Annotated in this window: 58 protein-coding genes and 1 tRNA gene (1 of these 59 running past the window's edge); 24 read left to right on the top strand and 35 right to left on the bottom strand. The window is 33.5% G+C overall.

Going from position 1 to position 57,671, the window contains the following annotated elements; translation table 11 throughout:
* Positions 1-475, top strand: partial view of a radical SAM family heme chaperone HemW gene (gene hemW / locus BT156_RS16605; protein WP_072411739.1) — the 3' portion only. Its footprint begins 650 nt before the window's first position; the window shows 475 of its 1,125 coding nt (coding positions 651-1,125); its start codon lies off the left edge, out of view; its stop codon occupies positions 473-475.
* A gap of 186 nt (positions 476-661) precedes the next feature.
* The gene (gene murI, locus BT156_RS16600) at positions 662-1,492 is read left to right on the top strand and encodes a glutamate racemase (RefSeq protein ID WP_066752264.1); all 831 of its coding nucleotides are present in this window, start codon (positions 662-664) and stop codon (positions 1,490-1,492) included.
* A 41-nt stretch (positions 1,493-1,533) separates the two neighbouring features.
* On the opposite strand, the gene BT156_RS16595 is transcribed toward murI, so the two are convergent.
* Positions 1,534-2,133: a nitroreductase family protein gene (locus BT156_RS16595; protein ID WP_072411737.1), complete on the bottom strand. Its 600-nt coding sequence runs from the start codon at positions 2,131-2,133 to the stop codon at positions 1,534-1,536.
* Between the two features lie 82 nt (positions 2,134-2,215).
* Between BT156_RS16595 and BT156_RS16590 the strand changes: the two genes are divergently transcribed.
* Complete coding sequence (locus BT156_RS16590; RefSeq protein WP_072411735.1) at positions 2,216-2,563, top strand: winged helix-turn-helix transcriptional regulator; 348 nt, start codon at positions 2,216-2,218, stop codon at positions 2,561-2,563.
* On the opposite strand, the gene BT156_RS16585 is transcribed toward BT156_RS16590, so the two are convergent.
* From BT156_RS16585 to BT156_RS16565, 5 genes are all read right to left on the bottom strand, one after another.
* The gene (locus tag BT156_RS16585; RefSeq protein WP_072411733.1) at positions 2,560-3,138 is read right to left on the bottom strand and encodes an RsmD family RNA methyltransferase; all 579 of its coding nucleotides are present in this window, start codon (positions 3,136-3,138) and stop codon (positions 2,560-2,562) included. The genes BT156_RS16590 and BT156_RS16585 overlap by 4 nt on opposite strands.
* An 81-nt stretch (positions 3,139-3,219) precedes the next feature.
* Complete coding sequence (locus BT156_RS16580; RefSeq protein ID WP_072411732.1) at positions 3,220-3,936, bottom strand: DUF3822 family protein; 717 nt, start codon at positions 3,934-3,936, stop codon at positions 3,220-3,222.
* A gap of 18 nt (positions 3,937-3,954) precedes the next feature.
* Entirely contained in the window at positions 3,955-4,449 is a 495-nt protein-coding gene (locus BT156_RS16575; protein WP_072411730.1) for a Smr/MutS family protein, read from the bottom strand.
* Between the two features lie 7 nt (positions 4,450-4,456).
* On the bottom strand, positions 4,457-4,951 hold the full coding sequence (locus tag BT156_RS16570; RefSeq protein ID WP_072411728.1) for a metallophosphoesterase family protein: 495 nt from the start codon (positions 4,949-4,951) through the stop codon (positions 4,457-4,459).
* Entirely contained in the window at positions 4,952-5,401 is a 450-nt protein-coding gene (locus BT156_RS16565) for a hypothetical protein (RefSeq protein WP_072411726.1), read from the bottom strand. It lies immediately after the preceding gene.
* A gap of 76 nt (positions 5,402-5,477) precedes the next feature.
* Between BT156_RS16565 and BT156_RS16560 the strand changes: the two genes are divergently transcribed.
* A complete protein-coding gene (locus BT156_RS16560; protein WP_072411724.1) occupies positions 5,478-7,022 on the top strand; it encodes a serine hydrolase in 1,545 nt (514 codons plus the stop codon).
* Between the two features lie 63 nt (positions 7,023-7,085).
* Here BT156_RS16560 and BT156_RS16555 read toward each other — a convergent pair whose 3' ends face one another.
* The gene (locus BT156_RS16555; RefSeq protein ID WP_072411722.1) at positions 7,086-7,562 is read right to left on the bottom strand and encodes a SixA phosphatase family protein; all 477 of its coding nucleotides are present in this window, start codon (positions 7,560-7,562) and stop codon (positions 7,086-7,088) included.
* A gap of 113 nt (positions 7,563-7,675) precedes the next feature.
* Here BT156_RS16555 and ruvX point away from each other — a divergent pair, with 113 nt between their 5' ends.
* The 5 genes from ruvX (at position 7,676) to BT156_RS16530 (ending at position 11,309) form a co-directional block, all read left to right on the top strand.
* Positions 7,676-8,092 (top strand): Holliday junction resolvase RuvX, encoded by a 417-nt coding sequence (gene ruvX / locus BT156_RS16550; protein WP_072411721.1) that lies wholly within the window; start codon positions 7,676-7,678, stop codon positions 8,090-8,092.
* Positions 8,089-8,661: a peptide deformylase gene (gene def, locus BT156_RS16545; RefSeq protein WP_072411720.1), complete on the top strand. Its 573-nt coding sequence runs from the start codon at positions 8,089-8,091 to the stop codon at positions 8,659-8,661. The genes ruvX and def overlap by 4 nt, the downstream gene beginning before the upstream one ends.
* Before the next feature lie 102 nt (positions 8,662-8,763).
* Entirely contained in the window at positions 8,764-9,324 is a 561-nt protein-coding gene (locus BT156_RS16540; protein WP_072411719.1) for a DUF5606 family protein, read from the top strand.
* A gap of 333 nt (positions 9,325-9,657) precedes the next feature.
* Positions 9,658-10,431 carry a nucleoside triphosphate pyrophosphohydrolase gene (gene mazG, locus BT156_RS16535; protein ID WP_072411718.1) on the top strand — a complete coding sequence of 258 codons (774 nt, stop codon included), beginning with the start codon at positions 9,658-9,660 and terminating at the stop codon, positions 10,429-10,431.
* On the top strand, positions 10,431-11,309 hold the full coding sequence (locus tag BT156_RS16530; RefSeq protein WP_072411717.1) for a hypothetical protein: 879 nt from the start codon (positions 10,431-10,433) through the stop codon (positions 11,307-11,309). The genes mazG and BT156_RS16530 overlap by 1 nt, the downstream gene beginning before the upstream one ends.
* A gap of 68 nt (positions 11,310-11,377) precedes the next feature.
* Here BT156_RS16530 and BT156_RS16525 read toward each other — a convergent pair whose 3' ends face one another.
* A complete protein-coding gene (locus BT156_RS16525; protein WP_228430170.1) occupies positions 11,378-15,079 on the bottom strand; it encodes a metallophosphoesterase in 3,702 nt (1,233 codons plus the stop codon).
* A gap of 38 nt (positions 15,080-15,117) precedes the next feature.
* On the opposite strand from BT156_RS16525, the gene BT156_RS16520 reads away from it, so the two are divergent.
* Positions 15,118-16,287, top strand: a complete 1,170-nt coding sequence (locus tag BT156_RS16520; RefSeq protein WP_072411715.1) for a Pycsar system effector family protein — start codon at positions 15,118-15,120, stop codon at positions 16,285-16,287.
* 73 nt (positions 16,288-16,360) lie between these two features.
* On the opposite strand, the gene BT156_RS16515 is transcribed toward BT156_RS16520, so the two are convergent.
* From BT156_RS16515 to BT156_RS16425, 20 genes are all read right to left on the bottom strand, one after another.
* Entirely contained in the window at positions 16,361-18,667 is a 2,307-nt protein-coding gene (locus BT156_RS16515) for a GAF domain-containing protein (protein ID WP_072411714.1), read from the bottom strand.
* A 75-nt stretch (positions 18,668-18,742) separates the two neighbouring features.
* Positions 18,743-20,122 carry an NADH-quinone oxidoreductase subunit N gene (locus BT156_RS16510; RefSeq protein ID WP_072411713.1) on the bottom strand — a complete coding sequence of 460 codons (1,380 nt, stop codon included), beginning with the start codon at positions 20,120-20,122 and terminating at the stop codon, positions 18,743-18,745.
* Between the two features lie 106 nt (positions 20,123-20,228).
* Positions 20,229-21,722 (bottom strand): complex I subunit 4 family protein, encoded by a 1,494-nt coding sequence (locus BT156_RS16505; RefSeq protein ID WP_072411712.1) that lies wholly within the window; start codon positions 21,720-21,722, stop codon positions 20,229-20,231.
* Positions 21,722-23,635, bottom strand: coding sequence for an NADH-quinone oxidoreductase subunit L (gene nuoL / locus BT156_RS16500; protein WP_072411711.1), 1,914 nt, complete (start codon positions 23,633-23,635; stop codon positions 21,722-21,724). Before nuoL ends, BT156_RS16505 begins: the two co-directional genes overlap by 1 nt.
* A gap of 2 nt (positions 23,636-23,637) precedes the next feature.
* Positions 23,638-23,967: an NADH-quinone oxidoreductase subunit NuoK gene (nuoK, locus tag BT156_RS16495; RefSeq protein ID WP_072411708.1), complete on the bottom strand. Its 330-nt coding sequence runs from the start codon at positions 23,965-23,967 to the stop codon at positions 23,638-23,640.
* 3 nt (positions 23,968-23,970) lie between these two features.
* Positions 23,971-24,468, bottom strand: coding sequence for an NADH-quinone oxidoreductase subunit J family protein (locus tag BT156_RS16490; RefSeq protein WP_072411707.1), 498 nt, complete (start codon positions 24,466-24,468; stop codon positions 23,971-23,973).
* Positions 24,468-25,025, bottom strand: a complete 558-nt coding sequence (locus BT156_RS16485; protein ID WP_054512963.1) for a NuoI/complex I 23 kDa subunit family protein — start codon at positions 25,023-25,025, stop codon at positions 24,468-24,470. The genes BT156_RS16490 and BT156_RS16485 overlap by 1 nt, the downstream gene beginning before the upstream one ends.
* A gap of 62 nt (positions 25,026-25,087) precedes the next feature.
* Positions 25,088-26,152, bottom strand: coding sequence for an NADH-quinone oxidoreductase subunit NuoH (gene nuoH, locus BT156_RS16480; protein WP_054512962.1), 1,065 nt, complete (start codon positions 26,150-26,152; stop codon positions 25,088-25,090).
* A gap of 79 nt (positions 26,153-26,231) precedes the next feature.
* Positions 26,232-27,230 (bottom strand): NADH-quinone oxidoreductase subunit G, encoded by a 999-nt coding sequence (locus BT156_RS16475; protein WP_072411705.1) that lies wholly within the window; start codon positions 27,228-27,230, stop codon positions 26,232-26,234.
* A gap of 25 nt (positions 27,231-27,255) precedes the next feature.
* Positions 27,256-27,798, bottom strand: coding sequence for a hypothetical protein (locus BT156_RS16470; protein ID WP_072411703.1), 543 nt, complete (start codon positions 27,796-27,798; stop codon positions 27,256-27,258).
* Between the two features lie 2 nt (positions 27,799-27,800).
* Entirely contained in the window at positions 27,801-28,814 is a 1,014-nt protein-coding gene (locus BT156_RS16465) for an ATP-dependent nuclease (RefSeq protein WP_072411701.1), read from the bottom strand.
* A gap of 3 nt (positions 28,815-28,817) precedes the next feature.
* Positions 28,818-29,702: a hypothetical protein gene (locus tag BT156_RS16460; protein WP_139255505.1), complete on the bottom strand. Its 885-nt coding sequence runs from the start codon at positions 29,700-29,702 to the stop codon at positions 28,818-28,820.
* A gap of 5 nt (positions 29,703-29,707) precedes the next feature.
* A complete protein-coding gene (nuoF, locus tag BT156_RS16455) occupies positions 29,708-31,066 on the bottom strand; it encodes an NADH-quinone oxidoreductase subunit NuoF (protein WP_072411699.1) in 1,359 nt (452 codons plus the stop codon).
* An 87-nt stretch (positions 31,067-31,153) separates the two neighbouring features.
* Positions 31,154-31,663 (bottom strand): NADH-quinone oxidoreductase subunit NuoE family protein, encoded by a 510-nt coding sequence (locus BT156_RS16450; protein ID WP_072411697.1) that lies wholly within the window; start codon positions 31,661-31,663, stop codon positions 31,154-31,156.
* Positions 31,664-31,790: 127 nt separating this feature from the next.
* Positions 31,791-33,014 (bottom strand): NADH dehydrogenase (quinone) subunit D, encoded by a 1,224-nt coding sequence (gene nuoD, locus BT156_RS16445; RefSeq protein ID WP_072411695.1) that lies wholly within the window; start codon positions 33,012-33,014, stop codon positions 31,791-31,793.
* Positions 33,015-33,085: 71 nt separating this feature from the next.
* Positions 33,086-33,580, bottom strand: coding sequence for an NADH-quinone oxidoreductase subunit C (locus BT156_RS16440; protein ID WP_072411693.1), 495 nt, complete (start codon positions 33,578-33,580; stop codon positions 33,086-33,088).
* A 5-nt stretch (positions 33,581-33,585) separates the two neighbouring features.
* Positions 33,586-34,146 (bottom strand): NADH-quinone oxidoreductase subunit B, encoded by a 561-nt coding sequence (locus tag BT156_RS16435; RefSeq protein ID WP_047397471.1) that lies wholly within the window; start codon positions 34,144-34,146, stop codon positions 33,586-33,588.
* Between the two features lie 102 nt (positions 34,147-34,248).
* The gene (locus BT156_RS16430; RefSeq protein WP_054512955.1) at positions 34,249-34,620 is read right to left on the bottom strand and encodes an NADH-quinone oxidoreductase subunit A; all 372 of its coding nucleotides are present in this window, start codon (positions 34,618-34,620) and stop codon (positions 34,249-34,251) included.
* Positions 34,621-34,741: 121 nt separating this feature from the next.
* Positions 34,742-34,918, bottom strand: coding sequence for a hypothetical protein (locus BT156_RS22200; RefSeq protein ID WP_170857334.1), 177 nt, complete (start codon positions 34,916-34,918; stop codon positions 34,742-34,744).
* An 89-nt stretch (positions 34,919-35,007) separates the two neighbouring features.
* The gene (locus BT156_RS16425; RefSeq protein ID WP_072411691.1) at positions 35,008-36,141 is read right to left on the bottom strand and encodes a GTP cyclohydrolase; all 1,134 of its coding nucleotides are present in this window, start codon (positions 36,139-36,141) and stop codon (positions 35,008-35,010) included.
* A 106-nt stretch (positions 36,142-36,247) separates the two neighbouring features.
* Between BT156_RS16425 and BT156_RS16420 the strand changes: the two genes are divergently transcribed.
* Complete coding sequence (locus tag BT156_RS16420; RefSeq protein WP_170857333.1) at positions 36,248-36,958, top strand: zinc metallopeptidase; 711 nt, start codon at positions 36,248-36,250, stop codon at positions 36,956-36,958.
* On the opposite strand, the gene BT156_RS16415 is transcribed toward BT156_RS16420, so the two are convergent.
* The 7 genes from BT156_RS16415 to rbfA all read right to left on the bottom strand — a co-directional run bounded on the left by BT156_RS16415 (position 36,955) and on the right by rbfA (position 44,748).
* Positions 36,955-37,560, bottom strand: coding sequence for an IMPACT family protein (locus BT156_RS16415; RefSeq protein ID WP_072411689.1), 606 nt, complete (start codon positions 37,558-37,560; stop codon positions 36,955-36,957). The two genes, BT156_RS16420 and BT156_RS16415, sit on opposite strands and share 4 nt — an antisense overlap.
* A 5-nt stretch (positions 37,561-37,565) precedes the next feature.
* On the bottom strand, positions 37,566-38,585 hold the full coding sequence (gene ribD, locus BT156_RS16410) for a bifunctional diaminohydroxyphosphoribosylaminopyrimidine deaminase/5-amino-6-(5-phosphoribosylamino)uracil reductase RibD (RefSeq protein ID WP_072411687.1): 1,020 nt from the start codon (positions 38,583-38,585) through the stop codon (positions 37,566-37,568).
* A 60-nt stretch (positions 38,586-38,645) separates the two neighbouring features.
* Entirely contained in the window at positions 38,646-40,451 is a 1,806-nt protein-coding gene (locus tag BT156_RS16405) for a DUF349 domain-containing protein (protein WP_072411685.1), read from the bottom strand.
* A 76-nt stretch (positions 40,452-40,527) separates the two neighbouring features.
* Entirely contained in the window at positions 40,528-41,265 is a 738-nt protein-coding gene (locus BT156_RS16400) for a shikimate dehydrogenase family protein (RefSeq protein WP_066752164.1), read from the bottom strand.
* 60 nt (positions 41,266-41,325) lie between these two features.
* Complete coding sequence (locus tag BT156_RS16395; RefSeq protein WP_072411683.1) at positions 41,326-43,131, bottom strand: endonuclease; 1,806 nt, start codon at positions 43,129-43,131, stop codon at positions 41,326-41,328.
* Positions 43,132-43,179: 48 nt separating this feature from the next.
* Positions 43,180-44,385 (bottom strand): ABC transporter permease, encoded by a 1,206-nt coding sequence (locus BT156_RS16390; RefSeq protein WP_072411681.1) that lies wholly within the window; start codon positions 44,383-44,385, stop codon positions 43,180-43,182.
* 3 nt (positions 44,386-44,388) lie between these two features.
* The gene (gene rbfA / locus BT156_RS16385; RefSeq protein ID WP_072411679.1) at positions 44,389-44,748 is read right to left on the bottom strand and encodes a 30S ribosome-binding factor RbfA; all 360 of its coding nucleotides are present in this window, start codon (positions 44,746-44,748) and stop codon (positions 44,389-44,391) included.
* Between the two features lie 92 nt (positions 44,749-44,840).
* On the opposite strand from rbfA, the gene mce reads away from it, so the two are divergent.
* The 13 genes from mce to BT156_RS16320 form a co-directional block, all read left to right on the top strand.
* A complete protein-coding gene (gene mce / locus BT156_RS16380; RefSeq protein WP_072411677.1) occupies positions 44,841-45,239 on the top strand; it encodes a methylmalonyl-CoA epimerase in 399 nt (132 codons plus the stop codon).
* A 62-nt stretch (positions 45,240-45,301) separates the two neighbouring features.
* Positions 45,302-45,375 (top strand) — tRNA-Ile (locus BT156_RS16375).
* A 304-nt stretch (positions 45,376-45,679) separates the two neighbouring features.
* Positions 45,680-46,735: a fibroblast growth factor gene (locus tag BT156_RS16370; protein ID WP_072411675.1), complete on the top strand. Its 1,056-nt coding sequence runs from the start codon at positions 45,680-45,682 to the stop codon at positions 46,733-46,735.
* Positions 46,736-46,844: 109 nt separating this feature from the next.
* On the top strand, positions 46,845-47,144 hold the full coding sequence (locus tag BT156_RS16365) for a helix-turn-helix transcriptional regulator (protein ID WP_072411673.1): 300 nt from the start codon (positions 46,845-46,847) through the stop codon (positions 47,142-47,144).
* Positions 47,145-47,357: 213 nt separating this feature from the next.
* Positions 47,358-48,908, top strand: coding sequence for a primase-helicase family protein (locus tag BT156_RS16360; protein WP_139255504.1), 1,551 nt, complete (start codon positions 47,358-47,360; stop codon positions 48,906-48,908).
* Positions 48,905-49,405 carry a ribonuclease H-like domain-containing protein gene (locus tag BT156_RS16355; RefSeq protein WP_072411669.1) on the top strand — a complete coding sequence of 167 codons (501 nt, stop codon included), beginning with the start codon at positions 48,905-48,907 and terminating at the stop codon, positions 49,403-49,405. The genes BT156_RS16360 and BT156_RS16355 overlap by 4 nt, the downstream gene beginning before the upstream one ends.
* A gap of 1 nt (position 49,406) precedes the next feature.
* Positions 49,407-50,684, top strand: a complete 1,278-nt coding sequence (locus tag BT156_RS16350) for a DNA polymerase (protein ID WP_072411667.1) — start codon at positions 49,407-49,409, stop codon at positions 50,682-50,684.
* 42 nt (positions 50,685-50,726) lie between these two features.
* A complete protein-coding gene (locus tag BT156_RS16345) occupies positions 50,727-51,629 on the top strand; it encodes a hypothetical protein (protein WP_139255503.1) in 903 nt (300 codons plus the stop codon).
* A gap of 106 nt (positions 51,630-51,735) precedes the next feature.
* Entirely contained in the window at positions 51,736-52,983 is a 1,248-nt protein-coding gene (locus BT156_RS16340; RefSeq protein WP_072411663.1) for a site-specific integrase, read from the top strand.
* Between the two features lie 107 nt (positions 52,984-53,090).
* Entirely contained in the window at positions 53,091-55,079 is a 1,989-nt protein-coding gene (locus tag BT156_RS16335) for an AAA family ATPase (RefSeq protein WP_072411661.1), read from the top strand.
* Positions 55,066-56,055 carry an HNH endonuclease gene (locus BT156_RS16330; RefSeq protein WP_072411659.1) on the top strand — a complete coding sequence of 330 codons (990 nt, stop codon included), beginning with the start codon at positions 55,066-55,068 and terminating at the stop codon, positions 56,053-56,055. Before BT156_RS16335 ends, BT156_RS16330 begins: the two co-directional genes overlap by 14 nt.
* A 906-nt stretch (positions 56,056-56,961) precedes the next feature.
* Positions 56,962-57,339, top strand: a complete 378-nt coding sequence (locus BT156_RS16325) for a hypothetical protein (RefSeq protein ID WP_072411657.1) — start codon at positions 56,962-56,964, stop codon at positions 57,337-57,339.
* Between the two features lie 42 nt (positions 57,340-57,381).
* Positions 57,382-57,671: transposase (locus BT156_RS16320; RefSeq protein ID WP_034676731.1), on the top strand; the 290-nt coding region annotated here is incomplete at its 3' end.

Genomic DNA, 57,671 nt, shown 5'->3' with positions numbered 1-57,671 from the left:
TTATCTCTCAGACTTCCTAAAAGACAACGGTTTTGATCATTATGAGGTGTCGAACTTTGCAAAACCTGGTTTTTATTCAAGACATAATTCTGCATATTGGAAGTATAAGGAGTACTTGGGAATCGGGCCGTCTGCACATTCTTACAACGGTCATGATGTCAGAAGTTGGAACGTTGCCAATAATCAGCAGTATATTAAGAAATTAAACTCCAATATTTTAGCTAAAGAAACAGAAATTCTGTCTCAGAAAGATCAGTTTAATGAAATGATCATGATTGGTTTAAGAACAATTTGGGGTGTAGATCTTGAAAGTTTGAATAATAAGTTCTCAAATAAGATTTTAGATACGTTTCAAAATGATATTAAATCTAAAGTTTCTGAAGGTATTTTAGTTATTGAAAATAATCATCTTAAAATTCCTGAAAAACATTGGTTTATGGCGGATGGGATTGCTTCGGATTTGTTTATAGTTTAAAATTTTAGTTAATAAGAATAAAAGTTAAGATGCTTCGACTCCGCTCAGCATGACACTTGTAATACTAACTGTTTTTTTAGCCGTTAATTTGTAGCGATGTCATGCTGAGCGTAGTCGAAGCATCTCTTTCAAAGATGATATATTGTCGCACAAAATTTCTTATTTTTGTATAAAATTTCAGCTCACTTGAAAACTAAAAAAGTAAATTACTCGCATCTTTCAGCAAAACAGCCTATCGGAATTTTTGATAGTGGGGTTGGGGGGTTAACGGTTGCTAAAGAAATAAAAAGGCTTCTTCCGAATGAAGATCTGATCTATTTCGGAGATACAAAACACCTTCCGTACGGTGAAAAATCAAAGGAAGCGATCATCGAATATTCTACAAAGATCACCAACTTTTTGTTGGCTCAAAACTGTAAAGCGATTGTAATTGCCTGCAACACGGCGACGGCGAATGCTTTGAATGAAGTGATGCAATCTGTTGCCGGAAAAGTTCCCGTAATTGATGTAATAAATCCTGTTGCAGAAAAAGTTTCGTACGAAATTCACAATAACGTTGGAGTTATTGCTACAAAAGCAACTGTGAATTCAGGTCTGTATAAGAAAAGCATCAGAAAGCATAATAAGTGGATCAAAGTTGATGAATTAGCAACGCCTTTATTGGTTCCGGCTATTGAAGAAGGTTTTAAAAATCATCCGATTACCCATGCAATTATTTATAATTATTTAAGCAACAGTAAATTAAAAAATATTGAAACATTAATCTTGGGATGTACACATTATCCCTTGTTGATTGATGAAATCAAACAATATTACGGAAACCGCGTTCGTGTAATTGATTCTCCGAATATTGTCGCCAATCATTTAAAGATCATTTTAGACAAATATAACCTTCTGAATGAAGGCAATTCTAAGCCCAATTATTATTTTTATCTCTCAGATATCACCAAGAATTTTGAAAAGATCTCTAAAAAATTCTTTGGCAAAACCATCGATTTAGAATTAAAAGTATTATAAAAAACAAAAGCTGCTTCACACCGAAACAGCTTTTTTTGTAATTAAAATTCTAAAATTACTTTTTCAGCTTTTAATCTTGTTTTAGGATTCAATGTAGGTTGATTGCTATCTTCCTCAGACCTTTTTCCGATTGCAACAGCAAATAAGGTTTCATACTTCTCGTTTTTTAAAATCTTATCGTATTTTTCTGGCTCAATTCCTTCCATCGGGGTAGAATCAATTCCCATATCCGCACAAGCAGAAAGAAAGACTCCCAAAGACAGATAAACCTGATGTCCAAGCCATGACTTTATGGCTTCCTCACCTTTTGATTTTACAAAGTTCTTGTAATAAGTAATAGAACCTTCGTGAAGATTTTCCTCAATTTGTTCTTCGAAATCTTTTACGTTTTTAATTACTTGGAATACAATCAATTGGCTGCTATTCAAAATTTTCTCTTTGTTAAAATAAGAAGCTTCTGCCAATTCAGTTTTAATTTCAAGATTATTTACAAACACAAAATTCCATGGCTGGCTGTTGATGGAAGATGGGCTCAGATTTAAAATCTCTTTCAATTGTTCTACCTGTTCTTCGCTGATGATTCCTTGAGGGTTATATTTTTTTACAGTATACCTCGTTTTCATTTTGTTTAAAAAGTTCATAATTTATACTATCATTTTTATAGTTACAAAATTAATTTAAGTTTACTAACTTTGCAATAACGGTAAAAAATGATAGTATAAAATGTATAAAGTAGATGATAAATCATATCCTTGCTGCACCAGCGTCACGATGAGATTTATAGGAGGAAAATGGAAAGCAGTAATTTTGTTTTATTTAATTGATGGAGCAAAAAGATATAACGAATTAAGAAAATTAATCCCCACAATAACGGAAAGAACATTAAGTCTTCAGTTAAAACAATTGGAAGAAGACAATATTATTGATAGGAAAGTTTTCACAGAAAAGCCGCCTTTAATGGTAGAATATTCATTAACAGATTTTGGAAAAACATTACTTCCTGTCTTAACTGAAATTACAAAATGGGGGCAAGGCGCTGTAGAAATTTCAAAAAAAATAACCAAGAATTAAATTTCCTGGTTATCTGTTTCTACTGTATTGGGTTTAAAAAAACTGAAACTCACGTTTCCGTATTTTCTGGTTTCTAAAAAGTTGGGATGATCAAATTTCAGTCTGCTTTGATGTTCAACGATCAGAACACCGTTTTCTTTTAGATATTTATTATTTAAAACTAAAGAAAGCAGTTCGTAGTATTTTTTTTCTTCCATCTCGAATGGCGCATCAGAAAAAACGATCTCAAAAGATTTTTTATTTCTGAATTTTTTTAACCAGTCAAAAGCATCTCCTCTCTGAACGCTCACCTGTACAGACATATCAAGCTCTGCGGCAGTAGAATTAAGGAAAGAAGTGTGTTTGGGATTCATTTCTACAGACGTTACGTCTTTGCAGCCTCTCGACGCAAATTCAAACGTGATAGACCCGATTCCTGCAAAAAGATCCAGCACAGAGATCGACTGCATATCATACGTATTTTCTATGATACTGAACAAAGCTTCCTTTGCAAAATCCGTTGTCGGTCTTACATCAAAATTCTTTGGAGCTGCTATTTTTTTGGCTTTCCATCGGCCGGATATTATTCTGTACATGTTTTGTAGGGTTTAGGGATTAAGTTTTAGGGATTAGGGAAATGCAAACAGAACTAAGCCCTGTTTCCTAAATCCTAATACCTAATTTAAAATGAAATTCTTATTAGGAATATTATCAAATACAATTTTCAGATTCTTTACAAATTTTTGTAATTCTGAAATAAAGGTTTCATTTTCAGTGGTTTCTCCGTAAGCAAAAAAGTTGGTTTCGTTGATTCCAAAACCGATTTTGCTTAAAGTAAACATTACAAAATAAAGAAAATCTACCTCCGAATTTACATCCAGATTATTGTATAAGATGATTTTTTTATTGTCAATGGCAAAAAACTCACACTGATTGTGATACAAATTAATGTGAATTTCTTTGTTATTTTTATTATTAATCGAATTTAAAAACTTTTCCCCAGAAAAATTAAAATGAACAGGAATCGCCAATTCTTTTATTTTCTTATAAAAAGTTTTCGGAAAAGTATAATAAAACTGAACCTTGAATTTTTTATTCACAGAAAGCATCAGCTCTTCGTTTTCTTTGTCTACAGGAGCGTTGAAAGCAATCAGCTCAAAGCCTGCGTTATGCTCTGAAAATCCTTCAGGCATTAGAGTAAAATGGTTCAGTGACGAGATTACATGGATTTCGTCAAATCTTTGTTTTATGAGAATATCATCCAGTTGATCAGCAATGAAATTTTCCGGAGTTTCCTCTGTCACAAAATAAGATTTTTCCTCCAAAATGCTTTTATTCTTAGCTATTTGGTAGATCAGCCCGTCTTTGGTAAAAAGTAAATTAAGTACGTTCATATTACAATTGTTGCAAATTTAGTGAAATTCTACCATTACCGCACCCGATTGATGATGAAGTATGTCTTTATTGTAAAAATCCAGATTACTCTGGCTTTCTAAGACATCGAAAACCATTCTCTGAAGAACTCCATCGCCAATTCCGTGAACGATTTCCAGTCTTTTTAAATTGTTTTTTCTGCAGAAAGTAATGGTTTCTAATAGTTTTTCCTTTTGAATAAACAGTCTTTCGAAACTGTCATAATCATTAGGGTTTTTGACTAAATTATGAAAATGTAAGTCCAAAACCAAAGCATTATTTTGGTGTTTTTTTGAAACAATTTTCTTGGGCTCGGGCTTTCTTACAACTTTAATATTTTCATAAAGATCAGCATTTTTCGGAACTAATTTCTCTTTGGAATATTGATAAGTGAATCCATATTCATCTTTAAAAACCACAGTTTTTCCGTGAACGGAAGTCACAATTCCACTTAAATCTTCGTCTACCACAGAAACTTTATCGCCAATCTTCATATTTAAATTATTTTGCACCCAATTCAATAACCTCCAGATCTTTTATTTCTTCACCATCGACCACAAAACGCATCATTGTTCTCATTTTATGCCAGCCTTGTTTTCCGCAAGCTCCGGGATTAAGGTGAAGAAGATCATTTTTTTTGTCATACATTGCCTTTAAAATATGAGAATGCCCTGAGATAAATAATTTCGGAGCTTTTTCTGCAATTTCTTCTTTTGCTAAAGGGGTATATTTTCCGGGATAACCTCCTATATGAATCATTAAAACTTCCAGATTTTCACAAAAAAACCGATTTACTTCAGGGAATTCAGAACGGATTTTTGCATTGTCAATATTTCCGTAAACACCTTTTAATGGTTTAATTTTTTCTAATTCTTCAATAATCTCGAAGCTTCCAAAATCTCCGCAATGCCAAATTTCATCAGCTTGTCGGGCATATTCTAAAATTCGGTCATCAATATAGGAATGAGAGTCGGAAAGGAGGAGAATTTTGGTCATTTATCTAAAAGTTCTTTCAGTAATATTTTCGTCATATTTTTCTTTGAAAATAGCAACGCGTTCTGGATTTAATTCACCTTCATTATTGATCACTCTTTCTTTTAATAACCATTTGATCAGCTTTTCCATTCCTTTTCTGGAATTCATGAAATTGGCGATTTTTGAAATATCTGTTGTCTCTACCGTTACTTTTTCAGTCAGAAATTTCAGGATAAAATAATCGTCTTCCATGTATTTGGGAGTCTCATTATCCATATATTTCCACATTAAAATTTCATCGTCATCTTTCATTGTAAAGAAAGAATATTGAAAAACATTGATCTTTTCTGCTTTTAAAATCTGCTTTCCATCAAGAAGAACTTTATCATCTTTTATCACAACTTCTTGCGAGAAATAAAAATTAAAACTTAATAAAAATAAAAATAAGGCTAATAGTTTTTTTGCTGTCATTTTTTAGTGTTTAAATCGAAATGCAAATTTACTTAATAAATGTTGAATTGATTAACTTCGTAAAAATTTAAAAATAATGAAGCATAACTTTTCTCTGTTCTTTATTTTTCTTTCTCTGATGTCTTTTGCGCAGGTTGAAGAAAAAAAACTGGACGAATTGATCCAAAATACGTTAAAAACTTTTGATGTTCCCGGAATGTCTGTCGGAGTGATCAAAGATGGTAAACTAATCTATTCTAAAGGGTTTGGGGTACGTTCTTTAACAACAAAGCAGCCGATGGACGACAATACTTTGGTGGGAATAGCTTCCAATTCAAAAGGTTTTACCTGTACAGCCTTGGCGATTTTAGCGGATGAAGGAAAGCTGAGCTGGGACGATAAAGTTTCAAAATATATTCCTGAATTTCAAATGTATGATCCTTATGTTTCTCAAAATGTTACGATTAAAGATTTAGTCACCCACAGAGCAGGATTAGGCTTGGGACAAGGTGATTTGATGTTTTTTCCTGAAGGCGGAAGTTTAACGGTGAATGATATCGTTCACAATGTACGATATTTAGAACCTGAAAATCCTTTCAGAACAACTTTAGATTACAATAACATCATGTTTATCGTTGCCGGAGAAGTGATTCACAGAGTTTCAGGATTGAGCTGGGCAGATTTTATCGAACAGAGAATTATGAAACCCGTTGGGATGACCTCAAGTTTCGGAAGCTACAACAGAGCAAAAGCCATAACCAATAAAATTGATGCTCATGCACCTGTAAATGGAAAAGCGATCGCAGTTCCTCACGACTGGAACGAAACAGCCAACGCAGCAGGCGGAATCATGAGTAACATCAAAGATATGACGACTTGGGCTGAATTTCTTTTGAACAATTTTACGACGAAAGACGGCAAAAAATTAGTTTCAGATAAAAATGTTCAACAGCTTTGGAGTTTACAGATTCCGGATAAAATAGCTGCGAAAAATCCGTATGATACAAGTTTTTATGGCTATGGAATGGGTTGGTTTTTAAGTGATGTTAAAGGTCACAAACAAGTTCAGCACACAGGTGGATTGATCGGAACGGTCACTCAGTTTACATTAATTCCGGATATGAAATTAGGAATTGTAGTCTTAACAAATCAACAATCTGGTGCAGCTTTCAATACAATTACGAATACGGTAAAAGATTCTTATTTAGGTGTTGCAGATAGGAATTGGCTTAAAACTTATGGTGAAAGAATGGCAAAAAACGAAGCCGTTTATGAAAAACAAAAGAAAGAAGCTTTTGCAAAATCTGAGTCATTTAAAAAAGATAAAAATCTTCAACCAAAAGCAGAGCAATTTGTAGGAAACTATAATGACGTTTGGTTCGGAGATGTAGAAATTTCTCAACAGGGGAATAATTATAGAATTTCGTGCAAAAATTCTCCTAGATTAAAAGGTGAACTTCTTCCATATTCAAGCAACTCTTTCATTATTAAGTGGGATGACAGAAGCTATGACGCCGATTCTTATATTATTTTTAATTATGATGAAAACGGAAAAGCAGAATCTGCAAAATTGAAACCTATTTCAGATATTACGGATTTCAGTTTCGATTTTGAAGATCTGGATTTGAAGAGAAAGTCTTGATTTTTAAATATTGTAAAAGCTCCAAAATGTTGGAGCTTTTTTATATAAGAGAAATGTATTCAATCAAATTTTCCCGGGCTCATAAAAGAATAATAATTTCTTATTCGCTCCATCAAACTCAGCCCACGAATTGCAGTCGATCTCAAAACCTGCAACACCGCAAGTCGGAAAATGAAAAATATCGTCAGAAATGGAATTCGCAAAGTTAGAAATCCCATTATTATGTGAGAAAATAGCTACGGAATCATGATCGTTATCCAAGTCATAAATTACAGATTCAAAATTTCTTTCCGAAGGATTATACAGTTTTTCATCAGTCATAATGTTGATCTGATAAGCTTGATTGAAAATTTTGCACGTATTCAAGGCACGGACAGCCGGGCTCGATACCAGATAATCGATCGAAATTTTATTGTTCTTTAAAAATCTGGACATATTCATAGCATCTTCTAACCCTTTGTCTGCCAGAGGTCTGTCGAAATCCTCCGTTTCTTCCGGCCAGTCGCTTTTTGCATGTCTTACAAGGATGAGTTTCTTCATAATTTCGTTTTTGGAAGATTAAAATTATAAAAAAAATAATGGAATGAAACATGATTTATAAAAAAAACTACGTGATGAATAAAATCATTAAAATTTACTAAATTTGCAAACTTATGGGACAGATCCTTGCAATAGACTATGGAAAGGCTCGCTGCGGTATTGCGGCGACAGATGACATGCAGATCATTGCGAGTGGTCTAGACACTGTACAAACTCAATTTTTGATGGAATTTTTGAAAAAATATTTCACTGAAAACAGAGTAGATGATATAGTTGTAGGGCTTCCTACAGATTTGAAAGGAAATATTTCAGAGATAGAAACTGATATTCTAAAATTTATAGAAATATTTAAAAAAGAATTTTCAGATATACCCGTTCATCGCTTAGATGAGAGATTTACGTCCAAAATGGCTTCGTTTTTTATTTCTCAAAGTGGGAAAAGCAAAAAACAGAGACAGGAAAAAGGATTAATAGATAAAGTAAGTGCAACCATCATATTGCAGAATTTTTTAGAACAAAGAACAAGATGATTTTACCGATAAGAGCCTTTGGGGATCCTGTTTTGAGAAAAGTAGGCAAAGATATAGACAAAGATTATCCCGAATTACAAGAATTGATAGACAATATGTTCGAAACCATGAACAGTGCCAACGGAATTGGTCTGGCTGCTCCGCAGATTGGTCTTGATATCCGTTTATTTATCATAGATGTTTCTCCATTAGCTGATGATGATGATTATGAGGATATTAAGGATGAATTGGTAAACTTTAAAAAAGTTTTCATCAATGCTAAAATTCTTGAAGAATCCGGCGAAGAATGGAAATTTAATGAAGGATGTCTTTCTATTCCGGACGTAAGAGAGGACGTTAAGAGAAAAAGTAATATCCTTATAGAATATTATGACGAAAATTTCGTTAAGCATACGGAAACTTTTTCCGATATTAGAGCCCGCGTAATTCAACATGAATATGATCATATCGAAGGAACGCTGTTTACCGACCATTTAAGCTCTTTGAAGAAGAAATTGGTAAAAGGTAAATTAACAAAGATTTCTCAGGGTGATGTAAGTATCAGCTATAAAATGAGATTTCCAAAATAGTTAAAGAGTAATTAAGTAAAAAAATAATAAACTGCAAAAAGCTGTCACGCCGAGCTTGCCGAAGTGTAAAAGCCGATTGCTACATTTAAAAAAAATAAAATTATGCTGTTAGAAAAAATAATTTCAATCTCTGGAAAACCAGGACTTTACAAATTAGTTTCTCAATTAAGAAACGGTTTTATTATTGAAGATGTTACTACAAAAAAGAAAGTAAGCATTGGAAACTCTAGTCAAGTAAGTTTGCTTGATAATATTGCAATGTTTACGTTTGACAAAGAAGTTCCTTTGTTTGAAGTGTTTGAAAATATTGCTAAAAACCAAGATTATAAAGAAACTATTTCTCACAAATCTACAGATGCTGAATTGAAGGATTTCATGGGGCAATCTCTTCCAAATTACGATACAGAAAGAGTTTATGCTTCTGATATTAAGAAATTGGCTCAATGGTACAATATCTTACACAAAGCGGGATATATTACTCCTGAAAGTTTTGTAAAAGCTGAACCTGAAACTTTAGACCCGGTAACTGGAGAAGTAACTTTAACAGATAAGGAAGCTCCTAAAAAAGCAGCTCCAAAGGCTGATAAACCTGCTGCTCCTAAAGCGAAAGCTTCATCTGGTGCAAAAGCAGCTACAAAAAGTACACACAGAAAAATGGGATAGTCTATCTATCTGAATTTTTAAATATAAAGCCTTGTTGAGAATTTTCTTGACAAGGTTTTTTTGTTTAATTAAATTGGTTTAACGGAAAGGCGCAATTTTTTTTTACTAAATGTTTTAAGGCGCAAGGATTTTATCGGAGATAAAATTTAAAAATTTATATAGCAGACTTACTGAAAATCTTTGATTTTCTTGCGCCTTGATAACTTCATAGTATATAAAACTTTGCGCCCTTGCGAATAACCAACCAATTTATATTTACGATTCTTTTTGTTTTTATTACAAGAATATTACAGAAGATTTACCTTAAATTTGTATCACTTTCAACTCCAATTTATGAATACCAAACAGGAAAAACTAGAAGCTTTCGGAAGATTGTTGGATATTATGGATGATCTGCGCGAAAAATGTCCGTGGGATCAGAAGCAAACGTTAGAATCTCTTCGTCATTTGACTTTGGAAGAAACGTACGAGCTTTCGGATGCTATTTTGCAGGGCGATTTGCAGGAGATCAAGAAAGAATTGGGTGATGTACTGCTTCATCTTGTTTTCTATTCGAAAATAGGGTCTGAAAAAGAAAGTTTTGATATTGCTGATGTAATTAATTCTTTGAATGAAAAATTAATTTTCCGTCATCCCCATATTTACGGTGATGTAGAAGTGAAAGATGAAGAAGAAGTAAAACAGAACTGGGAAAAATTAAAATTAAAAGAAGGAAATAAATCTATCTTGGGCGGAGTTCCGAAAAGTCTTCCGAGTATGGTAAAAGCGTACAGAATTCAGGATAAGGTAAAAGGAATCGGCTTTGAATTTCACGATGCTGAAGATGCCTGGAAAAAAGTAGATGAAGAAATTCAGGAATTCCATGCAGAAACTGATCTTAATAAGAAAGAGCTGGAATTAGGCGATGTGTTTTTCTCATTGATCAATTATGCGAGAATTTCAGGAATTAATCCCGATTCGGCGTTGGAAAGAACTAATCTGAAATTTATCTCAAGATTTCAGAAAATGGAAAATATAGCTTTAGAGAAAAATGTAAAGCTTGAAGATATGTCTCTTGAGGAAATGGATGTGCTTTGGGAAGAAGCTAAAATATTAAATAAAAACTAATGAAAATGTATATTTTTTGTGCGATAACTTCACTTTTACTTCTTGGATGTAATCCTAAAAATCAAACAGAGCAACCCAAAGAAGATACCTTGAAAGTAGAATTTTCTTTACCTAAGAAGTTAAAGGAAGTTTCCGGAATTGCTTTGTCTCAGGATAAAAAAACGATCTGGGCAATAGAAGATCAGGGAAATAAAAATGTTGTTTACGGATTAGATACTCAAGGCAACTTGGTTGCTGATGTTTTGGTTGAAAATGCTGAAAACGATGATTGGGAAGATATTACAAAAGATTCTCAAGGCAATATTTATATCGGAAATTTTGGAAATAATGATAATGACAGACAAAATCTTTCGATCTTAAAATTAGATTTAAAAGATGCTGCTCAAAAAACGGCTAAGGCTGTTCAGACTACAAGTTTTCATTATGAAGGACAAACGGAATTTCCTCCAAAAAAATCAAATTGGTTGTATGATTGTGAAGCTTTCGTTGAAATGGACGGAAATTTTTATCTGTTCACGAAAAACAGGAGCAAAGGTTTTGACGGAACTTTTCTTGTTTTCCAAATTCCTAATAAAGAAGGCGATTTTGAAGCTAAATTAATAGGTAAACTGAAACTGCAGGGCGGTTACAGCGATGCTGCGATTACTTCTGCAACGATCAACAGTACAAAAGATAAGATTGTATTATTGACTCATAAAAATATTCATGTGCTTTCAGGATTTACGGCGAATGATTTTAATTCGGTCAAAATTCAGAAAATACCCTTAAACCATAATTCCCAAAAAGAAGCAATTGTTTTTGTTGATGATAAAACATTACTGATTGCTGATGAAAAGGATAAAAAAACAGGAGGGAATGTTTATAAGTTCTCTTTTTAATTGAAAACAAAAATCCGCAGAAATTATCTGCGGATTTTTTATTTATCTTAATGTTTCAAATTACATTTTTAAAACGTCATCCCCACACCACCGGAAATTCTTCCGCCATCCGAACCATAGAAATAATTCAATCTTGCGGAGAACATTTCTACAACGCTGATCCAGAATCCAACTCCGGCAGATTGATGCCATCTGTTTGAATATTCGTTATCATTCCAAACTCTTCCAATGTCGTAACCAACCAAAATGCCCATGTTGGCAGGGATAATCGTATTTCTTATTCTCCCGAAATCCCAACGGATCTCTGAATTATTGGTAAAATAAGATCTTCCTGAGAATCTGTCGTTTCTGAAAGCTCTCATGCCATTATTTCCACCGATGGCTGCAGCCTGGTAAAATTCAAAATTATTATTGTTGATCCACATGACGTTACTCGAATTGGCAAAGACGAAATTTCCTCTTTTATCAAGTCGGTGATCAATAGTTAATGTTCCGTTTAATGTTAAAAAGTTTTTATCGAAATTTGAAAGATTGGTTTTCCAGTCGGCATTCACAAAGAATTCCAGCCCTAGGGTCGGGAAAGCATTATTATCTAAATTTTTAAAACTAAAAGTGTAGTTTGCTCCCGCAAATTGTTGACTGTTAAAAACTTCAGGCCTTACATCAGGCGACTGGTCTACAAAGCGGTCGCCGTTTCTTTGTACTTTATTATTCTCAAAAGTAAGCTGAAATTTATTTTCCAGATTCATCCAGCTTTTTTTGGAAATAGATGGCGCAAAATTAATTTTTGAAATTCTGGCTCTGTTGTATTCTCTTTCTACATTTTCTTCATCATATTCATTTTCATTAGACAAACCAAAGAAGTTTTCTGAAAACCTTGGAGTCGTAAATGAAGCATCTAAGTTAAAATCCCAATCAGAAATTGCTTTCTTAAAAATTCCTTTGTAGACTAAATTAAACCCGCCCGTTGCAGTATAGAAATTAGCTTTTAAACTGTGTTTTTGAGTATAAGGATCGCGAATGAAATTATTGACCGTATAATTTGCCAAAACACCAATAATCAAGCCGTCATCAGGGTTGTAATCGGCATTCGGATAACCTGCTACAAAATTATATTTCGGGTGTTTATAATTGTAGGTATTAACATCATAATCGTCAGAAATATGTTTCGCTCCGGAGCCTGTGTATGTGTTTTTCTGAGATTTAAAATCATAGATTTTCACTTTGCTGCCGTTAGCAACATTATAAACGTCATGGTTGTAACCTCCGATCAGTCGGATGTTCATTTTTGGTCTTCCGTCTCCTGAAACTTCATAAATATCATCATCTTCCAAACCGTAAATCCAGAGTTCTTTTGTTTTAGAATCATTATAAGTTTTTTCAAAAACCAACTCGGGGTTTTCTTTGTTTTTGTCTAATTTATATTGTTTTACTTCAACAGAATTTTCGTTTTTCGTAATTACAAATTTATCAGGATTAACGGTTCCGGCTAACGGAACTTTTTCCTGTAAAACATCAAAATATCTGGTTGCGTAATCCTGTAATTTGGTTTTTCTTAATTTTAATTTTCGTTGAATATCTGCAATCGTCTCATCTTTTACTTCTTTCGGAATATTATTGAAAGCTTCATCAATATCTTTATCCGTAAGATGTTCCTGAATATATTTTGCCTGTGCGATCCAGTCTTCCTCGGTAGAACCTTTTAAAAACACTAAATCTAGCGGATAAGGCTCCATATTCATCCATTTTACATTTTTAATATCATCTTTAAATGTTTTCATGTGACGAATTGCGGGAACATTCATGATAATTTTGAAGGCAGCTCCGTCATATTTACTGAAAGCCTGATCTCTGTCTCTCGCGATCGGTTTGTAAATAACTTTGTCACCATCCTGATATTCTGCCCATTTCCATTGGTCTGAATGCCTGTCCCAATCACCGATCAGCATATCGAAAATTCTCGCTCTGATATAAGATTCCTGATCTACCGAATATTTGTAATTTTTGGTAAAATTTTTCAAAACGTCGTCGGTTGAAAGAATATCTTTTGCATTATCAAGAGACTCTAAAGTTTTTGGATCTGAAGAAAAGCGTTCTTCAATCATGTACATTTCATCTCCGTAATGTATGTTAAATTCGCCTAAACCTTGTTGTTTAGGAATATAAAATAATCGTGGATTACTGTGAAAAATATTAATCTTATCTGCCATATTTCCAACGGAAAATGGAGTAAATGGATGATTGGTAGTATAAAAATCCAGCAAGAATTTTTCCGGGAAAGTATTGTTTAATTCATTTCCAAAAGTACTTTTTTTGAAAGCCATATTATTAAGGAAGCGAACGGCGCTTTTCTTAACACCTCTCATTACGAATTCCTGTCCGTCTTTAGATTTTAGTCTCAAACTGTTGGATTGATTTCCGCCACCCTCTCTAAAAGGAGTATAGCCACCATCCAGCTCAGAAATATTGGTTGTTGGAGCTTCAATTGGCATTCCGTAGTAATTTCTGTAATGCTTGCCCCAAAGCCAAGTGTAAAATTTTCCTTTTTCGGTTAGTTTCTTAGGATAAATTGTAGATGAAACAGTAGGCGGAAAAGAAGTCGGATAATTATTTATAAACAGATCAGGTTTTGAAACAACCGAAATATGACTAAGCTTTTGAAATTTATTATCTTTTGTTGAAAAAAATTCTACATCAGAACTTTGATCTTTTCTCATATTTAAAATAGCAAAACCATTTCCTCCATATGAAAAGTCACTTTTTTCAGCAATCGTTGCAGGATCGGTCTTTGATCCGGCTCCGCTAACGATTTGTCTGATATTTCTCTGCTCGTGATATTGTAAATTATGATCGTGCCCTGAAACAAAGATCACATTTTCTTTTTCCTGAACAATACTTTTCAATCTATTAGCAAGATCAGCATAATGCTGATTATTAATATCTTCTAAACTTGCGCCTGACGAGCTTCTCAACACATTAATTAAACTGGCCACTCCCGGAACCGGAACTTTACCTTTTAAAGGATAAAGATGAGATTTCGGAGAAGTATAGCCTGCATGAGTTCCGCTGCTGATAATGGGATGGTGAAGTGCAACAATGATTCTTTTGTCCTGATTTTTATTAACTAAATCTTTAAATTCCGTGAAAAGATCTTCGCGGGTTTTGATGTTGCAGTTTTTATTGATTCCCGGATATTGATCCCAATTGACCAATGCCCATTCTGTATCAATTACAATTAGTTTAATATCTTTGGTGAGGTTGATATCATCAATCGGGCACGAGTTTTTGGGTAAAAAAGATTTTTTATCGTTTAAATAAGATTTAACGAAATCTTCCTGCGCTTTTAATCCCTCCAAACCGTGATACCAATCGTGATTTCCCGGGATAACCAATGTTTTTCCCTTAAAATTTTTCGTAATTGAAAGCTGATTTTCCAGCTTTTGTTTTGCCAGAGCATAATCTTTATCAGATTCTTTCGGCATTCCTGAAGGGTAAATATTATCACCCAAGAAAATCAACATTGATTTTTCGTCTGCAGAATCTAGTTTGTTTTTAAGCAGATTCAACGTATTTTGAGCCTGAACTTCGTCTGCATTTCCCGCATCCCCGATTAAAAAAATTTTAAAGTCATTTTCAGATTTAATATCAGAATTTTTAACTTCAAATAAGTTTTTACCCTTTTTTACGTTATATGTTGCGCAAGAATAGACAAGTCCTGCGAACAATAATAGTCTAAGGATAATCGGAATTTTTTTTAGATGATTTTTCAAGGATAAATTCATAAATTTACAATAACAAAAATTCAGGAATGAGTATTTTACGCAAAGCCAAAGATTATGTTGAAATCTTATTCAAAGATAAGTTATCTTCAGTATATTTTTATCATAATTTTATTCATACAACATATACGGTAAACAAAGCTGAAGAAATTATGAAAAATACACCTGTCTCCGATGAAGATCAGGAAAAAGTATTGTTAGCGCTTTGGTTTCATGATACAGGCTACGTTGAATGCGCTCAGAATCATGAAGAAAGAGGAGTAGAGATCTTGAAAAATTTTCTACAAAAAGAAAATTATCCGGAAAATTATATTGAAGATGTTTCTAAGCTGATCTTAGCGACCAAAATTAATTATGAACCTCAAAATCTTTTAGAAAAGATAGCTAAAGATGCAGATTGCAGTCATTTTGCAAGTCATGATTATAATGACATTTCTGATGCTTTGAGAAAAGAGTGGGAGTTGACCAACGTAAGATGTTTTTCAAACGATGAATGGAATGCAGGAAATCTGGATATGCTTAAAAATAAGCACCAGTATTATACTGATTATGCTAAAGAAAACTGGAATCCCCTGAAAAAGAAAAATATTAAAAAGATCGAAAAAAAGTTAGAGAAAGAAGAAGATAAAAAAGATAATTCTGAAAGTAAAAAAGAACCAAAAGAAGCAAAATCCGACAGAAGTGTTGATACTTTGTTCAGAGTAACATTGAATAATCACACAAGATTAAGCGATATTGCCGACAGCAAAGCGAATATTTTACTTTCTGTAAATGCGATCATTATTTCGGTTTGTCTTTCTGTTTTGGTTCCTAAATTGGATACTCCGAAGAACTCGCATCTTATTATTCCGAGTTTTGTTTTGCTTTTATCGAGTGTTTTGACGATCATTTTTGCTATTTTATCTACAAAACCGAACGTTACCAAGACCAATTTTACCAATCAGGATATTGCTGATAGAAAAGTGAATCTTTTATTTTTCGGAAACTTCCATCAGATGCTGTTCACAGACTTTCAAGATGCAATGAAAGATTTGATCAAAGACAGAGATTATATTTATGATTCGATGGTGAAGGATTTGTATTATTTAGGAAAAGTTTTAGATAGAAAATATAAGCTTTTATCGATTACTTATAAGATTTTTATGGCAGGAATTATTATTTCCGTTCTGTCTTTTGCGTATGCTTTTCTTTCGTTGTAATTTCTATTTTATCCTTTGAACAAACAGAAATTCCGCAAGGTGAATTGAAAAAAACGGATTCTTATTTTGTGGATTAAATCTGAACTAAAGATATTCTCAATGCCAATAATCCTGTAATTCCCTGCAAATCCTCAACTTTAAGAAATTCTACATCAGACTGAAGAATACCTTTTTTCTGAAGCTTGGAAATATAATCCAGATATTCTTTTTGATTTTCCATTCCGAAATACACGATCGTTATTTTTCCGGGACAGGTAATTCTTTCCGATGAATCTTTTATATGAGCTTTATCAAGACGCTTTTTGATGATCTCATAATAAGAATTGTAAGCTCCGTCTACGTCAAAACGTTTTTCATCCATTCGGAAACGGATGTCTATTTTTTCGTTATACACAAAAATAAGTGAAGCAATGTCTAAAGAAATCGGCAGATCTTTTTTGAAACTTTGAAAATCCTGCTCCATTTTACAGATGGTTTTCAATTGCCAGTATCTTAACTGATGAACGATTTTTGATGAATAATGAAGTTCCGGAGCAATATTATGACCAGTGAATAAATTATGCTCAATTCCGTCCGATTTAAATCTTTCGTAATAATGTGGAAAGATTTGCTGAGCTTTTACCTGACTTTCATCTAAAACATCAGCCAATTTTCTGTTAACCAGAGTGATAGAGTCATCTAAACTTTTTCTGTTGGCATAAAAAAGATCATTCTGGGTGAAAACCTGTGTGAAATAATCTTTGATCTTTGTTTTTATTTCTCCGCCCGACTGTACTTCCAGCTTTCCCTGCAAATAAGGGTGGATTTCCTCTCGCAATAATCTTTGGAGACGCTGTTCTGTATCAGCTTTAATCTCGTTGTTTAATTCATTCTCAAAAACATCCAATGCCAATAAATATTTTTCGGAATCTGAGTTAATTAATGAAAAAATATCATGAAGCCCATCGATCTGTTGATTAAGATCTTCAAGCATTAAATTAAAACGTTTCTCTGAAGACGAACGAATATCCGAAAAACCAAAAAGCGGAGTAAGATTTTTAAATGAAATCTGTTTTAAAGTGTACATTTTTTTACCTAATGAAGCATTAAAATATTTTTCTGCTTCATTTCTGAATTTCCATACAACACTGTCGTGAATGGAAGTATATTCTCGCTGAATAATGGCTTCGATCTGATAATTTTTCTCAAAACTGAATCTGTTGATTGAGAAAAGAATCATATCCGTAAAAAATTCCAGCTTTTTTAGCTTTAATCCGTTAAAACTATTGGCATGTGAAGATGTAAACTCCATAATCGCCACTAATTCATTATCCCTCATGATAGGAATTACCATGAAACTGTTGATGTTATTATCCTTTAAAATGCTGAAAGAAGCTATTTCCTTTATTTCTTCATCCAACTTATCAACATTTGAAACAACGATCGCTTTAGAGTTATGATTTAAATTATCGAACGTATTTTTCCTTGTTTCTTCATCAAACGCATTGATCCAGAAATCTAAAATATGATTGGTAAAAACGTTTTCATAAATCGGAAGTTTTTCAAGGCTCTGATCTTTTTTATTGAAAAGCATTAACCCAAAATTAAGTTCCGGAACATCAAAATAGGATTTGAAGATTTCGGTTAAATTTTCATCAGGATTCAAATTTTCAGGATCAATCTGTATCATACTTGATTTCAGATCCGACAATGCGACTTCCGAAGTGCAGTCTACAAGGGAAATAATGGTAAAACCTTTTAATAACCAGGATTGCGAAGGGAAATGTTTTTTCCAGAGTTTATAATCATCGATATTCTCTAAAAGCATTTCAATAACTTCATCTGATGGTAAGGTTGCCTTATCTGTAGGAAAAAGTTCAGTGAAATCAGAATTTACCGTAATTTTATAATGTTTCATGATTCCCAGTTTGTTGGGAATATCATAATAAAGCGGGAAGGTACTTTTTATATCTTTTTTGAAATAACTCTGTAGAATAAGGCAACAGCAGAATACGTAAAACTCATCATCATCAATATTACGGAGTTCTATTTCAAAATCTTTTCCGGCCTCTTTAAGTATATTTTTAAACCTTTCGGTATAATTAAAAGTGATATTTGAAAGCGGAATACTTGCGGCCTTTATTTCGTTATTCGTTAAGCCTGTAGGAAATAGATCCGCTAGTAAAAGTCTAATGAGATCTTCATGTTTGTCTAACAGTGAAGTGTCCTGAAAACCTTCTTTAAGTTCTTTGAAGTTCTTTGTTTTTTCAATTAAAGATTCAGCGTAATTAACACGGTATTCTAATCTGTCGTTATATCTGATATGCTCGAGAACATCCAAATATTTTTTGAATGATATAAAAACCTGAAAGGGAGCATCTTTTTTGTAAAGATTTGACAAAAGCTGAAATTTAAAGTAAAGTTATGAAAAAAGCACAACTTGAAGGTTGTGCTTTTATATTTTTTAATTCAGATCTTACAATCCGAACTGCTTTGCAAACAGATCCGGGAAGACTCCTAACATAATAATTGAAGCGATAATGAAAACTGCCACAATATTATAAGTAAGGGTAACTTTTTCTGATGTTTTAAATGTTGTTTCTTTAAAGAAAAACATGGCGATAATTAATCTCAGGTAAAAAGCAATTGAAATAGCAGAACCTAAAACGGCTACCAATACTAAGAAAGCTGCTCCGTTCATCGCCTGAGAGAATAAGGCAAATTTACCCATGAAACCTGCTGTTAAAGGAACTCCGGCCATTGAAAGCAATGAGATCGCTGCAACTGTTGCCAATAAAGGCTCAGATTTAGCCAATCCTTTGAATGCTCCGAAAGAAGTTTCTCTCTTCAATTTTTCTACCCAGATCAAGCACATAAATACACCTACTGTAGATAATGAATAGGCAAATAAATAAAATGCTAAGTTATACGTAGAAAGGCTCGTCATTCCGAAGAAAACCAAACCGATGTATCCTGCATGAGATACTGATGAATACGCCAACATTCTCTTCGCATTGGTCTGTGCAAGACCCATTGCGTTGGCTAAGAATAAGGTGATGATTAAGAATACTCCAAATACATTGATCCAGTCATGAGTAACTCCTGCAAAACCAATAGTCATCAATCTGAATAATGCGTAGAATCCTGAGATCTTTACAACACTTGCCATAAAAGCGGTGATTAATGATGGTGAACCTGCATAAACATCCGGGCTCCACATATGGAAAGGAGCTAATGCAACTTTAAATGCCATTGCACAAAGCATCAACAGAACTCCCAGAATGAACATTACATTTTTAGGATTCTGTGTTCCGAAATCATGAATTTTATATAAATCGAAAGTTCCTGCACTTCCATAGATAAACGCAATACCAAACAACAGGAATCCTGTTGCAAATGCACCCATCAGGAAATATTTAATAGAAGCTTCGTTTGATCTTAGATCAGTTTTGTTGGCACCTGCCATTACGTATAAAGGAATGGAAAGAATTTCTACTCCTAAGAATAATGTGACTAAGTTTTGGAAACCGAAAAGGGTAATTCCTCCACAAAGAGCAAACAACATCAATGCATATAATTCTGACTGGTGGCTTCTGTGATTGCTGAATGCAAAACCTCCCAAAAAGAATAATAGTAAAGTAGTTACAATTGATATTTTGGTGAATAAGGCAGTATTTGCAGTATATTCATACATGTGTTTGTACTTATCAAAGAAAGCACATTCTGGCATGAAGCTTACATACAATGCGATGATTAATCCAAAAATCCCAATGTATCTTGCGAATTTTCCCTGTTCGAAAACTCCTGAAAATAACGCAACAATTGCCGTTAGGAAAACAATAATTAAAACACTCATAATAATTAGGTAATAGAGTTTGAGAGTTCTAGGGTTTGAGAGTTGAAAACTTATGAAGCTTGACTCTTGGCTCTAGAATCTCTTAATTTTTAAATCTTTTAATTTCTTAATTAGCCATAGCCGTGTAGATAAACTTCACTGAACTACTCACCATTGTAATTACCGGTTGTGGGAAAATACCTAGTAATATCACAAAAACTGCGATACTTGCCAATACAGAAAATTCTACTGCAGATAAATCTTTTGCTGTGCTTAATACGGCATCATTTCCTTCTCCGAACATTGCTTTTCCGTAGAATCTCAATAAATAAACAGCACAAAGAATTACCGTAAGACCAGCGATTACTGCTGCTAATCCGTTAAAATCATATACAGATTTCAACAAGATAAATTCTCCGATGAATCCGTTGGTTAATGGAACTCCCATTGAACCTAATACAATGATCAGGAATAATACAGCAAACTTTGGCGCCACTTTCGCTAAACCTCCCATTTGTCTGATATCTCTTGATTTAAATCTCTTGTATAAAATATCACAACAGTAGAATAAACCTACCACATTGATACCGTGAGCAAAAGTCTGTACCAAAGCTCCTTCAGCACCTTCGATTGTGAATGATCCTCTTAAAGTAACTACTGCAGAAGCGAAAATACCCGCTACCATCAATCCAACGTGAGAGAAAGAAGAATACGCAATGATTCTCTTCATATCCGTTTGGATGATTGCAATTAATGCTCCGTGAACAATTCCTACGATCGCCAAAATGATTACAATTTGTCCTGAAATTCCTGCAATCGGAATTGGAGTAATTGGTAATAAATAACGAAGAACTCCATAAACCGCCATCTTCAGCATAATACCAGATAACAACATCGATCCTTGAGTAGGAGAGTAGGTATAGGTATCAGGCTGCCAGGTATGGAAAGGGAATACCGGTAATTTCACTGCAAATGCAAAGAAAATAAACCAGAATACCACAGTCTGCTGAGTTTCGTTAAGTGAAGCGTTGTATAGATCTGTTAATGCAAATGATGCAGAATGATTGTAAACATAAATCAATCCAACCAACATGAATAAAGATCCAACGAATGTATAGACAAAGAATTTCGTAGTGAATTCCAATCTTTTATTTTCCTGGCCCCAAAGTCCGGCAATAAACCAAATTGGGATCAAAGTAACTTCCCAGAAAATGTAGAACAGTAAACCATCCAACGAGGTGAAAACTCCTACTAATCCGAACTGCATAAGCAAGATCAAACCATAGAAAGAGTTTCTGTAACTCACATTTTCATTAAACGAAGATAAAATGATAATCGGCGTTAAGATGTTGGTCAATAATAAAAGCAGCAAGCTCATCCCGTCAATTCCGAAATGAAGAGAGCTTTTAATAAATTGTGACCAGGGATAATTGATCTCATGCTGTAATACGCTGTCTACCGTTGGATTAAAATCGAAATCCGCTGCGATGTAAAACGTAATAAGCATTTGCACCAATGCAATTCCTAATGCTAAATATTTGCTGGATTTGTCTTTCCAGGCAAAAACCAGTCCCGAACCTACTAGAGGTAATAGTAATAATGTTAATAATAAACCAGACATTATTGTAATATAAAGTTAACAATCAGTATAATTCCCACAGCTAAAGACATGATAAGGATGTATGTCTCAACGTTTCCGTTTTGGATACGTTTCATAGATCTGCCGCTGTCTTCAGCGCCTTCGCCCACAAAGTCAACGAAACGATCCAGTATTCCCTTATCAAACATCTTTCCTCCACGTCCTAATCCTTCAACAGTTTTTACAATCAATGCATTGTAAAGTTCGTCTACATATAGTTTTTTAGCAGAAAGCTTTTCCCATCCGGTGTAGTTCTCTTCAGCAAGAGCCATTTTCTTCTTATTTACATAAGTATTTTTCACGATGAACCAAACAGCGAAGAACATTAATATTGTTGCTCCGAGAAGGATCATTTCAGTATTAAATGGAACTCCTGAAAGGGTATTTTCCATTTGTTTGAAACTTTCCTCGGTAAGAACAGGTTTCAGCCATTCCATTAGTTTAGCATAATGACCGTGTCCGATGAAGTGAGGAAGGTTAATTAATCCACCCAGTACAGAAAGAATAGCCAATACGATCAATGGTAATGTCATGCTTGTCGGGCTTTCGTGTAAATGGTGTTTTTGATCTTCTGTACCTCTGAATTCTCCGTGGAAAGTCAAATAATACAGTCTGAACATATAGGTTGCAGTGATTGCTGCTAAAATGAATAACATTACCCAGTAAATAGGGTTTTTAGCATAAGCAGCCACTAAAATTTCGTCTTTAGAAATCATCCCTGATAATAAAGGGAATCCTGAAATTGCCAATGTCCCGATAAGGAAAGTAGCGTGAGTAATAGGAATGTACTTTTTAAGACCTCCCATGAAACGCATATCCTGCTCGTTGCTCATTGCATGAATTACAGAACCTGCTCCTAAGAATAGTAATGCTTTGAAGAAAGCGTGCGTCATTACGTGGAACATTGCTGTTGTGTACGCTCCTAAACCTAAAGCGATGAACATGAAACCAAGCTGTGAAACTGTAGAATATGCCAATACTTTTTTGATATCATTTTGACGAAGTGCATAGAAACCGGCTAAAGCAGCAGTTAAGAATCCAATTAATAAAATTCCGTCCTGAACGGTTGGTGCTAACGTAAATAAGAAGTTTGATCTTACCACTAAATAAATACCTGCCGTAACCATCGTTGCCGCGTGGATCAAAGCTGATACAGGAGTTGGACCCGCCATCGCGTCCGGTAACCAAGTATATAAAGGAACCTGAGCCGACTTACCGGTTGCACCGATAAATAAACTCGCCGTAATAAAGATAATTACAGATCCGTCTAATTCAAATTTTCCGGCGTTTTGAGCTACTGTAAGATAATCAACCGCATTGGTTTGAGAAGCGATCATAAATATACCGATCAATAATGCCAAGTCACCAATTCTGTTCATGATGAAAGCTTTTCTTGCCGCTTTACCATATTCTTCGTTGGTATACCAGAATCCGATCAATAAATAAGAACACAATCCTACACCTTCCCATCCGATGAATAAGATCAGGTAGTTGCTTCCCATTACTAATAATAACATTGAGAAGATGAATAGATTTAAATAAGTAAAAAACTTATAGAAACCTTTATCATGACTCATATATCCGATAGAGTACAAGTGAATCAGTGAACCGATTCCCGTGATGACCATAATCATCATTAATGATAACTGATCGATCTGGAAACCGAAATTGATCTGAACTCCGTTGACTCTAAACCATTCAAAAGCTTTTACAATTACAGGCTGGCTTTCAGAATCGAAATTCATGAAAAGGCTTACCGCAATACAGAAAGATCCGAAAACGGCAATCGTAGCCAAACTTCCAACAACTATTTTTGGAAGATTTTTACCGAATAAACCGTTAATAAGAAAACCTAAAAGTGGTAAAAGTACTATTGCATACACTAAATTTTCCATTCTTATCCTCTTAATTTATTAAATATACTTACATCTACAGAACGGGTATTTCTATATAGCATAGCAATAATTGCCAAACCTACTGCTACTTCCGCAGCAGCCACCACCATAATGAAGAAAACTAAAAGTTGTCCGTCGCCATTTCCTTTGTAGGCTGAAAATGCAGCCAATAAAAGGTTTGTAGAATTCAGCATAAGCTCAACACAACCCAAAATAACAATAGCGTTTTTTCTCAACAATACTCCCAATACTCCCAAACAGAACAATACTGAAGAAAGAATTATGAAATAATCCAGAGGGATGCTTTGTATAAATGTATTTACTTCTCCCATAATTTATAAATCTTTTTTACCGATTAATACCGCACCTACAATACCTGCTAAAATAAGAATCGAGGCAAGCTCAAACGGCAAAACATATTCGTTAAACAAAAGTCTACCCAGATTTTTAGTAAGACCAACTCCTTTGTCTACATCATCTGCAACAATATGTTTGTCCTGTATTCCTCTGAATACGCCTAAAACTCCGATTAATAAAAGACCGGCCGTAAAAACTCCAACAAACTTTATAGTATTGCTCTTCTTACTTTCGTCTTCTTTATTAAGGTTAAGCATCATCAGTATATAAAGGAATAATACCATGATCGCTCCGGCATATACTATGATCTGAATAATTGCTAAGAATTGTGCATTCAAAAGAATGTACATTCCGGCAATTGAAAACATTGTGACAATTAATGACAAAATAGCATATAAAGGATTTCTTGCAAATACAAAATACACTGCACTAGCCACTGCTAAAAACGCCACCAAGAAAAATAAAAACTGATCCATTATTTTACCGCATTTTTTTGTTTCTCGGATTGTCTTGTAGTGATGTCAATCCTTTCATTTATTTTTTCAACTAACTTTTCTTTTCCGTAGATGAAAGAGCCTCTGTTGGTTTCCACGTCTACCAATCTGTCTGTAAGATAGATGGCTGATTTCGGACAAGCTTCTTCACACATACCGCAGAAAATACATCTTAGCATATTGATTTCATATACTGAGGCATATTTCTCTTCTCTGTAAAGGCCTTTTTCTTCTTTAGTTCTTTCAGCGGCAGTCATTGTAATTGCTTCTGCAGGGCATGCCACCGCACAAAGTCCACAAGCTGTACATCTTTCTCTGCCTTCCTCGTCTCTTTTCAAAACGTGCTGACCTCTCCAGATAGTAGTTCTCGGCTTCTGTACCTCAGGATACGAATAAACTGCAGGAGCACCTTTCATTACGGTTCTTACAGCATGCTTAAATGTAATCCCCATACCTTTGAAAATCGCCGGTAGGTAGATTTTCTCAGCAAGGGTCATTTCTTTGTTAGAAACAACTTTTGATCTGTTAGTAAGTTTCATTTATTTTATTTTTTTTAGGCCGAATTTTTATTCAGCGTTAAAAATATATTCTTATCTATTTCTTAGTTTGCAAATGCTAAAATTACAGCACCTGTAATAATTAAGTTCACCAATGCCATCGGAATTAAAGTTTTCCAACCCAAGTGCATTAATTGGTCATATCTAAATCTTGGAAGCGTCCATCTGATCCACATAAAAATCAAGATTCCGATAATTGTTTTTGCTAAAAATGCCACAACACTCAAGATTCCTGCAGTGTTCTCACCCCAGTGCTGAGTTACCCATTCGATTCCAGGATAGTTGTAACCACCGAAGAAAAGAACAACCATGAAAGCATTTGAAATAAACATATTCACATATTCCCCAAACATGTATAAACCTAATTTCATTGATGAATATTCTGTAGAATATCCTGTTACCAATTCAGATTCACATTCAGGTAAATCGAAAGGGTGTCTGTTTGTTTCTGCCAAAGCAGCTACGAAGAAGACAAGGAAAGCAATTGGTTGGTAGAAAATATTCCAGTTCATACCGGAAACCCAAGGAATCACTCCCCAAAGTTTTCCTGTTGTCTGACTTTCAGTAATTACTTTTAAATCTAAACTTCCTGTCATCATAATGATAGAAAGTAAAGCAAGTCCCATTGCCAATTCATAAGAAATCATCTGAGAAGAAGCACGGATGGCACCTAATAATGAATATTTGTTATTCGAAGCCCAACCTCCGATCATGATTCCGTAAACACCAATAGAAGCCATTCCGATGATAAAAAGTACACCAACATCAATGTTGGCAACCTGTAGATCAAAAGAAGTACCTCCAATATTTAAACTTTTCCCCCAAGGAATAACCGCTCCTGTGATTAATGAAATAAACATTACCAAAGCCGGTCCTAATACAAATAGGAATCTCTCTGCATTGGCAGGCGTAAAATCTTCTTTAAAGAAAAACTTTCCACCATCTGCAAGAGGCTGTAGTAATCCGAAAGGTCCGGCTCTGTTGGGACCAATTCTGTCTTGCATAATAGAAGCAACTTTTCTTTCTGCCCAAGTAGAGTAGGCTGCTATCGTTAATGATAACAGGAAAAGCGCAAGTACAAGTATAAGTTTAAATGTAAGTAAATCCATTTTTATTTTTATAGATGTTAGATATTAGAAGTTAGAAATTAGATTAAATCTGTTCCTGAAATCTGCAATCTTATTAAAATTATTTTTCGTCTTTTTCACTGATTTCTTTAGCCATCGGATTGTCTAAAACTCTTAGCTCATCTTTAGGCTTTTCATAGTGATTCAGTGAAATAACAGAATGTCTGTCGATATGTCTAGGACCTTCAATATTCCAGTCTGACAATTCTTTTCTTTCGAAACGACATGTATCACAGATGAATTCTTCAACTTCTCCCCACTGATCTTTTCTTGCAGTAACTCTTACAATCTCGTCACCTTTCATCCAAACAACAGCTTTTCCTGAACATTTACCACATTTACAAGTAGCATTCATTGGTTTTGTGAACCAAACTCTGCTTGCAAAACGAGAAGTTCTGTCTGTTAATGCTCCAACCGGACAAACATCGATAATATTTCCAATGAAGTCATTATCTAAAGCTTTATTTAAATAGGTAGAAATTTCAGCATGATCTCCTCTGAAAAGAATTCCGTGCTCTCTAGTCTCTGTTAATTGATTTGCCGTCAATACACATCTTGCGCAAAGAATACAACGGTTCATATTCAACTTAATGTTCGGACCAAGATCGTCTGCTTCGTATGTATTTCTTTCAAACTCAGTTCTTGTCTGAAGATTTCCGTGCTCATATCCAAGATCCTGAAGATGACATTCACCAGCCTGATCACAAACAGGACAGTCTAGTGGGTGATTTACTAATAAAAATTCGGTAACCGCCTTTCTTCCTTCCTGAGCTTTTTCAGAAGAAAGATTTTTAACTTCCATACCGTCCATTACGTTAGTTCTACAACTTGCAACTAATTTTGGCATAGGGCGGGGATCTGCTTCCGATCCTTTCGAAACTTCTACTAAGCAAGTTCTACATCTTCCTCCACTGGTTTCCAATTTGCTGTAGTAACACATTGCAGGGGGAACAGATTTTCCACCGATTTGTCTTGCTGCTTCAAGAATAGAAGTTCCAGGCAAAACTTCGGTAGTTTGTCCGTCTATAGTTATTGTGAATTTTTTAACTTCTTCGCTCATATCATATGCTTTTCGCTTAATTAAGCTATAAATTTTTAAATCTTTCTAAATTAAAATTATAAGTTTCTGTAAGCAGATAATCAATATGAATTTTAAATTCTCTGATATGATTATCAAAATCTGGATAAGTTTGAATGATATGTTTAACCAAATTTTTATACTTATTTTCCTTATCTATTTGTTCACTTTTAGTTTCTTTTTTAAATGATTCAAAATCAATATAATCAAAATCAATTAAATCCTTATTTTGACATTTTAAAAATTGACAAATCCAACCTTCAAATGCTTTGGGACAAAGTGCAAAAATAAATTGATATTTTGTTTTATCCTTGTAAATTTTAAAACTATTTCCTTCTTTAATTTTCTCGAAGTTTTTTAGATTAGGATTAAGTAATAAATCTTTTCTGTCTTCATCTACAATTCCGATAAGAAATTCTCCTTTTACTCTCTCAAAAGCTTTTATAACTTCGTTTTTATTTTTTTCTTTTCGGATGCGTTTTTCATTTTGTAATAACTTTCCAAAAAAATATTTATCTGCAAAACATTCAACTGCAACAGCCCTTTCCATGATTAATTATTTTCCCAAAGGCTGTCAAAATTGAAAAATACATTCATCCCATACTCATAAACATCATCATTTTTTTCCTTATCCAGTTTTTTTACTTCCGTTTTTCCTTCTACATTATTAACCAAATAAATTTGCAGGTTGTTCTTACTTTCCTCATCTCTCAGAAATTCCTGAATAATAAAGTCACTGTGAGTAACCATGAAAAACTGATTGTTGTGTTCATTATATTTTACTTCATTGGTAAATTCTAAAATATAAGGCTCAAAACAATGTGCTTCTGGTTCTTCAAATAGTAAAACAGAATTTTGATTACTCATAATTGCTGCTTTGTAGAAAATAAGCCTTTGAAGTGTATCCGCAATCATATTATAAGGTAAAGTAAATACAGTTCCGTCTTCATACTCTTTAAATATTTTTAATTCATTTGAACCTCTTTCAATTAATAATTTTAAATTATTTACAGATAAAAATTGATTAACAAAATTTCTTATTTCAGGATTACTTGAAATTATTGTACTAATATTTTCGCCAAAAGGAGAAATTAGAAAACTTGAAAATTTCATTATATCATTTTCTATTTTAAAAAAGTACTTTCTAATTTTTAAATCCCTTTTTGCAAGGTCTGGAACAAAAGATGTTTCTTGATGTCCCGTAGTTGAAAATTCTTTTATTTTCGTTTTCTCACTAGAGCCATTTTCTAAATGAATTTTTAATCTTTCGTCAATAAAACTGTAAAATGAGAAAATTTTTTCTGTGTTTACCTTTATTTGCGAGCTTTTAATATAATCTCCTTCAAAAAAAAGATCACTTAAGCTCTCATATCTTACAAAATTTTTAAGGTTTTGTGGATTTAAAGGATTAAAAAATAAATCAAATATTCCCAAAGCCTCCAAAATATTACTCTTTCCAGCATTAGGCTTCCCTGCAAAAATATTTATTTTTTTGCAACCCTCTATCTTCAAATCTTTAATTGATTTGAAATTGGAAATTTCAATATTTTGAATATGTTGATTCACTTTTTACTTATACTTTTTTGTATTAAATGTATATCCTATTCCTGCCAAAACTTGTCCGAAAACAAAATCCTGCTGTGCTTTATCAGGTTTATTATTTAATGTGGTTTTTATGTCCCACATATTGATATAACCGGCTTTTCCTTCTACTCTGATCATCCAGTTTTTCCAGAAAACTAAGTTTAAACTGGATCTGATATCAGTTCCCATACCTGCAACGTGAAAACGGTCACTTCTTTCATTTCCGAAAAGTTTTACATTACTTTTAGGAAACATTACTCCGATTCCCGCTCCATAAGACCATACTAAATCTATATTTTTTTTATGAATAAGGTTTTTGTATTTCTCAATACCTAAGTTTTCATAATTTAATCCGTCTGTATGCTCGAAGGTAAGGAAATTTTCATCTGCTAAATTCACCTGTCCGTTCTGTACCATTCCTGCATACTGAGGATCTGAAATATGACCTTTAAAATCTACTGTCTGGTTCTGATCCATCACATATTTCATATGATCTATCCCAAGTACCAATGCTAAATTATCTTTAATAAAATATCCCAGCCTGAAATTATACTGTGTTACGGTAAACCAACTTGGATCAATATAAACGATTCCAAATTTTGTAGGTCTGTCCTGCGCTGATACATTATTCAATTGAAAATCGTAACCGTTTCCTTGAAAATGGATATCAGAATTACTATAAGCAGCTCTGTTCCAACCATAAAAAACGAAAAACTGACCTTTTTTGCTTAATGGTAAAGGTTTCTCCTTCTTTTCAACTTTATTCAAAGGAGCTACCTCCAGTTTATATTCTTTCTCTAATGTATCTTTTTTAACCTGCGCAAAAGCAAGTCCCGACATCATTAATCCAACAACTAATAACTTCTTCATTTTAGCTAAGCATTTTTTTCAACAGCAGGAATTGGATCTGCATAATTTGCCAGTCCGTAATTTTGTGTCTGAGACAATTCCGGATTTTTCACGTGCCATTCAAACTCGTCTCTAAAGTGACGAATTGCTGCCGCAACAGGCCAAGCTGCTGCATCACCTAGAGGACAAATAGTATTTCCTTCGATTTTTCTCTGGATATCCCAAAGTAGATCGATATCTTCCATCTTTCCTTCTCCTTTCTCAATTTTCTTTAAGATTTTGTGCATCCATCCCGTTCCTTCACGGCAAGGTGTACACTGTCCACAACTTTCGTGGTGATAAAATCTCGCCAACGTCATGGTATGTTCTACGATACACTGGTCTTCATCTAAAACAATGAAACCTCCTGAACCCATCATTGTTCCGGTAGCAAATCCACCGTCAGCTAATGATTCGTAGTTCATATATCTTGGCTCTCCGTTTACGGTTTTTAATAATAGATTTGCCGGAACAATTGGTACTGAGCTTCCTCCCGGAATACAAGCTTTTAGCTTCTTACCGTTAGCAATACCACCACAATATTCATCAGAGTAAATGAATTCTTCAACCGTAATGGTCATATCTATTTCATAAACTCCCGGCTTATTAATATTTCCACAAGCCGAAATTAATTTTGTACCTGTAGATCTTCCAACACCAATTTTAGCGTATTCAGCTCCTGTAATATCAATGATAGGAACAATTGCAGCGATAGATTCAACGTTATTTACAACCGTTGGTCTTTCCCAAAGTCCTTTTACAGCAGGGAATGGTGGTTTTAACCTTGGATTTCCTCTTTTACCTTCAAGAGATTCAAGCAATGCTGTTTCTTCACCACAGATATAAGCTCCACCGCCTCTTTGAACATAAATTTCGCAATCGAAACCAGTTCCTAAGATGTTTTTACCTAAAAATCCTGCAGCTTTAGCTTCTTCAATCGCTTCTTCTAAAATATCCGGAATCCAAGAATATTCTCCACGGATGTAGATATAAGAAACATTTGAACCTAAAGTATAAGATGAAATAAGCATTCCTTCGATTAATAAATGAGGAAGAAATTCCATCAAATATCTGTCTTTGAACGTTCCCGGTTCAGATTCATCAGCATTTACGACCAAGTGTCTTGGTACGCCTTCCGGTTTTGCCAAAAAGCTCCATTTCATTCCTGTTGGGAATCCTGCTCCACCACGTCCACGAAGTCCGGAAGTTTTTACTTCTTCCAAGATTTCCTCGGGTGTCATTTTCAAGGCCTTTTCAGCTGCAGTGTAACCTCCCTGTTTACGGTAGGTTTCAAAGTAGCGAATACCTTCTATATGTGCGTCCTTAAGTAAAAGTTTTTTACTCATTTTTATATGCTTTTAGCGGATGGCTTCTACACTTCAACAAGTTTAGTGTGACAGCTTTGCGCCTTTTTTAATTAATTTAAAATTTATTTAGCCCAAATCAACCTGTCCTGCTCTGCAAAGATCCAGAATTTCGTCAACTTTTTCTATCGTTAAATTTTCATGAAAGAATTTTCCTAACTGCAACATTGGCGCGTATCCACAAGCACCAAGACATTCAGCCGGCTTTAATGTGAACATACCGTCTTCAGTAGTTTCTCCATCCTTAATATTCAGTTTAGTTCTGATATGATCGAGGATTTTTTCGCTTCCGCAAACCATACAAGGTCCCGTTCGGCAAACTTCCAAGACATATTTACCAACCGGTTTCATATTGAACATGGTATAAAAAGTAGCTACTTCATATACTTCAATTGGCTTAATACTTAATAATTCAGCAACATAATCCATCACAGGAACGTCTAACCATCCTCCGAATTCTTTCTGTGCTATGTGTAGAACAGGAAGAAGAGCAGATTTTTGTCTACCTTCAGGATATCTCGCCATAATTTTATGTACCTGTGCTAAACTTTCCGGTTTAAAAGCTATTGTTTCGCTCATTTTTTATCTAAGATTAAAGAGTAAAGAACAAAGAAAAAACATTCTGAAGTCCGTTATTCTAAATTCGTATTATATTGGGTTGAAGAAAGTCTTTTATCTTTCTTCTTTTATCTTTTTGTCTATTATATTATGCGTCTAATTCTCCCGCAATAATATTCATACTACACATTGTCACAATTGCATCAGAGATTACAGAACCTGTGATCATCTCAGGATAAGCCTGATAGTAGATGAAACATGGTCTTCTGAAATGTAGTCTGTAAGGACTTCTTCCACCATCACTCACTAGATAGAAACCTAATTCTCCGTTTCCACCTTCTACAGCGTGATACACTTCACCTTTAGGAACATCAGTTTCTCCCATTACAATTTTGAAATGGTAAATCAATGCTTCCATTTTGCTGTAAACATCAGCTTTTTCGGGTAAATAGAAATCAGGGACATCCGCGTGGAATGGTCCTTCAGGAAGATTATCGTATGCTTGATTAATTATTTTAAGAGATTCCCAGATTTCCTGCTGACGAACCATGAAACGGTCGTAAGTATCACCTGCAGTTCCTACCGGAATGATAAAGTCGAAATCTTCATAAGAAGAGTAAGGCTGTGCAACTCTTACATCATAATCTACACCAGATGCACGTAAATTTGGACCTGTAAAACCATAGCTTAATGCTCTTTCTGCAGAAATTGCTCCTGCGCCAATGGTTCTGTCCATAAAGATTCGGTTTCTTTCTAATAACTGACCGAATTCTGCAAATCTTGCAGGGAAAGTTTTTAAGAAATCTTTCAGTAACTCATGGAATTTTGGAGTGAAATCTCTTTCAAAACCTCCGATTCTTCCCATGTTTGTTGTCATTCTTGCTCCACATATCTGCTCATACATATCATAAATACGTTCTCTTTCGATAAACATATACGTAAGACCTGTAATTGCTCCTGCATCCATCCCGGTTACCCCATTACAAATAAGGTGGTCACCGATTCTTGCCAATTCCATCAAAATTACACGCATGTAGTCTACACGCTTGGGAACTTTAACGCCAATCAGCTTCTCAACTGTCATGTGCCAACCTAAATTGTTGATCGGTGCAGAACAGTAATTCATACGGTCGGTAAGGGTGGTGATCTGAGAATAATTTCTTTTTTCAGAAATCTTCTCAAATGCTCTGTGGATATATCCCACGGTCTGCTCTGCGTGAAGGATTCTTTCTCCGTCCATCGTTAAGATATTCTGGAAAATCCCGTGAGTAGCAGGGTGAGTAGGTCCTAAATTAAGGGTATATAATTGACCATCAATTTGCTCCTTACTGTCGTATTGGTTTAGTATATTAGATAATGAGTTATCTTTCATAATATATAATTGATATTGATAAGCGATAATTGATCATTCATCAATCATCATTAATCATTTATATTTTAATTTTATCTTCCGAACATGCTATCGTTCTTGTCTGTTCTTGTGCCATCTTCAAGACGATATTCTTTCAACATTGGGTGGTATCCAAGATCTTCCATATTTAAAATAGCTCTAAGATCAGGATGTCCTTTAAATTTAATTCCGTAGAAATCAAAAGTTTCTCTTTCCATCCAGTTGGCTCCGGCGTATAATTCTACAAGAGAATCAACTTCGATATTTTCTCTGGACATAAATATTTTCAAACGGATTCTGAAATTGGCCATCATATTATGTAAATGATATACAACACCTATTTCTTTGTCCGGATATTCAGGGTAATGGATTCCACAAATATCTGTAAGAAAATTAAATTCCAGCGATGAATCTCTAAGATAGTGAATAATCTTTTTAATATCCTCTTTCTTCACTTCAACAGTCAGCATTCCATAAGGTTCTGAACTTGAAATTACAGATTCCGGAAATTCTCTTGTGATTGCTTCTAATACAAATTCGTTTGTCATTTCCGTTAGTTGCTAATGTTGTAAGAATCTAGTAATTTTTGGTATTCAGGCATATCTCTTCTTCTGATGCTTTCGCTTTCTGCTAAAGCCTGAACCTGCATTACACCTTCAATAATCTGCTCCGGTCTTGGCGGGCATCCGGGAACGTAAACGTCAACCGGAATAATTTTATCAATTCCCTGTAAAACAGAGTATGTATCAAAAATACCACCGCTGGAAGCACAAGCTCCAACAGCAACGACCCATTTTGGCTCAGCCATCTGAGTATACACTTCTTTCAGGACGGGGCCTAATTTTTTAGATATCGTTCCGCAAACCATCAACATATCTGCCTGTCTTGGTGAGAAAGAGTTTCTTTCCATACCAAATCTTGAAGCATCATAAGTGGGGTTCAGGGTAGCCATAAACTCGATACCACAACAAGAGGTTGCAAATGGTAACGGCCAAAGAGAGAACTTTCTAGCCATCCCGATTACACTGCTCAGTTTCGTTGCGAAAAAGCCTTCTCCTTCAAATCCTTCGGGAGCAGGTGCATCTGTTCTTATTACTGGTTTGTTATCTGACATTTTGTAGTGATTTTAGATTTTAAATTAGATTCTAAATTGTTGTTAATGTTAACTTTAGTTTAAAATCATCATCTAAAATTTATAATTTTTAATTTAAAATTTTTATTTATCCCAATCTAACGCACCGCGTTTCCAAACATAGAAAAATGCTACGAAGAAAATCGCAACGAATGTAAGTACGGCAAAGAATCCTTCAAATCCGAATTCTCTGAAGTTTACAGCGTAAGGATAAAAAAATACGATTTCAATATCGAATAGTACGAATAATACCGCAGTCAAGAAATACTTGATAGAAAACGGTGTTCTGGCATTTCCTTCCACAGGAACTCCACATTCCCAGCTTTGGTTTTTAACAGAATTTCCTTTTTTCTGCTGTGGGCCTAAAAAATGCGCTCCAAGTAATGAAACTGCTACGAAAGCAACCGCAACACCGGCTTGGATAAGGATTGGAATATAACTTTCAGGTAAATTCATTTTTGCATTATTATCTCAATTTGCAAATTTACAGAATAAACAAGAAAGCATGAAATTAATAACCTTAAAAGTGGGATTAAAATTAGGAAAAGCGGTAATTTAGAATCAATAAAAATAGTTGTTATTTCTTCATTTTTTTGAGGACAGAGTAGGCCATAAACGAAATGTAAGCAAAAAGGATACTTGCGTACATTATGTTAACTACAGTATTTGTTCTGTCGTCTTCCATTTTAAAGAACAAATTATAAGCGATAAAACCTGCAATTAAAATCGCAAAAATAATAAGATGTGGCTTCATTATTGGGTGGTAGGGGTTTGTGAGTTTTAGAGTTTGAGGGTTTTAGAGATGAAGTTATTGAGTGTGTTGAAAATTGGTAAGATTACCAATTACTCATTACTTATATTCAGAGAGTACGTTCTTCTTCTTTTATGGTTTGTAGGATTGTAATCCTGCCAAAGAACCTGTACACTCTTGTTTTCCTCTAATTCAGGGTTGGTTTCTGCGAAATCAATTCCCATACTTGTAAATCGGACGAAAATTTCTTTGAAAATAATAGCCGTTACACCACGTCTCTGATATTCAGGGTGAATTCCGATAAGGTAAAAATTGGCTCTGTCATTTTTCTTGCTTGCCTGTAAAAAATGCCACCATCCAAACGGAAATAATTTACCTTTAGATTTCTGTAAAGCTTTTGAATATGAGGGCATTGTGATTGCAAAAGAAACCAATTCCTGGTTTTCATCAACAACACAAATTACATAGTTTTTATCAATAAAAGGGAAGTATTTTTCTCTGTAGGTCTGGATCTGTTCATCAGAAATTGGAGTGTATGTTGAAAGATGTTTATAAGTTTCATCTAATAATTTAAACATAGGTTCTACATAGGGTAAAATCTCTTCTTTTGAATTGAAATGTAGAACTTTAAGCTTGTATTTCTGAGCAATTAGACCACTGAATTTCTCTACTTTTTCAGGTAAAATTTTGGGAAAATTCATCTCAAATTCTACCCATTCTTTTTCTTTTGTAAGTCCAAGATCTTCAAGATGTTTAGGATAATATTCGTGATTGTAAATACCGATCATTGTTGCCAATTTGTCGAAGCCCATCGTTAGCATTCCTGCTTTATCAAGGTTTGTGAAACCCATTGGTCCCTCAATTTTGTCAATGTTATTTTCTTTGGCGTAGTCAATGGCTTTTTGAATTAAAGCTTCCGAAACTTCTTTATCATCAATAAAATCAATCCACCCGAAACGGACTTTTTTAACGCCTAATTCTTTTTCCTCTTTATGATTGATGATCACGGCGATTCTTCCAACTACCTTATTGTTTTTTATTGCCAGATATTGTTTTGATTCTGAATAGTTTAAAGCCGGATTTTCTTTTGCATCCCAAATTTTAAATTCATCCTTAATAAAAGAAGGAACATAGTAAGGGTTGTTTTTATAAAGATCCATCGGAAATCTTACAAATTGTTTTAATTCTTTTTGGCTTTTTACTTCAATAATTGCAATTGTAGACATAGTTTAGTAGGGCTAATTGTAAAGCAAATATAAATAAATAAAATGTAATACTTTGGCACAGTTTTTATATCTTAAAGGTTAAAATTATACATTAAATCAAATAAAAATGATTGGTTATTACATAATTATTGGTATTTCAATGTTGGTAAGCTGGTACGTTTCATCAAAATTGAAATCCAAGTTTGCATATTATTCCAATGTACATCTTAGAAATGGGCTTTCCGGAAAAGAAGTTGCAGAAAAAATGTTGAGAGATAATGGAATTAACGATGTTCAGGTGATTTCGGTTCCCGGACAGTTGACAGATCATTATAATCCTGCTGACAAAACCGTCAATCTTTCTGAAGGTGTTTATATGCAGAGAAATGCCGCGGCTGCAGCTGTTGCTGCTCACGAATGTGGTCACGCCGTGCAACATGCTGTGGGATATTCTATGCTTCAATTGCGCTCAAAATTGGTTCCTATTGTTAATATCAGTTCTAATTTGATGCAATTTGTTCTTATCGCAGGTATTGGTATTATGGCTGCGACTCGATCAATTCAAGATCCAAACGGAAATACAATAGTTTTGGCGATCGGAGTTTTGATGTTTGCCTTTACTACTCTTTTTGCTTTTGTGACGCTTCCTGTGGAATATGATGCGAGCAACAGAGCAATGAAATGGCTTAAAGATACCGGAACTGTTACTGCTGAAGAATACGTTGGTGTTCAGGACAGCCTGAAATGGGCAGCGAGAACTTATGTTGTAGCAGCAATCGGATCTTTAGCACAACTTCTTTACTGGGCATCTTTATTGATGGGAGGAAGAAGAAATTAATCAATAAATTCAAACGAAATATTATGCATCTCTGACAATTTGTCTGAGATGCTTTCTTTTTGTGCTATTTTTAATGACGCTGTGAGGATACAGTTTTCATTAGCGTCAAAATTTAAAACCTTAGCATCAAATTTAGAAAGCAATGTGAAAATTGTGTTTTGTTGATTAAAATTAAACTGAATTTCTATTTCCGTCTCCAATTCTTTTGTGATGATGTTGGCTTCTTCTAAAGTGATTTTTGCACATTCTTTATAAGCCTTAACCAAGCCTGAAACTCCCAGTTTTGTCCCGCCATAATAACGGACTGAGATCACCAGAACATTTGTAATTTCATGAGCCAATAATTGATTGTAAATTGGTAATCCTGCACTTCCGGATGGTTCGCCGTCGTCATTTGCACGATAATTCTCTCCATTTAAACCCATTCTGAAAGCGTAACAATGATGGGTTGCTTTTGGATGCTCTGATCTAATTTTTTCTAAAGTAGTTTTAAGCTCAGTTTCATTATTTACAGGGAAGGCAAATCCAATGAACTTGCTTCCTTTTTCTTTCAGTAAAGTATTTTCTATGGGTTTTTCTATGGTTTTGTACTCGAACGCCATTATTCTTATTTCTTATAAAATTGGATTACATTATCTCTAAAATTCTCAATTTTACTGGGACTATACTGGAATTCCGGAGCATTTGTCCCATTTTCCAACTTTAAATTTTCATTTTTAATGACAATCGCTTCATCCCAAAGATTTGCATTAATGAATTGCTGTAAAGTAAAACTTCCGCCTTCAATAATTACAGATTGAATGTGTTCTTTATATAAAGCTTTCATTAAATCTGATAGAAAATTTTCTTTTTCAATTTTAATAAAATGAATATTTCCTTCAATTCCGTCTTTAGTTGTATTAAAAATTAAAGTTTTTGCCTCGTTATTGTATATTTTAAAATCTCTTGGAATTTTTAAATCAAAATCAATTAAAATTCTTACGGGATTTACGCCTTCAACATTTCTTACAGTAAGGCTTGGATTGTCATTCAGAGCAGTTTGAGTTCCAACTAAAATCGCATGTTCGTCAGCTCTTAACTGATGAACGAATTGGTTCACCAAAGAATTTGAAATAGAGTAGGGCTTAAAATCTTTGTCCATAAATCCGTCTCCGGATTCTGCCCATTTTAGAATAATATAAGGTCTTTGCTTTTCGTGATAAGTGAAAAATCTTTTATTAAGGTCGATACATTTGTTTTCTAAAACGCCTGAAATAGCTTCAATTCCTGCATCCTGAATAATTTTTTTTCCTTTTCCGTTCACTTTATCATGAGAATCCATTGCACCAATTACTACTTTTTTGAAACCAAGTTCCTTAATTTTTAAAGCACAAGGCGGAGTTTTTCCATAATGCGCACAAGGTTCCAAAGAAACATAAATAGTGGATTCAGGAATGAGATCTTTGTTTTTTACCGAATTAATAGCATTGATTTCAGCATGATTTTCACCGGCTTTATGATGATAACCTTCACCGATAATTTCTCCGTTATGAACGATAACGCTTCCTACCAAGGGGTTTGGATAGGTTTTGCCCAAAGCTTTCTGAGCCAATTCGATACATCTTTTTATATAAAATTCGTCCTGCATAGTAAAGAAAAAAGCGAAGACAAATTTCTTTGCTCCGCCTTTTTTAGATTTTAAATTATTTTATTCTCCAGCGATAATTTTGTGAAGATTTTGTTTTAAAGTTTCCAAATGAGCTTTCTTCTCGTCGATCGAATCGAAAGTATCCTTCAACATAAGATTTTCTCTTGACGGGTTTTTGAAGAACGCCAAGTTGTTTTCCAATTTCACTATTTCAGATTCAAGGTCAGAAATTTGGCTCTTGATTTTTCTTGCTTTATCGGTTAATTGGTTTTCAGATAAACCTTCTTCTTTTAATTCAAGTTCGTTGATCTTATTCAGCTTCAATTTCTCTCTCAACGTTTTGTTGAATTCAGAATTGATCGCAATTTTATCTCTTGGAACTTTTCCGATATTGTTCCAGGCAGATTTTATAGCTTCAATTCTCTCAATACTTCCTTCTTCGTTTGAAACGGTTTTTAAGTCTTCAAGAATTTCTTTTTTGTGCTTGTAATTTTCTTTCCAGTTATCGGTAGAAGCGTTGCTTTTTTCTCTGTAATTGTTGAAGAAAGTATTACATGCATCACGGAACTCATCCCAGATCTTGTTCGTCATACTCTTTGGAACGTGACCAACTTTTTTCCAGTCTTCCTGTAGCTTTTTGAATAACGGAACTGCGATATCCCACTCTTCATTATTCATATTGTCTTTTGCAGTCTGGATCAATTTTAATTTTTCATCCAGATTGGTCTGCTGAGAACCTTTTAAAGACTTATAGTAATTGTTTTTTGCAGTATTAAAAGCTCTGAGTGTTGTTTTAAAATCATTCCAGTTTTGATTGGAAGATTTTCTTGGAACACTTCCGGTTTTTAAAAACTCAGAACGAAGATCTTCAACTCTTTTGATGGAATTCTGCCAATAGCTGTGGTTCGGAGTATCAGACGGCTCAGAAAGTTTTTTGATTTCTGTGATGATCTGATTTTTCTTTTCAAAATTTTCATTTTGCTCAGATTCAATCGCCGCAGAAAGCTCAGATTTTCTTTCGTGGATTTTGTTGGAAATTTCTTTAAATTCTTCCCAAGTCTTCTCACGGAATTCTTCTGCAACAGGTTCTGCTTCCTCCTTCCAAAGTTTATGAAGATATTGTAATTCGTTTAATGCTTTTTGGATTACTGGTTCGTTCTCCAATTCTTTAGCGCGAGCAATAATGTGTTCTCTTTTTTCAAGATTGTGACTGTATTCCTGCTCCAAAAATTCTTTATTAAGATCCAACATCTGATAAAACTGGTTCAAATGGTGGAAATAATTGTTGTTAAGAATCTTGAATTCAGATTTTGCAACCTGTCCCGCATGCGACCACTCTTCTTTTATCTCACGAATAGATTTGAAAAGATTAGTTCCCGGTTCAGAATTGGTATAAAGATTTTTAAGTCTTTCGATGATACTTTGACGGTGATCCAGATTTTTTTTCTGCTCTTCTTCCTGTCCTTTTTGGAAATCGTCGTGTTTTTCTCTGAAAATATTAACCAAGGCAGAAAATCTAGCCTGTGAAGGATGCTCGTAACTGAAATTTTCAGCCGGATTTCCGCCTTCTACATATTCATGTTTTTTGTCTTCCACTTCATCGTGGATAAAATGACTTGCTTTTTCTTTTAGTACATTGAATTTTCTAAAATCTTCACCGGCATTAGGCGTGTTGATGATTTTTTCCATTTCCTTCAAAGCCTCGCTCAATGTGATATCCGCAACAGCATGCTCCTCATGATGTTCTGCATCATCTTCATGTGCATTTTCCTGAGCAGGTACGGTGTTCTCTGATGTTTCTTCTGGAGATACTTCGGTAGAAATTTTATTTTCTTCGTTTTCAGAAAGATTATTTTCTGTTGTCATAGCAAATCTATATTATGTGAATGGAGTTAATATCCTTTAAAAATAGCTTAAAAGCCAATTTGAGTACTAATTTATGTTATTTTTTTTGAAAATTCCAAATTTCCCAAGCTTTTTCTGCTTGCTGTTCAAGCATGTAATAACCATTCACGGTTTTTGCTCCTTTTTCTGAAGCTTTAATGATGAATTGCGTGTAGTTTGGATTGTAAATAAGATCTATAATTAAATGTTCCTTTGAAAGACCTTCAAAAGGGAAGTTTAAACAGTCTTCCACATTCGGGAAAGTGCCTACAGGAGTGCATTGTACGATGATTTTATGATTCTGAACAGTTTCTTTATCCAGGTTGTCAAAATTAATTTCCGAATTTCTTGAGATGATTTTTGAAGAAATTCCATGCTTATCCAAAGCATATTTTACAGCTTTTGCCGCACCGCCATTTCCTAATATTAAAGCAGAATCCTGATGTGATTTTTTATGAAGAAGCAATGTTTTTTCAAAGCCGACGGCATCTGTATTGTAGCCGATTTTTTTACCATCCTGAATTAAAACACAGTTTACGGCACCTATTTTTTCCGCTTCATCACTTAATTCGTCCAGATAATCAATGATTTTTTCTTTATAAGGAATCGTTACATTAAAACCCAAAAGGTCGGGTGTTGAAAATAAAGCTTCCACTTCATTAATTTCATTTAAATCAAAAATACTATACGAAAAGCCTTTTAGCATCAGCTTTTGAAATTTATCTTCGAAGTATTTTTTGGAAAAAGAATAAGAAATATTTCTTCCTATTAAGCCTAATTTTTTATTGGAATCCATCTATCAAAAATAAAAAAAAGACCGAATAAATCGGTCTTAGTTTAAAAATATTTTTTTCTGTTATTCTACAATGAATTTTGTTGTAGCAATATCAGTTTTAAGAATGTAATTTCCTTTTGTAAGTCCTTTAAGATTGATCTTATTAGAGTTTTTAAAAGGGTTTGCAATTGTTTCGATCAATTTTCCTGATAGGTCATAGATCTGTGCTTTTGTAATTTTGCTTAAGTTCTCCCCTTTTACAGAAAGCTCGTTGTTTTTAACCGGGTTAGGGTAGATGCTGAATGCTTTCTGTTTTGCAGTTTCAGATGTTCCTAAAGAGTTGTAACAAGTCCAAGAAAGATCATCAATGGCAACTCTGTTTGAAGTTACGGGATTAACGATTTTAATGATAATATCTCCGCTTACATTAATATTGTTAATGGTAACTGATGCTGTTGGAGCCGTTGCAGTGTAAGGTATTGTTCCTACAGTTACCCCATTTACCTGAACATTAAGGCTTCCCGGATCTCCTGAGAATTTTAGCTGAGCTTTTAAAGATAAACTTTGTATACCTCCTGAAATGGTAGAGCTTGTAACGTTCCCGTTTCTGATTGTAATTGCTTTTCCTGAAATAACTGTTTGGTCAGTTCTTGCGTCTGTTGCAATCCATGTAATATTATTGTTTGTCCATGTTTGCGTTGCATATCCTGAACCTGTAGAAGGAATTGTTTCAAAATCTTCAGTTCCACAGCTAGTATTTCCTCCGGATTGTCCTGCAAGGGTAGTTTCCGTAGCTGTATTACTTACCGGAGATGAGTTTCCAGAAGCATCCTTAGCAATAATATAGAAATTATATAATGTAGAAGATGATAAATTTGAAACAACAGTTGAAGTTAAAGAACCTGAAACAGTAGCTTTTAAAACTCCGTTTGCATAGATGTCATAAGATGTTACTCCAATATTATCTGTAGCAGCAGTCCAGCTTAAAGCAATAGAGTTTGAAGTTGGGTTACTCGCAGCCAAATTCGTAGCAGCTGTCGGAGCCTGAGTATCTACAACCGGTGTTCCCCAGATAAGTTCAGCAAATTCTGGATGATCAATAAAAGGATTTTTATTTGATTGGTATATATAAGTTGCATTATTTCTTGAAACTTCAGCAGGCGATACCGGATCTGAAGCGTTCCAATCTAAAAGCTGATTAAGCTCCCAGGTCTGTAGTCCCGGATATGCAGTTGTTCCAAGCATATCTCCTGTTCCATTTGCAGAGGTAAAACTCCCGAGTTGAGATTGGTACCTTGTTACAAAATAAAAGATCATTCTTGCAACATCACCTTTAAATGCATCAATCGGTTCAAATACAATTCCTGAATATCCAGCAGAAACAGATGTTCCTAATTTTGAGCCATTTAGAGAAGTGAAAGAAGCTGAACCTACTTTTCCGAAAGGGTAATTAGATCTCATTCCGTTTACTTTTCCGTCAGTTGCTCTGATGAAATTTACATCGGCTACCATTGGTGAAGCTTCACTGAAAAGACTTTGAGGGACAATATGTTCTCTGTTGTAACAGTTTCCTTCAGTTGTATAATTACCACATTGGTTAGTCCCAATTGTATAGTTGTAAGGATCTGCTCCGGTCGGGTTTTCAGAGTAAATATCTAAAATAGATCCGTCATTTTCATAGAAATAATCGCGGTCAGTTGTCTGATAAGCAGTCCATAAACCATTGTAAGTTTTAGCCTGATGACCGTCCGTAATAATTTGACTTAATTTGTTTTTTAAGGCAATGCCCGTTAATCCTGCCGTTCCATCGTAGTAGGTAGCAGGAGCTTGTGAAAATGCATTAATAAATGCAAAAATCATTATAAAAGGAAGTAGAGTACGTTTCATTATTAAAAATTGGGCGATAAAGGTACAAAAAATTAAAAAATCTACTTATTAATTTTTAGTAATATACTCTTTACTGATCTTAGAGAATGCCCATGAAATAATAAAGCCGAACAGGGAAGCGGTAATGGCCACAGTGAAATAATTTTTGCCAACAATTCTTACAGGAAAAGGAAGCGTTTCATTAGCTTTAAAAAACTCAGTGTATAATTGAAAATAGCAAAGTGCCGTACCCAATATTAAGCCGGAAATAACGCCTAAAACCACAATGAGAATTCCTGTATAGAAATAAATTCTTCTTAAATGACTTAAAGGAAAACCTAACGAAATCAATGATTTGGCCTGTTCTTTTTTGTCGAGCTGTAAAATAATGATTGCTCCTGCAAGATTGAACGTTGTAATGAAAATCACCAAAGCAAAAATCAGATAAATGAATAATTTTTCGGTGTTGATCATTTTCCAGAATGCGGCATTTTCTTCTTCTTTGGTTTTGATTTCAACATCTTTTCCAAGAGAAGATAACAGTCTTTGCTTTACTGAATCTGTGTTGTCAGGATTTTTTAATTTAATGACAATCTGATAGGCAGAATGTTTAGGCAAATTAAGTAATTCCTGAGTCAGTTCTATCGGTGAAATAATATAATTGTCTAATTGATCCTTTCCCGGGAAAACTCCGGTAATCAGAATATCCTTTTTGTTATAGATGTCTTCTTCTTTATTAATAATACCAGTTCCGGGCTTAGGCATAAAAAGCGTTGCATAATCACCGGAAGAAGCTATAGGAATGGATAATCTGTTGTCTAATGAGTTTTCCATTAATACTTCATTCGAGTATTCGAAACTTGGATAAGATCCGTAAAAAACGTCTTTATCAATAGGATTAACCTTTGTATAAGCAGAATCTACACCTCTTAAATAGGCAATATCTCCTTTTCCGTTATAGCTGATGTATATTTTTTCTTCAATAACTTTTGAAAAACTGCTGATCTCTTTATCGTTTTTTAAAACGTTATCAACTTTATCGATATTTTTGATTGTTTTTCCGGTACTGCTCTTTAACGTTAAATCGGCATGAAGATTAGAAATAAGGTCTTTATTAAGATCTTCAAGACCTGAAAAAACAGAAATAATTACAAACATTGCAGTTACAGCAACTGTCATTGCCCCTACCGCCAGCCACGTAATAAACGTAACGGCAGTACTCCCTTTTTTTGATAAAAGGTAGCGTGAAGCTATGTAAAATGCAATGTTTTTCAAAATCTATAAAATAGGATTGTCGCCTTCGCCTCTTAGTTCTTTTTCAAGTTTTTCTACATCATCAAGGGCAGTATCCAAATAGAAATTAAGCTGTGGAATGATTCTCACCTGCTTACCCATTTTCTGACCGATAAAATTTCTGTACTGAGTTTTATTTTCCTCAATTTCCTTCATGATAGAAGCTCTGAATTCCTGAGGGAATATGCTTAAATAAATTTTGGCAATACTCAAATCCGGAGTTATTTTTACATCCGAAACGGATACTAAAAAACTTTGTTTGCTTTCTGCAGCCTGTTTGCGGAAAAGTTCTGCGAAATCTTCCTGTATAATCTGTGCTACTTTTCTTTGTCTGTTACTTTCCATAAGTTGTGCAAATTTAGTACTTTTGTTTGAATTGCTATTTGAAATTTGATACCATTATCAAATTTACGACTTAATTATATTTATTTTTATTTATGAAGCTAGAACATATTGGCATCGCGGTCAAATCTTTGGGACTTTCTGATGAACTGTTTACGAAACTATTAGGCAAGAACTCTTACAAAAAAGAATCCGTAGAGAGGGAAGGAGTAGTTACTTCTTTTTATGAAACAGGAGAAAGTAAAATTGAGCTTCTGGAAGCCAGTAATCCAGAAAGCCCCATCTCAAAATTTATTGATAAGAAGGGAGAAGGCATCCATCATTTGGCTTTTGGCGTCGAAAATATAGTTGAAGAGGTTGAAAGATTAAAAAAAGAGGGATTTATTTTCATCTCGGAAGAACCTAAAGAAGGTGCTGATAATAAATTGGTTGTGTTCCTCCACCCTAAATCAACTAATGGCGTGTTGGTAGAACTTTGCCAAGAAAAGCAATAAAAAGTTTTGTAGTGAAAGAAATTTTACTATTTTTGCAATCACAAAATTTAACCAAATTTTGAGGTCCTATAGCTCAGTTGGTTAGAGCACCTGACTCATAATCAGGTGGTCCCTGGTTCGAGCCCAGGTGGGACCACTACAAAAACTCGACAAGCCCCTATTTATGGGGCTTTTTTATTTCCCAAAACCACAACGCTGAAATATACGCTTAAACTTCCTCGGAAAAGCCTTGCTGTATTGACTTCGCAAGGATGTGGTTCTATTTTAAAATAAAAATAAAAATGATTTTGTGATCACAAATATGAAGAAGTCATTTTACTATTTTGCCTCCGTAATACCTTTGCCTAAAGAGCAATCAAAAGTTTCCATTTTCGTCAACTTGCAATATTTCTTAAAATTTCCACGAATATTTTTATATTAGTCCTTCTAAAAGTCTTACTATGAACCGTAATGATAGAACTCCCCTTGAATTAACAGAATTATCTTTGGAATCAGTAGCCAAAGTTTTTAATTTTTTAGAAAATGTTCTTAAAGATTACCTTTTAGAAATAGATACTTTTGAAACAGAATTGCAGAAATATTCACTCTTAGAGCAGTATTTTATCTGTGAATACGGTTCAATCTATTATTCAAAACAGAAAATTAACTCTCTTTTGAAATCTCGATCCTTTAATGGTTATGAAGACTTTCAGATAAACTTCATAGAAGAAAATGCTGATAACTTTATTAAAGGGGTTGAAGGGATGAGAGAATCCTTAAAAAAATTAGCAAAGAATCATAAACGAAAATACGGAGATTTTACCATTTTCAAACTTCCTGATGGATTCATAGAGAAGCCTATTGATTTTAGACTACCGCTGTATTTTGCTGTTGAAGATGCTCGAGATTTTGAAAAAAGGTTGGGAAACAAACTAAAAACAAAATCAGATTTCAAACAAGAGGTATATACAATTCTTGGAGATATTTTACAGGAAGAGGATATTCAATTGTTCTTTGATAATTCTTTTGCCTATTCAACCAATCCATATCCAATAATGCTATTGTATCTCACTATTAATAAGAAAACAGAATTTAAGAAAAAGATGCTACAACTTTATACAAGCTATTCCAATTATTATCTACGTGGGAAAAGTCAGTATGAGAACTATTATATCGAATATCATTCAAACTTAGCGGAGCAGATAAAGAACAAAAAAATCAAGAAAACTGTATTGAATTCTGAAGGTTTATTGGTTGATACAGGAGAATTTATTGAACTGACAGAACCACGAAGTCATTTCTATCCAAAAATCAAAGACAAAGAGGATAAACAGAAGTTTATAAGGGAACTTAAATTATTTCGTCTCCCTGAAATCACCAAAGAAGATTTCGCAAAAATCTTATACAATTCATTTGTCCATATCCGTGAGGGATATTTTGAAGATATTATTGAAAACCCTGAATTATCTCTGGAACAATATCTTAAACAGGTTTCTACTGAATCAATAAGAAACTAAAAGACATACATCGTATGTAAAACGTGCAAATATCGTTCTGATTTTACACATCGTACTAAAAAAAATTCTTCGCTATTCTACTTTTGACCTGTCAAATTGAGACAAGGTCATGGATAACAACGCACTAACATATCATCTAACAAAAGTTTTCTCGGAACTGGAGATTCGAATAGCAGAGAGAGTACTATCTCTGCTGACGGAGCAAGGCATGACTGCAGGTATGTCAGCAGGTTCGGAAAAGCTTTTGACTGATAAGCAAATATGCGAACACCTCCAGATCTCAATTTCACATTTCCACAACTTTAAGAAAGCTAGTTCCGATTTTCCTTCTTATGCGATCGGTAAGAATGTCCGGTATAAGCTTTCTGAGGTTGAGGGATTTTTAAAGTTTAATCGAAAAATCAAATAACAAACAAATGGATAAAAATCCGGAGGAAGATTTCGTGATGCAAATCAGGGAAATAGAAAATGAATATATTTTAATAATCGAGAATAAGATTAGAGAAAAATTCCAAACAATTGGTGAAGCCTTTAAATTTTGGCTTAATTAAAATGAAATGAAAAAAGAAGTTGAAATGCATAACAAATTCGCAAAAATATGGCTCGAACAATGGTACAAGAAATGGCACAGAAAATAGTTCATATTCCATGGTATCTGAATGAGGATGGAATAGTAAAAGTCAGGTCTGTTGATTTCTATAATTTTTTAGATTTCTTGGGGATCAAGCGTTTGAAAGAGGAGAATTCCTACGAATTCGCCGTAGTCAGAGAAAACATAATAAGAAGGATTCCCAAATCAGACATTGTTCGAATGCTTTTAGACTGGTTAAGTGAAAATTTTGAAATGTTTAAGCAGGAAGATGTTGAATTAGATGATGTACTGGATGCGTTTATAAATAAGTCAAAACTTTTGTTGGATGATAAGGCACTTTATTTCATAAAAACAATTGAGTATCGCAAGCAAATGGATAGTCCTGACGACAGTTATATTTATTTTTTAAATACGGCGGTGCATATATCGAAGGAATCTATTTCATTGGTCAATTATAAAGATTTGCAATGGCAGATTATGGAGCAACAAATCCTGCCAAGAACCTTTCATACGTCCAAAAATTTAAATTCAAAGAAGTCAATTCCGTTTCAGCAGTTTGTAAATAACCTTGCAAAGAATGATCCCGAAAGGATTCTGCCTTTAGAAACTACTCTTGGTTATATGTTACATCGACATAAAAACTTTGCATTAGCTAAAGCAGTGATTTTTATGGATGAGAATATGAATGAAATAGACTTGGTAGAAGGGGGGACAGGAAAATCACTGTTGATGAAAGGCGTAGGACATATGCGTAATGTTTGTGAAATATCGGGTAAAGGTTTTAAAGGGAGCATGTTTGATTTTCAGAGAGTAAATACCGAAACGGATATTGTTTTAATTAATGATGCTAATCCAAATCTCAGTTTAGATACTTTTTATAACATAACCGCAGACGGCTTTGCAATCAATAGGAAATATAAATCAGAAATACTGCTTTCTTATGAAGAATCTCCGAAGATTGCTTTTACAACTAATTACGTACTGAAAGCACCTGCGGGGAATAGTACTGATAGGAGACGAATTGAATTTGAAGTTGCTCAACATTACGGAAAGAATCTAACAGTCTACAATGATTTTAAGCATTTCTTTTTCACTGACTGGAATCAAAAGCAATGGGATGAATTTTCATACTACATGATGCATTGTTTACAAAGTTATTTGAACAACGGTTTAATGGAAGCTCCTTCTATAAATCTTACCGAGAGAAGACTTATCAGTGAGCTTGGAGTTGAATTCTTAGAATTTATGGAGGAAGAATTAAGCAGTAAGAAAAAACTTCATAAGAAAGAGTTATTCAGTAAGTTTTCAAAAGGAGGATACGTCAATCAGAGGTATCTCCCGAATCAGAGGACATTTACGACAAAAGTTAAGAAATATCTTGAATACAAGCAAATTAGTTACAAAGAGACTCCTCTAAATACTAAAATGTACTTTGAAATTCTGACTGAAAAGGACTTAAAGCCACTTATCACAATTGATAACATTGATACCAATTATAAAACGGTTGATACTGCTAATAAAATGACACGGCTGTCTAAACAGTTACAGAAATTATTTAACAATGAAAACGTAACAAAATGAATAAACAGAAGATCCTTGTCATAGACTTGGAGACTACGGGATTAGACCCATTTACAGACTATATTGTGAGTATTGCTATATCTGTTGAAAAAGGAAAGGGATTTAACATTGTTCTCCCTTTTTATAAAAATAAAGCCAAAGCTAAAGAATTCTTACAACCAATTTTACCACTATTAGAAGATGAAACAATTACTAAAGTTTTTCACAATGCCAAGTTTGATTTAAAATTCTTTCATCAATACTGTATTGAGATCAAAGGTGAAGTCAGGGATACAATGATCTTAGATTATCTCTTGGATCCCAACCGTAAAACCCACGGATTAAAGGGTATTTCCGAATTACATTTACAATACCATCAAATTTCCTACAAAGAGATGCTTAAAGACAGAGATATTACCGAAGTTCCGAAAGACGAACTCACCAAATATGCCTGTGAAGATGCAGACCTAACTCTGCAATTATATCATTATTTAACTCAACAATTAAATCAAAACTAAAATGAATATAGCTATTAATCAGTTAGAACACGATTTAATCCGTGTTCTCGTTAAGATCGAACTCAATGGTGTGAAAATAGATGTCAAAAAATTAACCGATGTAGAATGTCAGTTATTGAATCGACTACAAACGACTACCGAAAAAATAACAGAAATTGCAGGAACAGAAATTAATCTCAACAGCAATGAACAGCTGAGTACTCTGCTTTTTGAAACATTGGAACTTCAACCGAAAGTTACTTCCAAAGGTAAATCAGAATTAATTTCTGTTGACAAATCACACTTGGAGAATCTTAAAGATGACCACAAAATAGTTCCGTTAATCTTGGATTACAGAAAAATCAACACTCTACTAAACTTCTGTACTCAATTGAAAGAAGTCCATCCAAAAACAAAAAGGCTTCATTGCAATTTAAATCAGACTGGAACAGCAACAGGAAGATTTAGTTGTAGTGATCCGAATTTACAGAATATCCCCAATGTAAAGCTGAAAGATAAGGAAAGTGAAACTGACGAGCTTAAAATTATTGCTTCTAAGTTCAGAGAGGTTTTTATTGCTGAAAAAGGATGTGTGCTGATTGGTGCTGATTATTCGCAGATTGAGCTTAGGGTTATGGCTGAAATAAGTCAGGACACTTTTTTACTCCATGCGTATAATAATGGTATAGATATTCACGAACTAACGGCTTCTAAAGTGTTCAATTGTAAAATTTCGGAAGTAAGCGAAGAACGGAGGAAGATTGCAAAAACAATCAACTTTGGTTTGATCTACGGAATGTCAGCAATAGGTTTAGCAGAATCTCTTACATCAATTACAAAAAAACATCATTCTACAGAGGATGCTGAAAAGATGATGAGTGAATATTTTAGCCAGTTTAAAGGAGTCGAATCTTGCTTGGAGGGGTTAGTTGATTATGCCGATCATCATAGTTGTTCCAGAACATTGTTCGGAAGAACCAGACTAATTCCAGAACTCGCTTCTAACGATATGAGGATTCGTGAAAAAGGAAAACGTCTGGCGATGAACTCCCCTGTACAGGGGAGTGCAGCAGATATTATTAAAATGGCAATGGTAAACTGTGATAAAGCGATTTTAGAGAAGGGGTTGCAGTCAAAAATCATACTCCAAATTCATGATGAACTGCTGTTTGAAGTCCCTGAAAATGAAGTGGAAATTATGGAAAAGCTGATAAAACATGAAATGGAAAATGTAGTCGGGCTTTCTATACCGCTTACAATAGAACTTGGTAAAGGGGCTAATTGGGCTGTTGCGCACTAATTTATAAACTTATTTTATTGTCAGATTTTTAAACCAAATACAATGAACAGTAATTTATATAAAACACAAGTTGACTTCATATCTATGAAAATAGATAGACAAGAAGCATCGAATCTTAACTGGAATAACCTTGTGGACCATCCGACATTACGTAATCGATATACCTTAGTTGAAAAAGCTGGTCCAAATTCCAAAAACTTTTCTCTTTATGTTATGAGTTCAGGAGAGATTACGATTAACCTCAGCATCCCATATTTTTTATTTGGACATAATTATCATACTGTAGAAAATGAAGAATTACAGGATTTCTATATCATCATTAAAAAGATTCTGGGAATAGATATTAAAAAGTCGGAAGTTATTGAGTTGGAATATGGCGGGTACTATGATTCAGAAATAAGTCCTGAAGAATTTTTGAAGAAAATTTTGAGGATGCATAATCATGATCTTATCTATTCAAAATCTTATATGAGGATGTTTGAAGATAAAAAACAGGGTATTTGCTTCAAAATATATGATGCTGTTGAAAACGCAAAGCGAAAAAGGACTTACACAGCTGAACGTTTTACAAGTGAACATATTATCAAATATGAAATAAAAGTGAAAAAGCCTGAGAAGATTTTCAAAAGTAAATTGTTGTTCGAAACTCTACTTGGAGAACCAGCCCAAAATTCGGCTTTAGTTCAACTTAAGAAGACGCTTACTAAATTAAAAAGTCAATTGGTTCTACCATACGAGAAAAAAGTAGAGCCTGTAAAGTACGATTTGATTAATATAATTTATACAGCAATGAAAAATATTGAGAATCATCATCCTGAACATATTTCAATATTTAAGCAACTTATGGATGTAATTGATGAAAGTCCTTTGTCTTCTTCCCAGAAAAGCAAGAGAAGAAAAGCAATTCAATACTTAGAGGAGCAGTACGAATTTTCTCCTTTTTAATAAAAACTTTAGCCCTAACAGTTGTAGCGCATAGCGGTTTAGGGCTAAGGTTACTACAACAAAACTATGTCTCAAAATTCACAGTTAACAATCAAAAATTAAAACAATGGCAACATTTAAATTTATCCTGAGTAAGCTTGATTATCAGAAGAAAAAGAAAAGTCCTGAATCCCTTCTGATGCTTAGGTATACTCATAAAAAGAAAACAACTCATTTTTCAACTCATAAGAATATTGATGAAAAATACTGGGATGAAAAAACACAAATGGTAAAGAGAAGTTATCCTGGTTCTGATAGGTTTAATATCTACATTAAGGGAATTCGTCAGAAAGTGGAAGATATAGTTAATGAAATGCTGATCAAAAGCGATGATCCAACCACAGATTATGTGAAATCTATTTATACATCCAATAAAACTGGGACAGAGAAAAAGAAACAATACACTTTTTTTGAATATGCGGAAAAATATTTGGAAAATGGTAAGAATCGTCTTACAGGGAGTACTATTAAAAGCTACCGTACTGCTTTGAATAAGCTTGAAGATTATCAAGAGTATAGCAGAAATAAATTAGATTGGATGAGCATCGATATTGATTTCTATTATGATTTCATGGATTTTTATACAGGAATTGAAGGCTTAACTAACAATGGTTTTGGAAAAATTATCAAAAATCTAAAAGCAATATTAAACTCAGCAACAGAGGACAATTATAATACTTTCACAGGTTATCAGCACAAAAATTTTAAAACCGTAAGGGAGGAAGTTAACAATATTTACCTCAACGAAGATGAGATTGCAAAACTTATAAAATTAGATTTGAGTGGTGATAGAACAATGGAGAGAACGAGGGATTTATTTGTTTTTGGTTGTTATACAGGGTTGAGGTTTAGTGATTTTAGCCAAGTAAAGCAAGAACATATTGTTGGTGATGTTCTTAGGATTAAAACCATAAAAACGAGCGAATGGGTAAATATTCCAATTCTTCCAGCAGTTAGAGAAATCATGGATAAATACAAAGATAATCCGAACAATCTTCCGAAGTCAGTATCTAATCAGACAATGAATAGGAATCTGAAAGATTTAGGGGAAATGGCAAAAATTAATGATAAGATTCTAAAAATTAGAAATAAAGGCAAAGAAAGGGTTGAGGAAAATCTTTTAAAATATGATATGCTATGCACGCATACTGCAAGAAGATCTTTTGCAACCAATATGTTTAAGAGAGGTGTTCCTACAAGAGTAATTATGAATATTACAGGACATAGAACCGAGAAGGCATTTAATAGTTATATCAAAATATCGCAGGATGAGAATGCTGAATTGTTGAAAGAGTATTTTAGTAAATCTGCTTAGATTTGAAACTAAGACCAAATATAAACCTGCTGCGAGCAGGTTTTATTTTTTATATATGATTAATATTTTTACATTTAAGCCAATAATAACCATTAACAAAAATTAAAATGAGTTTTAAACTAATAGCAATAAGACCATTAGAGAATTGTAATCCTAATTTTTTAAAAAATTTAGAAATCGGGAATATTTATAAATTTTATAATGATTACACTTTTGAATTAGATAATGACGGAAAAGAAATAGAAAAAGTTGATCACAATCCCTCTATTAATGAAAATCTATATAGTAGGGGAGATGTAAAGATAAATGTATCAGCTATTGTAGGTAAAAATGGAAGTGGTAAAAGTACTCTTATAGATCTATTAATATGTGCAATAAATAATATATCATTTGCATATGGTTTTCAAGTGAATTTTAGTGGTTTAGATAGTGAAATAAAGCTTGAACATATTCCTAAGATTAATGTTGAATTTTATTTTACTGATGTAGATAGATGTATAAAAATTATAGTTTGTGACAATTCAATTTTTGTTTCAAAGGCAAAGTTTGGAAAAAATTTCACACAGCTTTTAATAGGAACTAAAGAAAAAAAATTACAACTATTTAAAAAATTCATAGATGATAACTTTTTTCATACTCAGGTTTTAAACTATTCCCTTTGGGCATATAATCATCATGAAATGGGTTATGAAAAGGAAAAACCTGGTTTCTGGATTAATCATTTATTTCATAAAAATGATGCTTATCAAATTCCTATTGTTTTAAATCCTTACAGAGAGCAAGGGGGAATAATAGCTCCTAGTAAAGAGAAAGAATTGGCGGAATCTAGGTTAATTTCAAATATCCTGCAGCCACATATTAATGCAAAGCGAATTACAGATAATTTAAGTGCGGAAAAGTTAAAATTAAAATTATTAGCTGTTTCTGATTTTCAGAATCAGCATTTGTATAGAGATGATACCAAACAAGGTGTGAAATTCAAAGATATTGAAATAAATCCCAAGATTCTTGAATTGCTATTTAAAAAAAATGGATTGATATTAGGGAATTTTACAGATGAAAAATGGAATGTGGTAAAAGTTTATTTAAATTGTAAAATAGCTAAAATAGCTACAAAATATAAAGAATATATAGATTATTTTGATCGTAATAAAAGAAAATTTCACGATGATAAAATAAAAAAACTAGTTGATGATCTTTATAAAGATTCTACTCATATTACTTTAAAATTACGACAGGTATTTAACTTTTTAAAATATTCAGAAGAACTAAATATTAATTTGAAAAGTACCAACATATTTACTGCTTCTTATTCTAAGTTAATTACTGCTTTACAAGTTAACCATACAAATTTGAATGTTGCAGAGTTGATTCCCCCACCAATATTTCGGATTGAAATATTATTAAATTCTAAGAGTAAAAATAAAAATATACCATTTAAATCTTTAAGTTCTGGCGAAAGACAAATGATATATATATTGAATACTGTTTTCTATCACTTATATAATCTTAATTCCGTTAAGAAAAAAAAAGATAAGATTAAATATACGAATCTCAATGTTATTCTTGAAGAGATAGAACTATATTTTCATCCGGAATATCAAAGGGTCTTTATAAGCCGTCTATTGGATGGTATAGGAAATCTTAACTTATCTAAAGTAAATTTGAATATATGTTTTATAACTCATTCTCCATTTATTTTATCAGATATTCCTGTTCAAAATATAATGTTTTTGGAAATGGATGAGTCCACAAATGAGCATGGAGAAAGTATTAATTCTTCAAAACAAATATTTAATAGAGATAGGACTTTTGGCTCCAATATTCATGATTTACTTTCAGATAGCTTTTTTATGAAGAATGGTTACATGGGTGAGTTTGCCACAACAGTCATTGAAGATTTAATCAAAAAGTTAAAAAGCGTGAATGTTACCGATCAAAATATAGAAAAAAATAATATTGATATTATAGGAGATTTTATTATTAGAGAACGATTGGAAGATATGTACAAAAATAAATATCAAGAATCTACAGAAAGTTATAAAAATTTCATAAAGGAAGAATATAAAAAATTTTTTGATAATGATAATAATTAATTTAAAGAATAGGTTAGATAAAAAAGAGTTCAAGTCTGTAGTTGATTTTGAGTTAGAGTATTTATTGAAATTTAAAAAAAACACGAAGCCTCAAGACAAGCTGCAGGAACTAAAAAATAATACATCGGATATAAATGAAAAGAAAATAGTTACTTATTTGATTCGAAATTTTGATTCAATAATTATCGAAAAACCTAACAAATTAAAAAAAATTATAGATCATTTTAAGACTCAAAAATGGGAAGAGATAATTTATAAAAGCTCGAAGACTACTGATTTTGGCACAAAATTATTAGAATGTTTTGGTTATAAAGATAGATTTAGGGATGGTAAAACTAGGGGGATTTGGCTTGCAGAAAAAATTAATCTAAAATCGTGTTGTTACTGTAATGCACAGTACGGAATTACTATAAAAGGTAAAAAAGCTTTATTTCAGTTTGATCATTTTTTCCCAAAAACAAAATATCCATATTTATCAATATCCCTATATAATTTAATTCCTTCTTGTGCGAACTGTAATAATACTAAAAACAGGACTGATTTAAATTTGGAGGAGTATTTTCATCCGTATTTTAATAATTTATCTGATTTAGCTAAGTTTCATTTAGAATACGATCCTGATCCTAGAAAGATTTTCACTTTTAAAGAGTTGAAAAAACAGAATTTGAAAGTGAATTTTATAGCTAAAGCTGTAGATACCTTTGATATTGTTTCCAAACATAATGAACTTTATTCAATTGAAGATATCTACAATTGTCATCACGATATAGCAGATGAAATTCTAATGAAGTCTATTATTTATACGCAAAAACTTATTAAGAATCATTTGAAAATAGACGGTTTATTTCCCGATAAAAAAACCTATCTAAGATATTTATTTAGTAATTACATTAATGAAAGTGAGATTCATAATCGGCCACTTTCGAAATTTACACAAGATTTACTAAAGCAGTTTAAGATTATTGATTCTTACTAAAATTTCTTTCAGTGTCTTTTTATTTAGGAGGAAGGCACTCAAAGAAACGTGGGTTTATCTGCGGATCCAGAACTTAAGAACAAATAAACTTAAAAAGAAATATGACATAACCTCCCGTTAAAATAGGTTTGCAAACATTTGCTTATTTAACTCGGCGAAGTCCAGAAGTAATTTTGGATTACACAACATATGTTAGTTATAATTCCAAAATATTCAAAAAGAATTCAAGCTGAAAATTAAATAATTCCTTTGTAGAAAATGTTTTCAGCGATGTTCTATAAAATCAATTGTAAAATCTGATATAGATTCCTAATTAAAAGTTTTTCAATGGAGAACATTCGTGAAAATCGTTCACAGCATTACATTTATTTGAATTTTCATTGATCCAAAGGAATAAGAAGAATTACTATTTTAGATTCGAATGGATTAATAAATATGAGATAGGTTTTTGAAAAAAAGAAAGAGAGGCGGTAAAACCGCCTCCAGTCAGTTTTACAGAGATCTTTTTTTAATTCAAGTTCTTAACTAAGGTATTTAATTATGTTATTAATTATAAGTGCAAAATTGATGAAAATGTAATGCAGGTTTGGTAAGAATGAAATGTAAGTTTAGTGATATTAAAATGCAGGATCATTCAGATTGAAATGCAAAATTAGGTGAATTGAAATGCACGGTTGGGGATAAAGTAGTACTGTTACTCCCTGAAAAAATAGTGGTTGTATTGATTTAATACGAAAGTAGTCAGATGAAACCTCTTGAATACAACGAAAGAATCGAGTGTTACAAAGGTAAAAAGAAGACATGAAGCAGTCAACTTCTTTCTGTAGTCAGTAGTAGATTGAATCTCTTGAACTTACCTCTACTATCAAGTAATAAAACAAAACTTACCACATTAAAAATAGTAAAATGAAAAAATATGACGATGAAAATTTTAATAATGAATACGAAGAATATTGGTTATATGGATTTTCGAAGAAATTAACAATAGAGATTCCTTTTGAAATTTTATCAAATAAAGAATTGTCCTTTAATGAAAAACTGGTGTTGGGGCTGGATTTTTCCCTGAAAAAGAAACTCGGTTTTAATCAAATGACAAATAAGAAGATTGGAGAATTCCTGAATCTACATTCTAATATTGTTGGGAATTGCAGGAAAAATCTAGTTGAAAAGCAATATTTAATTAAAGAAGGGAGAAAATATTTCTTAACTGACCATTATAAAACTATTCAGGAATCAGAAATTGATGATGCCAATAAAGTAGAAAATAAAGATTGGAGTTGCTAACTTTGTTAGGACACAATTCTTATACTCTTTATCTTTAAGAGTATGAAAAAGATCAGAAAAAATTACAGTCTAGAGTTTAAGATCCAAGCAGTATCTTTAAGTGAGCAGCGAGGCAATGTATCCTCGGTAGCTGAAGAATTGGGGATCTGTAAAGAAAGTCTCGTTAATTGGCGAAAACTTCACAAAGAAGGTAAACTTAGCAAGGAAAAACAAATATCCTCTGATCCAATAAGGGAAGAGTTATTGAGACTTCGCAAAGAACTAGAAGAAACAAAGCTTGAACGTGATATCTTAAAAAAGGCGGTAGGCATCTTCTCCAAGAGAGACGGGTA

It is taken from the genome of Chryseobacterium limigenitum (assembly GCF_900114875.1).
Taxonomy (GTDB): Bacteria; Bacteroidota; Bacteroidia; order Flavobacteriales; family Weeksellaceae; genus Chryseobacterium; species Chryseobacterium limigenitum.
This window is presented reverse-complemented; position numbering and strand designations above follow the sequence as displayed.

Coding starts and splice junctions, on each gene's coding strand:
- BT156_RS16520 (WP_072411715.1), top strand. CDS start 15,118: ATGAGTATTTTACGCAAAGCCAAAGATTATGTTGAAATCTTATTCAAA.
- mce (WP_072411677.1), top strand. CDS start 44,841: ATGAAGCTAGAACATATTGGCATCGCGGTCAAATCTTTGGGACTTTCT.
- BT156_RS16355 (WP_072411669.1), top strand. CDS start 48,905: ATGAATAAACAGAAGATCCTTGTCATAGACTTGGAGACTACGGGATTA.
- mazG (WP_072411718.1), top strand. CDS start 9,658: ATGAATACCAAACAGGAAAAACTAGAAGCTTTCGGAAGATTGTTGGAT.
- BT156_RS16430 (WP_054512955.1), bottom strand. CDS start 34,620: ATGAATTTACCTGAAAGTTATATTCCAATCCTTATCCAAGCCGGTGTT.
- BT156_RS16490 (WP_072411707.1), bottom strand. CDS start 24,468: ATGGATCAGTTTTTATTTTTCTTGGTGGCGTTTTTAGCAGTGGCTAGT.
- BT156_RS16330 (WP_072411659.1), top strand. CDS start 55,066: ATGATAATAATTAATTTAAAGAATAGGTTAGATAAAAAAGAGTTCAAG.
- BT156_RS16345 (WP_139255503.1), top strand. CDS start 50,727: ATGAACAGTAATTTATATAAAACACAAGTTGACTTCATATCTATGAAA.
- BT156_RS16505 (WP_072411712.1), bottom strand. CDS start 21,722: ATGTCTGGTTTATTATTAACATTATTACTATTACCTCTAGTAGGTTCG.
- BT156_RS16565 (WP_072411726.1), bottom strand. CDS start 5,401: ATGACAGCAAAAAAACTATTAGCCTTATTTTTATTTTTATTAAGTTTT.
- BT156_RS16530 (WP_072411717.1), top strand. CDS start 10,431: ATGAAAATGTATATTTTTTGTGCGATAACTTCACTTTTACTTCTTGGA.
- nuoH (WP_054512962.1), bottom strand. CDS start 26,152: ATGGATTTACTTACATTTAAACTTATACTTGTACTTGCGCTTTTCCTG.
- BT156_RS16435 (WP_047397471.1), bottom strand. CDS start 34,146: ATGTCAGATAACAAACCAGTAATAAGAACAGATGCACCTGCTCCCGAA.
- BT156_RS16470 (WP_072411703.1), bottom strand. CDS start 27,798: ATGGAAAGGGCTGTTGCAGTTGAATGTTTTGCAGATAAATATTTTTTT.
- BT156_RS22200 (WP_170857334.1), bottom strand. CDS start 34,918: ATGAAGCCACATCTTATTATTTTTGCGATTTTAATTGCAGGTTTTATC.
- BT156_RS16595 (WP_072411737.1), bottom strand. CDS start 2,133: ATGAACTTTTTAAACAAAATGAAAACGAGGTATACTGTAAAAAAATAT.
- ribD (WP_072411687.1), bottom strand. CDS start 38,585: ATGCAGGACGAATTTTATATAAAAAGATGTATCGAATTGGCTCAGAAA.
- BT156_RS16340 (WP_072411663.1), top strand. CDS start 51,736: ATGGCAACATTTAAATTTATCCTGAGTAAGCTTGATTATCAGAAGAAA.
- BT156_RS16365 (WP_072411673.1), top strand. CDS start 46,845: ATGGATAACAACGCACTAACATATCATCTAACAAAAGTTTTCTCGGAA.
- BT156_RS16575 (WP_072411730.1), bottom strand. CDS start 4,449: ATGAAGATTGGCGATAAAGTTTCTGTGGTAGACGAAGATTTAAGTGGA.
- BT156_RS16405 (WP_072411685.1), bottom strand. CDS start 40,451: ATGACAACAGAAAATAATCTTTCTGAAAACGAAGAAAATAAAATTTCT.
- BT156_RS16475 (WP_072411705.1), bottom strand. CDS start 27,230: ATGAGCGAAGAAGTTAAAAAATTCACAATAACTATAGACGGACAAACT.
- BT156_RS16590 (WP_072411735.1), top strand. CDS start 2,216: ATGTATAAAGTAGATGATAAATCATATCCTTGCTGCACCAGCGTCACG.
- BT156_RS16395 (WP_072411683.1), bottom strand. CDS start 43,131: ATGAAACGTACTCTACTTCCTTTTATAATGATTTTTGCATTTATTAAT.
- BT156_RS16420 (WP_170857333.1), top strand. CDS start 36,248: ATGATTGGTTATTACATAATTATTGGTATTTCAATGTTGGTAAGCTGG.
- BT156_RS16460 (WP_139255505.1), bottom strand. CDS start 29,702: ATGAAGAAGTTATTAGTTGTTGGATTAATGATGTCGGGACTTGCTTTT.
- nuoD (WP_072411695.1), bottom strand. CDS start 33,014: ATGAAAGATAACTCATTATCTAATATACTAAACCAATACGACAGTAAG.
- BT156_RS16540 (WP_072411719.1), top strand. CDS start 8,764: ATGCTGTTAGAAAAAATAATTTCAATCTCTGGAAAACCAGGACTTTAC.
- BT156_RS16450 (WP_072411697.1), bottom strand. CDS start 31,663: ATGAGCGAAACAATAGCTTTTAAACCGGAAAGTTTAGCACAGGTACAT.
- def (WP_072411720.1), top strand. CDS start 8,089: ATGATTTTACCGATAAGAGCCTTTGGGGATCCTGTTTTGAGAAAAGTA.
- BT156_RS16335 (WP_072411661.1), top strand. CDS start 53,091: ATGAGTTTTAAACTAATAGCAATAAGACCATTAGAGAATTGTAATCCT.
- nuoL (WP_072411711.1), bottom strand. CDS start 23,635: ATGGAAAATTTAGTGTATGCAATAGTACTTTTACCACTTTTAGGTTTT.
- BT156_RS16400 (WP_066752164.1), bottom strand. CDS start 41,265: ATGGATTCCAATAAAAAATTAGGCTTAATAGGAAGAAATATTTCTTAT.
- BT156_RS16560 (WP_072411724.1), top strand. CDS start 5,478: ATGAAGCATAACTTTTCTCTGTTCTTTATTTTTCTTTCTCTGATGTCT.
- BT156_RS16370 (WP_072411675.1), top strand. CDS start 45,680: ATGAACCGTAATGATAGAACTCCCCTTGAATTAACAGAATTATCTTTG.
- BT156_RS16325 (WP_072411657.1), top strand. CDS start 56,962: ATGAAAAAATATGACGATGAAAATTTTAATAATGAATACGAAGAATAT.
- BT156_RS16440 (WP_072411693.1), bottom strand. CDS start 33,580: ATGACAAACGAATTTGTATTAGAAGCAATCACAAGAGAATTTCCGGAA.
- BT156_RS16580 (WP_072411732.1), bottom strand. CDS start 3,936: ATGAACGTACTTAATTTACTTTTTACCAAAGACGGGCTGATCTACCAA.
- ruvX (WP_072411721.1), top strand. CDS start 7,676: ATGGGACAGATCCTTGCAATAGACTATGGAAAGGCTCGCTGCGGTATT.
- BT156_RS16350 (WP_072411667.1), top strand. CDS start 49,407: ATGAATATAGCTATTAATCAGTTAGAACACGATTTAATCCGTGTTCTC.
- BT156_RS16485 (WP_054512963.1), bottom strand. CDS start 25,025: ATGAAACTTACTAACAGATCAAAAGTTGTTTCTAACAAAGAAATGACC.
- BT156_RS16555 (WP_072411722.1), bottom strand. CDS start 7,562: ATGAAGAAACTCATCCTTGTAAGACATGCAAAAAGCGACTGGCCGGAA.
- BT156_RS16425 (WP_072411691.1), bottom strand. CDS start 36,141: ATGTCTACAATTGCAATTATTGAAGTAAAAAGCCAAAAAGAATTAAAA.
- nuoF (WP_072411699.1), bottom strand. CDS start 31,066: ATGAGTAAAAAACTTTTACTTAAGGACGCACATATAGAAGGTATTCGC.
- rbfA (WP_072411679.1), bottom strand. CDS start 44,748: ATGGAAAGTAACAGACAAAGAAAAGTAGCACAGATTATACAGGAAGAT.
- BT156_RS16415 (WP_072411689.1), bottom strand. CDS start 37,560: ATGGCGTTCGAGTACAAAACCATAGAAAAACCCATAGAAAATACTTTA.
- BT156_RS16585 (WP_072411733.1), bottom strand. CDS start 3,138: ATGTACAGAATAATATCCGGCCGATGGAAAGCCAAAAAAATAGCAGCT.
- BT156_RS16360 (WP_139255504.1), top strand. CDS start 47,358: ATGGCACAGAAAATAGTTCATATTCCATGGTATCTGAATGAGGATGGA.
- BT156_RS16510 (WP_072411713.1), bottom strand. CDS start 20,122: ATGAGTGTTTTAATTATTGTTTTCCTAACGGCAATTGTTGCGTTATTT.
- nuoK (WP_072411708.1), bottom strand. CDS start 23,967: ATGGGAGAAGTAAATACATTTATACAAAGCATCCCTCTGGATTATTTC.
- BT156_RS16570 (WP_072411728.1), bottom strand. CDS start 4,951: ATGACCAAAATTCTCCTCCTTTCCGACTCTCATTCCTATATTGATGAC.